Genomic DNA, 52,572 nt, shown 5'->3' on the forward strand with positions numbered 1-52,572 from the left:
ATTTGCACGCGCGTTTCAGACCTGATCCTGCAACAGCCTTCGACCCGGCTGACACCGGATCAAATCCGGCCCTGACGGCTCTGGCCTCACGCGAAGGCTGTCAAGACCCAGAAGATCAACGCAGACATGGTCGCCGCTGCCGGTACGGTGACGACCCACGCGGCAACAATGGTCATGAAATGCGACCGCCGCACCAGCTTGCGCCTTTGGTGTTCTTCGCGCGCCAGTCGCTTTTCGCTGGGGCGTTGCAGGTTCGACTGTTTCCAGCGTCGGTCCGAGTGCCATTCGCGGTAGAACCCAACACCGAACACGGCACCCACCGCGATGTGGGTCGAACTGACCGGTAAGCCCAGCCAGCTTGCAACGATAACCGTGATCGCGGCAGAGAGGGCCACGCAAAAGGCGCGCATCGGGTTCAGCTTGGTGATTTGGCTGCCAACCATCCGGATCAGTTTCGGGCCGAACAGGAACAGACCAAAGGAAATCCCGAACGCGCCGATGACCATGACCCAGATCGGGATAGAGACCTTGGCGGCGAAGTCACCGAACTCTGCCGCATGTACGATCGCGGCCAAGGGGCCAACAGCGTTGGCCACGTCATTTGCCCCATGCGCAAAGCTCAGAAACGTGGCAGAGATCACCAGCGGCAGGCCGAACAGTGTTTTAAGCGACCGCGTGCGGTTCTCAAGCCCTTCGGATTTTCGTTTGACCCATGGCACGGTGACCGACCACGCCAGCGCACCAGTGGCCAAGCCGATCAGCAGGGCGGTCTCGGGTTCGATCTTGACGATCCGTTTCAGGCCCTTGACGGCCAGATAGGTGGCAAACGCACCGGCCATCAGCGCCACAAGGATGGGCACCCAGCGGCGGGCGGCGGCGATCTTGTCGTCTTGGTATTGGATTTTGGCCTTGATCAGCGCCAGAAAGGCGGCTGCGATCAATCCGCCCAGAACCGGAGAGATCACCCAGCTTGCGGCAATCGCGCTCATGGTGCTCCAGTTGACGGCGCTCATCCCTGCGGCGGCGATGCCGGCGCCCATCACCCCGCCCACAACCGAATGGGTCGTCGAAACCGGCGCACCGACCCATGTGGCCAGATTGACCCACATCGCAGATGAGATCAGCGCGGCCATCATGGCCCAGATAAACACGTTGCTGTTCTGCACCGACATCGGGTCGATAATGCCCTTGGATATGGTCGAGACCACATCGCCCCCTGCCAGCAGCGCGCCAGCGCTTTCGGCGATAGCGGCGATGGCAATTGCTCCGCCCATGGTCAGCGCGTTGGCCCCGACCGCAGGCCCCATGTTGTTGGCCACGTCGTTTGCGCCGATATTGATCGCCATATACGCGCCGAATGCTGCCGCAGCGACGACGATCAGGCCCCCGTCGAAGCGCCCGAAAAAGACCGCGGCGGTCAGCCCGGCCAATGCCATGAAGGCCAGTGCCAGACCGGGTCCCAGCAGCGGGCGCGCGACATGAGAGTTCGCGGTTTCGACGCGCGAAATACGGTGGAGGTCAGTGTCCAGCGACTGCCAGCGGGCTTTGGATTGTGTATTCGACATGGGCTCGATCAGATCATCTATGCGATCACAGGCCGCTATCGGTTTACGGACAGCAGGGCAACGTGTCTGTCATCAAATTTTTGCAATCTCGTTACATTTGGCAAGCAATGACTGCAATTCCGGCTCGGCAACCAACGTAGCCGCCGTTTCGGGCGAGACCCAGTTGCGGGTGCGCTGATTGGCTTCGGGGAAATCCTCGGACAATTCTGCGACGGTGACATGGTAGACCGTGGTCAGAACCGGTTGTGCAGACCCGTCTTTGAGGATCTTGTCATAGGTGTAGTGACCGACCGGCTCTTTCCGGACCGCCTCGGACCGGACACCAGCCTCTTCCCACGCTTCCTGCGCAGCCGTTTCCGCCCCGTCCAGCCCATCGATGGGCCAGCCTTTGGGGATGACCCAGCGACCGGTGTCGCGGCTGGTGATCAGCAAAATTTCCATCCCGGTTTCGGTCTGACGTGTGCACATGGCTGCGAACTGCACCCGACGCGGGCGCAGGAACAGGGGTCTTGCGACCTCTTCCCAGATGTTTCGAAACCAGTGTGTCATTGGCACAGTCTAAAAAAGCCCCGGTCTTTCAGAGCGGCTGAGGTAACAATTACGTCAGGTAATTTCAATGAAATCGTAAAGTTTCGGTGAATTTTAGCCTGTTTTGGCGGAAATATGTGACTTTTTGTGGGGTATAGCCGTGCATCGGGCTGGTTCAGCCTTTCGACTGACCCTGCCTGCGTTTGGCGCGCAGGGTCGGATCGGCCTGCGTTGGGTCTTCGGGCCAGGGGTGTTTCGGGTATTGCGCGCGCATGTCCTTGCGCACGTCCGCGTAGGACCCGGCCCAGAAACCGGGCAGGTCGCGGGTGATCTGAATGGGCCGCTGTGCCGGAGACAGCAGGGTGATCTTCAACGGTGTGCCCCCAACTACCGGGTGCTGAGTAACCCCAAAAAGCTCCTGAAGGCGCACCGCAATTTCCGGGGCTGCGCCACTGTAATCAATGGGAACTTTACGACCCAAAGGCGTGACAAATGAACCCGGCGCGCGCCGGTCCAGTTCCTGCGTTTGCGTCCAGTCCAGACGGGCGCGCAGGGCGGGCAACAGGTCAAACCGTTTCCAGTCTTCGGCCGAGCGGACGCCGGTGAGCATCGGCAGCAGCCAATCCTCAAGCGCGTTCATCAAGCCGTCCACCGAGAAATCGGGCAAATCGACCCCGTCCGCGCGCACCAGTTCCACCCGCGCGGCAAGGCGCGCGGCGGCTCCGTCCAGGCGCAGCCCCAGATCACGCACGCCGTCCAGCATGGCCTCAGCTACCGCGTCCTCAGGCACGTCCTTCCAGATACGATCCCCAAGCGTGATCGCGCCGAATTGCTCCTGCCGTCTGGCGACGACGCGACGATCCCGTTTGGACCAGACGCAACTGTCGACCCAACGGATCTGATCGCCGAATTGATCGCGAATCTCACGTTCCGAGATCTGAACTGCCATCCGAACCCGTGCCTCGCGCGGGTTTCCGTCGGTGTCTAGCGCAACTAGATAGGGGGCTTCGGCCAGTGTGTCGTCGTTTTCCAGAATAACCCCTTTGCCTCCTGACAACACATATCGCGGCGCATGGCCCTTGCGTCGCTGTCCAATCCTGTCGGGATAGGCCAAGGCCGCCATCGCGGCGGGGCTTTGGGTTTCGGTCTGGGGTGGGGCGACGGCCCGCAGGCGTTTTGCCTCGGCCTTGATCCGGTCCAGCGCACTCACGTTCACCTGCCAGGGCTTCCCCCTTTGAAATGCGCGCAGGTCTTTCATTGCATCCAGCCGCAACGCCAAATCGACCGGAGCGCCACGCAGCGGGTCCCGCTCGGCCAGCAGGGCTGCAAGCGGCGCGGCCTGAGCCCCGGCGCTTACCAGCATATGCCCCAGACGCGGATGCAAAGGCAGAGCCGCCAGATGACGCCCGTGATCGGTGATCCGGCCTTTGCCGTCGATGGCATTCAACATACCAAGCAGGGCTCTGGCCTCGGTCAACGCGCCTTCGGGCGGCGGCGTCAGAAAGGCCAGATCGCCAGGGTCCGCACCCCAAAGGGACAGCTCCAAAGCCAATCCCGTCAGGTCTGCCGACTCGATTTCGGCAGGTGGGTAGGCGGCCAGCGCGCCCTCTTCCCCCTTGGACCACAGCCGGTAGCAGACGCCTTCGGTCACACGCCCGGCGCGGCCCATGCGTTGGGTTGTTTCGGCCCGCGTGACCCGCTCGGTTACCAGACGCGACATGCCCGAGCCCGGATCGAACCGTGCCCGGCGCGCCTGTCCCATGTCCACGACCACGCGAATATCGGGAATCGTCAGCGATGTTTCGGCGATTGAGGTGGCCAGTACGATTTTGCGCCCGTTTTCAACCGGAGCGATGGCCGCGCGCTGGGCGGCAAAGGGCAGGGCACCGAACAGGGGTCTCAGAACACAATCCTTCGGCAAGCGTCGCGCCAGCGTTGCCTCGGCCCGCCGGATTTCCCCCTCGCCGGGTAAAAAGACCAGCACGCCGCCGCCTATTGAGCGAGTCTCGTGCACTGCGGTTTCAACCAGATCGCACAGCGCATCCAAACGGCGGGCTTGGGTGCCCAAAGGCCGATCCAGCCACCGAGTTTCGACCGGATAGCTGCGCCCTTCGGATGTGACCAGCGGGGCGTCCATCAACTGCCCGACGGGCTCGGCATCCAGTGTTGCGGACATGGCCACCAGTATAAGATCGTCACGCAGCGCCCCTGCAACCTCAAGACACAGCGCCAGACCCAGATCGGCATTCAACGAGCGTTCGTGGAACTCATCGAAGATCACGGCTCCGACCCCGGGCAGGTCCGGGTCGGATTGCAGCATCCGGGTCAGAATGCCTTCGGTAACGACCTCGATCCGCGTCTGTTTTGAGACCTTGGCATCGCCGCGCACGCGGTAACCGACGGTTTGGCCCGCGCGCTCGCCCAGCGTTTCGGCCATCCGTTCGGCGGCGGCACGCGCGGCCAGTCGGCGGGGTTCCAGCATCACGATCCTGCCGTCGCACAGCCCGGCCTGCAGCATGGCCAGCGGCACGCGCGTGGTTTTCCCCGCGCCCGGTGGAGCCTGCAACACCGCACGGCGATGGTCGGTCAGGGCCGAGAGCAGTTCGGGCAGGGCGTCATCGATAGGCAGTCGGGTCATGTCGCCTTATCGCCAAAGCTTGCGGCAAGGTCCAGAAGGCCCGGCGGGAACCACGCATAAGTGCTCTGGACAAACAGGGTTCCGACCCTTCATTTAGGGCAAAATTCCAAAAGGGTCGCACGCATGGATATTGCTGAACTGGGTGAGAGGATTTTGCAGGGCGAACGCCGTGCTTTGGCGCGTGCGATTACTCTGGTCGAAAGCATCCGGGCCGATCACCGGGCACAGGCGTCCGAGCTTTTGGCCTACCTCGCCAAATCTGGCCGCCAATCGCTGCGGATTGGTCTGTCAGGCACACCGGGTGTCGGCAAATCCACGTTTATCGAAAGCTTCGGCATGATGCTGATCAGTCAGGGTCTGCGCGTCGCGGTTCTGGCGGTAGATCCCAGTTCGGCCCGGTCGGGTGGCTCGATTCTGGGCGACAAGACCCGGATGGAACGCCTGAGCCGCGAGCCAAACGCGTTCATCCGCCCCTCACCCAGTCAAAGTCATCTGGGCGGCGTCGCGCGTCGCACCCGCGAAGCCATTGCGCTGTGCGAGGCGGCAGGGAATGACGTTGTGCTGATCGAAACCGTCGGCGTCGGTCAGTCCGAGACGGTGGTCTCCGAACTGTCTGATCTGTTCCTGCTGCTGCTGGCCCCGGCTGGCGGGGACGAGTTGCAGGGCGTCAAGCGCGGCATCATGGAGATGGCGGATATCATTCTGGTCAACAAGGCGGATGGCGATCTGAAGGCCACGGCAACGCGCACCTGCGCCGATTATGCAGGGGCCCTGCGGCTGCTGCGAAAACGACCTCAGGACCCCGAGGGGTTTCCCAAGGCCATGACCGTTTCTGCGGTTGAAGAACATGGGCTGGATCAGGCTTGGGACGAGATGCAGGCCCTTAGCCAATGGCGACGCGACAAGGGGTATTGGGCCGCAAGCCGGGCAACGCAAGCGCGGTACTGGTTCGATCAGGAGGTTCGGCATGCCCTGCTGGCCCGGCTGGACACGCCCTCGGCCCGCGCCGAAATGGACCGGCTGAGCACTGAGGTCGGCGCAGGCACGCTCAGCCCCTCGGTTGCGGCGCGGCAGATGCTGACCGCCCTGGCGGCGGACTGACCCGGCCGCCCTTGCGCGCAACGCTTGGCTAGGGACCGGTTGTCGGTGTAGTCTGAACGCAATGTGTTGATACGTTGCTTTTTACATTGATTTTAAACGGTCTTGGCCCCGGCGGTTTTGTCTGGTGCTAAGCTGACAGACGGGAACTGCCGACCATGCCCAATATTCGCGGCACCAATGGCAATGACATAATCGACGTCACCGATGACAACGGGACGTTGAACGGCACGCCGCAGGGAACGCCGATTGACAACGTTCGCGGCCGACGCGGTGATGACGAGATAACGGTCACCAACAGCACGGTTGTTGGCATCGTAGGCGGTGGGGGCGGTGATGACGATATCACAGTCACCGGCAGTACCGTGGGAACCGTGGGCGGCGGAGGCGGGGCCGATACCGTCATTGTGCGCGGATCGGACATCTCGAACATCAATCTGGGCAATGGCAACGACACGCTGGACTTTCAAAGTTCAACCGTATCGGGTTCGATTGATGGCGGCGGGGGCACCGATACGCTGAACCTGCCGGAAGGTACGGTGATCAATGACAGCACATTCGGGACGATCACGGTTGTGGCAGGGACCAGTTATTCCCTGTCCAGCGGATCGTTTACGCTGCCATCGGGCACGACTGTCACATATTCGGCGTTCGAAAACGGGGCCGGCTTCCCTTGTTTCACACGCGATACCCTGATCCGGACGGATCAGGGGAACCGCCCTATTCAAACCCTAGCGACCGGTGACATGGTTCTCACCATTGGCAATGGGCTGCAGGCTATCCGCTGGGCGGGCAGAAGGCGGTTCGACCTGGCGGCGATGGAGCGTGACCCCAAGCTGCGTCCGGTTCGGATATTGGCCGGTGCCTTGGGGCAAGGGGTGCCGGACCGGGACCTTTTGGTGTCGCGGCAACACAGGATGCTGGTGCAGTCCGAGATCGCCCAACGGATGTTTGGCGCGGCCGAGGTTTTGATCCCCGCGATCAAACTGACTGCGCTGCCCGGTATTTTTGTGGACCAAGAGGTGCAGGAGGTTGAGTATTTTCACCTTCTCTTCGACCGGCATGAAATCATCGAAGCCGAAGGCGCACCGACCGAAAGCCTTTTCACCGGCCCCGAGGCGCTGAAATCCCTCAGCCGCGACGCGCGGGCCGAGATTTTCGGGATATTCCCGGAACTGGCGGACATAAACCACCAGTCGGATCTGGCGCGCTTTGTGCCCAAGGGGCGGCATCAGATGAAACTGGTGGCACGGCATCTGAAAAACAACAAACCCCTGTTGCAACGCCCTTGATCCCGATACAGGTTCCGGGGGCCGGGCGGTGCGTGCTGACATAGTGCAAAGAATTCGTGCTGGCTGTCTTGACCCTTCCTGCGATTCCCACTACACGCATCCAACCAGTTTTCGGGCGCGACTTCGGGTTGCGCCCCTTGTGATTTGGCCGCAGGCATTTTGCCCGGCCTCCAGAAACAAAGGAAGAAACCATGTCGCGCCGTTGCGAACTGACCGGAAAAGGCCCGATGACTGGCAACAATGTCAGCCACGCCAACAACAAAACCAAGCGTCGTTTCCTGCCGAACCTGAACGACGTCACCCTGCAGTCCGAAGCTCTGGGCCGTGGCGTCAAGCTGCGCATCTCGGCTGCTGCTCTGCGTTCGGTTGACCACCGCGGTGGTCTGGACGCGTTCCTGGCCAAAGCCAAGGACGAAGATCTGTCGGCGAACGCACTGAAAGTGAAGAAGGAAATCGCCAAGGCGCAAGCCTCGGCCTGATTGCTTCCACTGCCAAGCATTCTTGACCCCGTACCAGTCTGGTGCGGGGTTTTTCTGTGTTAGGGGTGCTCTGGCGTGGCGCTATTGTTGACGATTTGGAAATAAAATCTCCGAACCGTGAACTAGTTCACATACAGTCAGGCGGGCGCGACGTACCGTTGGGATATTCTTCTGGCGGGGGCCGTCCGATGTCATTTAAAAGTTTCTATATTTTTCTGTTGCTTACCAGTGTTTTCAAAAAGGCATACTTGGCTTGTACCCGTATGCAACGCCGGGTGAATCATTCCCACACCAGCCTGACCAAGGGCACCGTCAAACGGCCCGGGCTGGACTACTAAGATCTGCTTCAAGCGCGACCCTTTGGCGCTTGAAGCGTTTTCTGTCTGTGAATTATATGCGGATCAGGATGAGATCTGCTGTTCATAGCCTGTTCCCCATTGTGCTTTCCCTGTTTGTGGTTCTGACCGGACAGGGTGTCGCCGTCTCGCGCGGCGTGGACAAGGCTGTGGGTCAGATGGTGCTGTGCACCGGAAACGGGCCGGTTGTCGTTTACATGGACGAGAACGGGCAACCTACTGCACCCCCGCACTATTGTCCCGACTATGCGCTGACGCTGCTGGGGGCGGTTGCGATTGCGCAACCGTCATTGCCCCAAGCCCCGTTGCCCGAATTGCCGCCCCTTTTACGGGTCGCAGAAAGCCTGATTGCACTGCCTGTTCCGCAAACACCGGCGCGCGCGCCTCCTTCGATCGTCTGACTTTTTCCAAAAAACTCAAATCGCGAGAAAAAGGAGACGTAAGATGTCCCTCAAAACCACTCTGTTTGCTGCCCTTGCAACCGCCATTCTGGCTGGTCCTGCCCTTGCCGAGGGCACAATTGTTGTCGACGACGCCTACGCCCGGTCTGCAGGCAAGGCCGCCAAGGCGGGGGCGGCGTTCATGATGATCAAGAACACCGGCGACACGGATGATCGTCTGGTCAGTGTCACTTCGGATGTATCGGCCCGGGTCGAACTGCATACGCACAAGATCAACGATGACGGGGTCGCCCAGATGATCCATGTCGAGGAGGGCTTTGTCATCCCGGCGGGTGAAACGCACATGCTGAAACGTGGTGGTGACCACGTCATGTTCATGGGTCTGAAAGAGCCGTTCGAACAGGGCGCGACGGTTCCGGTCACGCTGGTTTTCGAACAAGCGGGCGAGATTGTGATCGAGGTTCCGGTCGATCTGGAGCGTCAGGATAAGCACGGCCACGATCATAAGCACGAGCACGGATCGGAGTCGAACTAAGACGTCGCCTGTCTTCGGGCCGCTCCGCGGCCGTCATCCATGCGACAGGCCGGGCGATGCCCGGCCTGTTGTCGTTTGTGGCTGGTGTTGGTGAGTATGTGTTCAGCGGTTCACCGTCTTTAGTCCCACGCGGCTTTTGGCATTGCGAAAGCGCATCGCCAGCCAGACCATGACGGCTGAAATGGCCAGGGCCGAGAACGCGATGGCCCATCCCAGCGCCACGAGCGCAATGGCGGGCCAGATCATCAACACCAACCCGACAATCAGTGCAGCAAACCCCGACCCGCGCATCGAGCCGCGCTGTGGGTCGCGTTCGTGCATCTGACCGGCTGCCGCCAATGAACCGATGCCGATGATAAGCGCCCAAGCCCCCAACAGGAAAAACGCCAGTTTGACGGTGCCTTCGGGCCAGATCATCAGGATCAGACCGATCAGAACACCGCCAATGGCGGCCCCGCCCAGCAGCCCCCGACGCCCAACACCGAACAATGTCAACGCGCCATCCAGGATCAGCAACGCCCCCACCAGCCTCAGCAACAAGGCGATACTGCCCGAGGGCCAGAACAGGGCGGCGATGCCCACAGCCCCGGCCAGCACCCCGCGCAGCAGAAAGGTCCACCACAGGCTGGCCAATTGCGCGCTGAGCATGTCGCGGTCCGCCATGCTGCCTTCGTCCATGATTTCACCGGTTCGGGGATCTTGGTCTGTCATGACGTGGTCTCGCTTTGGTTATGTGGTCCGCTTATAGATGGTTTGTTATGTCTTGGCCTGTAACAGCCGATCAACCCATAGCGGCACAGTTTCGGTTGCCTTGCCGACCAGCCTGTCATCAAAGCTGTTGTCTGTGGGTTCGAGATTGATCTCGATCGTATGCGCCCCGAATGCCTGTGCCTCGCTCGCAAAAGCAGCGGCGGGATAGACCTGGCCGGATGTTCCGATTGTGGCAAAGATCGAGGCTGTCGCCAGATGGCCGAAGATGTCATCCATGTGATAGGGCATCTCACCGAACCAGACCACATCGGGCCGCGCGGCAGGGGCGTTGCAGGCCGGGCAGGGCTCGGTCACGGCCATCTCGGGCGGCGCGGTCCAGCGATGTCCGCAAGAGGCGCACAGCGCGCCAGCCAAAAGGCCGTGCATGTGGATGACGCCCTCGGCCCCTCCGGCCTCATGCAGGCTATCGACGTTCTGCGTCACGATCACGACCTCGCCGGGCCAGTCCCGCTGTAGCCGGGCCAGAGCGTGATGGGCTGCGTTGGGCTGCACCTGCGCGGCTTGAACACGGCGAGCGTTGTAGAACCCCTGAACCAGGGCCGGATTGCGGGCAAAGGCCTCTGGCGTTGCGACATCTTCAATCCGGTGCTGCGCCCACAGCCCATCTTCGTCGCGAAACGTGCTGAGCCCGCTTTCGGCGGAAATACCGGCCCCGGTCAGAATGACGATCTTTTCCATATGTCCTCGGCGCGTTAAGAGATGAGTTATGACACACCGTATCCTCTTTGTCTGTCTGGGCAATATCTGCCGGTCCCCTGCGGCCGAGGGCGTGTTTCGCGCCCGTGCCCCTCAATACATGTCCGACAGTGCCGGAACCTCGGGCTGGCATATCGGCAGCCCGCCTTATGGCCCGATGCAAGAGACGGCCCGCGCGCGCAACATCGACCTGAGCGATCTGCGCGCGCGCCAGTTCGTGGCAGAGGATTTTGACCGGTTCGATCTGATCGTAGGGATGGACGCGAACAACATCGCCGATATCGAAGTCCTGCGTCCATTAGGCAATGAGACCCCTGTACGGCTGCTGACCGAATTCGCACCGCAGACAGGGGCGGATCACGTGCCTGACCCTTACTACACGCGGGATTTCGACGGGGCTTTGGATTTGATCGAGCTCGCGGTTGACGGCCTTGTGGACCATTTGGGCGATTAACCGTCCATAACCTTCAGCTGACCGCTCAACCACGGCAGTTTCGCCATGGCGGGATCGATGATCTGGCTTTGCATCAGACGCCGCATCATCCCGGCGACCTCTTGCGGAACCTGATCGGACCAATCTGTCCGCGTGAACAGCGAGATTGTTCGGGAAAACGCGCCAAACGGGCAGGGATGGGCCTGCAGATCATCATGGAACCGCGTTGCGCGCATATAGCCCAGCGGTGTCGTGATCGCCCAGCCCAACCCCCGCGCCACCATGGCCATCAGCGCCAGATGTGAGCCGATCTCGAACCGTTCCTCGAACTCCATCTGCTGTCGGGCCACATGGCTTTCGATCTGGCGGCTGATCAGTTGCTCGCGCGCATAGCGCAGGAATGGCAGCTCCTGCACAACGGCATCCGCTGAGCCTGCGCCGTTAGGGGCCACCAGAATGAACGGATCCTGAACCAGGGGGTATTCGACCACACCTTCCAGCACTTCGCCGCTATGGGCCGAGACCGCCAGATGCAGTCGCTGCGCGTCCAGCTCGGCAAACAGGTCCAGACTGGGCAGGGTGATCAGCTTGAATTTCGACCGGGTCAGGCTGTCGGCCAGCAAGGTGGCCAGCCGTGGTGTCAGGTCATTGTCGAAATCGTCGATCAACCCGATGGATAGCGTGGTCAGATGCCCCAAATCCATCACGGTCAGTTCGCTTTGCGCCATTTGCAGCTCGGCCAGAACCGCTTCGGCCCGCGACAGGAAGCTGCGCCCGGCCTGCGTCAAGCGCATGGGCCGCCGCCCGTGATCCACCAGATCGGTGCCCAGAGCCTTTTCCAGATTGCGCAACTGCTGGCTGACCGAAGGCTGGCTGAGCCCCGTGATCTCGGCCGCTTGCGCCACCGATCCCGTCCGCGCCAACGCCTCGAACACTTCGAGACCGCGCAGGGTCAACCCTTTCATTACCATGCAACGTCCTTTCGCTGCGCCTTTTCTGAGGGGCAGCGGGCGTCAGGTCAAGAAGGGGAAGCGCTTAGCTGCAGATTGCCTGCGCCATTTGGCCGAAGTTCTGATACCGATCCCACAACGCATCATCGCGCGCCGTGCGCGACATCTTCAATTCCTGCGCCTGATGGGGGTCTTCGAACCATTTCGAGACGGTTTTCTGATCGCTGCGCGTCAACGCCTGATCCGCCACGCGTTGAATGCAACTGCACCGATCCCGCGTCGCCGCCTGACGATCTGACGCCAGACATGCCCGTTTGATCTGCGATGCATCCACAGTCGGAGCAACCGCCGTCAGCGACGTCGCACAAAATGCGATTAAGAGGAACTGTTTCATACTCGAGCCTCGTTTTTTGCCTGCCCGGACGGGTCTTGTGCCCCTCTCGGTCTGCGGCGGAGTATGAATCAAAGTGGGGAGCGGATCAATTGGGTGGATCGAAAAAGTGATTGCACGAGCCGAAGACACCTCACCCCGTAGGCCGGGCTTCAGCCCGGCACCCGTTAGGATAGGAATGGTAGCCACCGTTCGATGGCTTCAATCAAGGCTTCGAGTTTCTCTGGATGTTTTGCAATGTAGGCATCCACAACGACCGTTGCGCCCTTGGTGGTTCCAACCACGATTGCGGTGCCAACAGCCAAATTGACCTTCCTCGCGCACCATTTGAGAAGACTAGTCAACCCGGATTTTAGTTTATCCAGAATGGCTTCGATCCACTCGCGAGCAGGATTTTCCTGCTCCAAAGCCTTCGAGAGTTTTTTCTCCGCATCCCAAATCAGTGTGACAGCACTAGACAAATGCTTGTCTTGAATGCTCTCAGGAGGGTTGTTCCCTCCTATGCCATGGCGTGCAGAGGTCTGAACTTTGAAGCTGCCCTTGAGACTTTCTAGTGCGCTCTCGACCCGGAGCTGAGCCTGAATGCGTTCGATTTCGTCTGCAACCGCTTTGGGCCCGTTTTCCAAATTGTATCGTGAATCTGAGCTATCCGGCGTTGGAGTGCCACATCAACTGGCGAGCCATCTACAAATCCTCGATACCAAGTTTGCCAAAAGGCCCATATTTTCTCATCGTAGCTCCAATAGCTTAGTAGCGGTGCGGTTTGAGGTTGGTTGGAGAGTATCCATTGATCTGGCTCTTCTGCTGTTGCGTCATCGTTGGCCCAGAGTGGAATCCTAAAATCGAGATCCGCTGGAGGCACAAACTGGATAAGTTCGTTGTTACTATAGCGAAGAGATTTCCAACCTATTGAGCCGGGTAACACCGACGAAATTCCGTCAGCGAGTGCGACGACCGAGTCATCTTGATCGGTATTGACGCTGAAGCCCGGCGCACAAAAGCCCAATAAAACTTCTTCAGCTACTGAGGCTATGGATTTCAGATCAACAATTGCCTCTTTATCTGGCGCACGCTTAGTAGCCTTTCTATGTCGTCTCATGTGATCCAGAGCGAAGAGCGCAGAATCTTCATCCCCCGCGACACAATTGATCAGCGAACGCAGTACAACGAGTAGCCAAGTATCGAGTTCGTTTTCACCAAAAGCATCCGAGCCGGTTGGTGCGCTGAACAGACCCAGCGCTCGCAAACTCTCTCTGCTCGCGACAGTCCTTGCTTGCTGAAAAACTAGGTCATCAAATGCAATCATTGGCCCCCCATTTTTCCGGATAGCTTGCTAGGTTTCGGCTAACATGACGCCTTGACCAACCCACGATTCCTCTACATATCCCCAACCCATGACAGACCTCGCTCATATCCGCAATTTCTCCATCGTCGCGCATATCGACCATGGCAAATCCACCCTTGCTGACCGGCTCATCCAAGAGACCGGGACGGTCAAGGATCGCGACATGAAGGAGCAGTTGCTCGACAGCATGGATATCGAGCGCGAGCGCGGCATCACCATCAAGGCCAACACGGTTCGCATCGACTATACCGCCGATAATGGCGAGGCATACGTGCTGAACCTGATCGACACCCCCGGCCACGTGGACTTTGCCTATGAGGTCAGCCGGTCCATGCGTGCGGTCGAGGGGTCGCTGCTGGTCGTGGACTCGACCCAAGGGGTCGAGGCGCAGACGCTGGCGAATGTGTATCAGGCCATCGACGCCGATCATGAGATCGTGCCGGTGCTGAACAAGATCGACCTGCCAGCCTCTGATTGTGACCGCGTGGCCGAACAGATCGAGGATGTGATTGGCATCGACGCCACTGACGCCATTCAGGTCAGCGCCAAGACGGGGCAGGGCATCCACGAGACGCTCGAGGCCATCGTCACCCAACTGCCCGCGCCGCAGGGCAATCTGGACGCGCCGCTCAAGGCGATGCTGGTGGATTCGTGGTACGACGCCTATCTGGGCGTGATCGTTCTGGTCCGCATCATGGACGGCACGCTGAAAAAGGGCATGCGGGTCAAGTTCATGTCGAACGGCACCCTGCATCACGTCGACCGCGTCGGCGTGTTCCGGCCCGAGATGGAGATGGTTGAGTCCTTAGGCCCCGGTGAGATCGGGTTTCTGACCGCATCCATCAAACAGGTCCGCGACACCCGCGTCGGCGACACCATCACCAATGATCGCAACGGCACCGAAGTAGCGCTGGACGGCTTCAAACCCGCGCAGCCGGTGGTGTTCTGCGGCCTCTTCCCCGTGGACAGCGCCGAATTCGAAGATCTGCGCGACGCGATTGAGAAACTGGCGCTGAACGACGCCTCGTTTTCGTACGAAATGGAAACCTCGGCCGCGCTGGGCTTTGGCTTCCGCTGCGGTTTCCTGGGCCTTCTGCACCTTGAGGTCATCCGCGACCGCATTGAGCGCGAATACAATATCGAACTCATCACAACGGCGCCGTCGGTGATCTATCACGTCTACATGAAAGACGGTGAGATGATCGAGCTGCACAACCCCGCCGACATGCCGGACCTGTCCAAGGTCGACCACCTTGAAGAACCGCGCATCAAGGCGACCATTCTTGTTCCGGACGAGTATCTGGGCGACGTGCTGAAACTGTGCCAGGACCGGCGCGGCATTCAGCTGGACCTGACCTATGCGGGCTCACGCGCGATGGTTGTCTACGACCTTCCCCTCAACGAAGTTGTGTTCGATTTCTATGATCGCCTGAAATCCGTAACAAAAGGTTACGCCAGTTTTGACTACCAGATGACCGGCTATACCGAGGATAATCTGGTCAAGATGTCGGTGCTGGTGAATGACGAGCCGGTCGACGCGCTGTCGACCATGGTTCACCGCGACCGGGCCGAGATGCGGGGCCGGGCGATGTGCGAAAAGCTGAAAGACCTGATCCCGCGCCACATGTTCAAAATCCCGATCCAGGCCGCCATCGGAGGCAAGGTCATCGCCCGCGAGACCCTCTCGGCGCTGCGCAAGGACGTGACCGCGAAGTGCTACGGAGGCGACGCCACCCGGAAACGCAAACTGCTGGACAAGCAGAAGGCGGGTAAGAAAAAGATGCGTCAGTTCGGGAAGGTCGATATCCCGCAGGAGGCGTTTATTTCTGCATTGAAGATGGACAGCTAAGGCTGCCTATCTTCATTTTGTTAGAAGCTGGAGAGGCGTTGCACCTAAGGATGCACAAGATTTAGTCGTCTTCCAACTGCATCTCAATTTGAGTCCCGGGCTTAGGGAACGCATCGTCGAAATTGCGTTTAAACCCATCCCATGTTCGAGAAACTTTCATGACCGCAATGACTTGCAGCAGATGGTCACGCAAGTCTGCTTGGCCGAAGTCTTCAGACAAAAACTGGTGATGCTTCCATTGTCTGCGTTTTGTATCTTCTTTTGTTGGGTTGCGCCTGCGCAATTCGTCTAGCACGCCCGGCGGCAATCGATCGTAGACGATGTCGTTGGTTATATGTCCCAAAATAGGGGGTTTGGCACGACCGGCAGGTGGCCATCGCCAATTCCGCAAACGATAAATTTGTCTATAGAATTCGTCAGGGAACCTCTTAGCCCATGCCAACCTTTCTTCTGCAAGATAGGCTTCCAGAATTCTGTGTAATTCCTCACGGTCGCGTTCAGCTTGGTAGCCTGTTGCTTCGTCGACCAAGGCGACGATGCCTAGTTTTGCAAAACTTCTAACAAGTGCTTCGCATTGTTGCGCAATATGAAGCTGTTGTTTTTGCAGTGCGCCCGCTTGGCGAGCGGACAAAACCACTTCGCAGATTTCGGGAAGTAATTCTGCATCATAGCCTGTAATCGAACCGCCACCATGCGGAGATCTGAAGCGAATAGGATTGGCAATCCTATTTTGAAGCTTTTCGCTCACGAATTGTGAAATCGTTTTTCCGTCAGTGAACCGAACCAAACGGTCACCTTCGCCGCCGCTGGAACTGCCGCCGGACATCCCGAGCGCAACAATCATGCCGCGCAACGACAGTACACGTCTGCCATCGTCGAGCACGTAACAGGGGATCTCAGCTTCGCTGATTCGCAGTGGTCGGTCAGCCGAACCGTGTGTCGCTTTGGGTAAGGATTTCTCCTTGGCCCATCTTTCTTGCGCCCCACGTCGAGCAATTTCGCTGCGCTCTTGCTTGGACAGCTTCTTGGCGCGCGCCTTGCCGCCATCGCTTTGTGGTGTGTTGGTCACTACTCTATCCTCTTTGAGGTGTATGCTTGCTGAGTGCTTAGATAGCATGCTTGCTGTTTGGTAGCAAGCATGTCTAAATTTGAACGCAGGAATGCTTGCTAATGTAAGGTGGCGTTGACGTAGCCCTGAGTTGTTAGAGCAACCCGCCCGGCGGAACCGCCGGGCCGCGTCATGCTGAAAGCATGCCTTCGGCATGATCCGCCCCCGTCAAACCAGAGGATTGCCTCCGGCTAAACGGGCGGCGCGTTTGTGCCTCGGGGGCTCCGCCCGTTCGGCCCTGAAACGGTCCCCCGGACCGTTCTCGAGACGGGCCTCACCCCCTCGGATCGGCGCTGCCCTCCGTTCTGTTGATCAACCATTGCGCCTCCGTAGGGCGGGCTTCAGCCCGCCATTCGAGTTCGGGACAAACAAACGCGTAATGTGTGGGGTGGCGGGCTGAAGCCCGCCCTACGGGTAGTTTGGTGGGTGTGAACACCTACCCTGCGTAGTATGGGTGTGAACACCCATCACCCCGGCCCAATGTGACCAACCTCACAGCCCCAAACGCGCCCTTCTGCTATGCTTGACCCTACGGAACTCTCGGCAGGAGGCGCAGATGTCCGCATCAATGATCCCTATCATCGCCCTCGGGTCGGCTGGCCTCTATTCCGTTGCCATGATCGCGATGAAGTTCTGGTGGAAAATCCCCGGTGTCGGCCTCGGCCTGTTGATCGTCGCCACGTTATTGGCGGGCGCGACGCTGGAACTCGCTGCGCTGCGCGAGGAGCGGTTGGGCATCATCTATACCGGCATTCTGGGGGCTGAGGTCATCCTGATCGCCATCGCCTCGTTCTTTCTGTTTGGCGAGAACTTCTCGTATCGCGAGGCGGCAGGTATCGGTCTGGTCATCCTCGGCACCGCGCTGGCCTGGGCCTGAGGACGCGCGTCATCTAACGCCAAGCTGAGCCTGCCGTTAAGTTTCCTTTAGGTAAGTTGTAACCGCCTCTCCCTGTCCCAATCTGTTCGACAAGGCCAGTGACGGCCACGATTTGACGGAGGAGAGACCATGACCAGATATATGACTGCCGGAGCGGCTGCTTTGGCCTCGACCCTTGCCCTTGGCAGCGCGGCTGCCGACACCACGCCCGATCTACGCGGCACCTGGACGGCCAGCCAGACGACCGTGTCGCCGTCGAACGCGGCCACAGGCGATGCGCCACGCTTCAACCAGTCGGAATGGGTGCTGGAGATCCAGACGCAGCAGGACAACGTGTTCTGGGGCCCCAGCATGTGGCGGCGCAATGCGATGGATGACTGGACGCTGTATGAGGCGACCGGTTCGATCAGTCAGGACGGCTCGGGCAAGATCGGGATCGTCGAAAGCTCGGCCGAGCCAGCCGTCGGTGTGAACGCGCTGATCGATGCGCGCTATGAGGATGGCAGGATCTATGCGGATTTCCGTAGCCTGCGGACCGGAACGACCTACAGCACCGTTCTGGAACGACAGGTGAACTGAAGCGTTTCCGGCCTGATCGCATGTAGGGGGTACCTGCCGTCCATTCCGGCGGCCTGTAATAGGTAGCTAAGGTCAGGTCGGAACGCTTCTCAGATCAACGGCCCCGAGTCGTTCGATTCGGGGCGGTTTTGGGGTGGATTCGGCTGCGTGACCGTCTGTTTTCAAGTTCGCACCTGCAGCATCGGGTGATTTTTGGGCCTGCGTCCGGTGTTTCGACTTTTCCGGCACCAAGCCTGCGCGGTTGCAAAACTTCTCGATTTATCCACATCGCCCTCCAGCCAGATATCAACAGGTTATCCCCGTCTAATTTCCATGCTGCAGTGCTATTTTCTTGCCGGAAACAGGGCGCAATGTAACAGTCTTATTACCGCAGCACTTCTTCGGATAGGGCGGCGGGGCGCAAGGGCCAAGGTGGCCGGAGCAAGTTGAGCAGATCTTAGGATTTTGTTTAGTTTGCAAAGGTTTGCCAGGCGGTGATCGGTCAGTGTTGGGTGTCCGCCCAGTGGTGAGAGATCAACGTCTTAAACGGTTCAGGCGCGCTGCGGAGGCCTTCGGGTTCAAAGCGGCAGCCGCAGTTTCGCAAGGGGCTGAGGTAACTGGATCGACGCACCCCTCGGGGCAAGTCGGACCGGTAAGGCGTCAGGAGTGTCCGAAAGGATGCATGCAAAGACCGCGTCTGCGCACCTGACGCCTTTTCCTATTCCAGATCAGGGTTCCATACAGGCTACCACTTACGACCCCGCAAATGGCAACGGGGTTCTTTCGCGCGAACGAAAGAACCCCGTCTTAACGTCAGAAATGCAATGCCGCGTCTATGCACCTATGCTTGTCAGCCTAGCGCCTTCGGATCAGGTTTTCAACAAGATGTTGATGCAATTCTACGCGATCCCGCAATATGCTGGGCGTGTCAGATGCTTTCCTGAACGTCGGTCGCGGCGTTCTGGATCGCGTCTCCGGCCTTTTCAATGTCTTTACCAGCGCCTTTGGCTGTTTCGCAGGCGGTCAGTGCAAACAGGCTCAGGCCAATCAGAATTGCGCGGATCATGCTTGTCTCCTTAGTGCTCGATCCTGTGTTCGGTAGCACCTTTTCCAACGACGGGCCAGCGTTAGGCAACGTCGTCCTGACAAAACAGTTCGTAGACGGTTTCCAGCATCTTACGGGGGCGATCATCCGCGAGCCGGTAGTAAATGGCTTTGCCCTCGCGTCGCGGCAAGACCAGACCTTCCAACCGCAGCCGGGACAATTGTTGCGACACGGCGGCCTGACGGGCGGACAGCAACTCTTCCAGTTCGGTTACAGATTTTTCGCCGGACACAAGATGACACAGGATCATCAACCGACCTTCGTGGCTGATCGCCTTCAGAAAGTTTGAGGCGCGGGTCGCATTGTCGACCATTCGGTCTAGATCATCTCGAGTCATGTCCGAAGATAGCTGGGGAAGGGCCATCACTTCTTTTCCTTGCAGGCCCGATGAGCGGGCGTTGTTTTCATTCCATAAGTGCTTTGCGTGCGAAACACTCTGTTACGTAGTTTGGACGTATTTTCCTATATGCATGAATCAAAATGTCGTGATGAATGTAAGGGGAATTTATCGTAACCCTTGTCCCTTATGATCCAGAGGCATTCGCGGAACAGGTCGGTTTCAGGCATGTCAGCCGTCGCAAACCACCAACAATTCCACAATCGGGGGCCGATGTTTGCAGCCCCCCTTGCAGCCCCCCAGTGGCGACACTAAGACTCGGGTAATACTTGTTGGGATAGTCTCCCGAACCATAGCAAATCAGGCAGGTTACGAATGTTCGATCCAGTAGACACCTACATGAATACGCTTGTCCCCATGGTGGTCGAACAGACCAGCCGGGGCGAGCGCGCATATGACATCTTCTCGCGTCTGCTGAAAGAGCGGATCATCTTTATCAACGGTCCGATCCATGACGGGATGAGCCATCTGGTCGTGGCCCAGCTGCTGCATCTTGAGGCGGAAAACCCCAACAAGGAAATCTCGATCTACATCAACTCGCCGGGTGGTGTGGTGACCAGCGGTTTGTCGATCTACGACACAATGCAGTACATCAAGCCGAAATGTTCGACGCTGGTGATCGGTCAGGCGGCCTCGATGGGGTCGGTTCTGCTGGCCGGTGGTGAAAAGGGGATGCGGTTCTCGCTGCCCAACAGCCGGATCATGGTGCACCAGCCCAGTGGTGGTTATCAGGGCCAGGCCAGCGATATCATGATCCACGCGGCCGAGACGCAAAAGCTGAAGGATCGTCTGTATGACATTTACGTGCGTCATACCGGCCAAACCAAAAAGGCGGTTGAAAAGGCGCTGGATCGTGACAATTTCATGAGCCCGGAAGAGGCGAAAGAATGGGGCCACATCGACGAGATCGTTGAAAACCGTGCCAAGATGGACACGGAAGAGGCCTAAGAGACGGACCCCGCGCCCATCGCGCGGGGGTCATTTTGAGATTGTAGCCGCCACAGTGCTGGCCTAAGCTGCACGAACATGCGCAAGGGCGCCCCGGCAGACAGGGGCGCAGGGACGAAGCCCGAAAGGTAGATCATGTCGACGAATTCAGGCGGTGACGGCAAAAACACGCTCTACTGTAGCTTTTGTGGAAAAAGCCAGCATGAGGTGCGCAAGCTGATCGCAGGACCGACCGTTTTCATCTGTGATGAATGTGTCGAGCTGTGCATGGATATCATCCGCGAAGAGACCAAAGCCAGCGGGCTGAAGTCATCCGATGGTGTGCCGACGCCCAAGGATATCTGCGAGGTTTTGGACGATTACGTGATCGGTCAGGCCACCGCCAAGCGCGTGCTGTCCGTGGCGGTGCACAACCACTACAAACGTCTGAACCACGCCCAGAAAGCGGGCAGCGATATTGAACTCGCCAAGTCCAATATCCTGCTGATCGGCCCGACGGGCTGCGGTAAGACGCTTTTGGCACAGACTCTGGCGCGTATTCTGGATGTACCGTTTACCATGGCGGACGCAACCACGCTGACCGAAGCCGGTTACGTGGGTGAAGATGTCGAGAACATCATCCTGAAACTGCTCCAGGCCAGCGAATACAATGTCGAGCGCGCGCAGCGCGGTATCGTCTATATCGACGAGGTCGACAAGATTACCCGAAAGTCCGAGAACCCCTCGATCACGCGCGACGTCTCCGGCGAAGGTGTTCAACAGGCGCTGTTGAAGCTGATGGAAGGCACCGTGGCCAGCGTTCCGCCGCAAGGGGGGCGCAAGCACCCGCAGCAGGAGTTCCTGCAGGTGGACACCACGAACATCCTGTTCATCTGTGGCGGGGCCTTTGCGGGGCTCGACAAGATCATTGCGCAACGTGGCAAGGGTTCGGCCATGGGCTTTGGCGCCGATGTGCGTGACAATGATGACCGCGGCGTGGGTGAGATTTTCAAGGATCTCGAGCCTGAAGATCTGCTGAAATTTGGCCTGATCCCGGAATTTGTCGGCCGTCTGCCGGTATTGGCGACGCTGGAAGATCTGGACGAAGATGCTCTGGTCACCATCCTGACCAAGCCCAAGAACGCTCTGGTCAAGCAGTACCAGCGCCTGTTCGAACTGGAAGATGCCGAGCTTGGCTTTACGGACGATGCGCTGAAGGCGATTGCCAAGAAAGCGATCGAACGCAAAACGGGCGCGCGGGGACTGCGGTCGATCCTTGAGGATATTCTTCTGGATACGATGTTCGAGCTGCCGGGCATGAAGAACGTGACCGAAGTTGTCGTCAATGAAGAGGCGGTCAGTTCGGACGCGCAGCCCCTGATCATTTACGCAGATGCAGCACCGGAATCTGCATCCGCAGGTTAACCCAAGCGACGGTTCAGGGGGGCTCTGCCCCCATCGTGGCAAGCCACGATTCCCCCGAGGTATTTTGAAACAGAAGAAGTGCGGATCCTTTCTTCATCTGGCTAAAAATATCTCGGAGCGCGAGGCAGAGCCTCGCAATGAATCCGGTTTGCGTGGTGGAGTCCTTTTAAGTTCTCGGTACGGTGGATCGCAGTGAAACGTATTTCTTCAGGTGGCGAATTCGAAGCCAAGGCCGGGTATTGCCGCGCCGTGGTTGCAGGTGGTTGGGTACATGTTGCCGGGACCGTCGGGCAGGGAGATGACGTTGTCTCACAATGCCGGTCTGCGTTGTCCATCATAGAAAAAGCACTGGCAGAGGCCGGAGCGGAATTCTCAGACGTTGTTCGCGTCACCTACATGTTGCCGGATCGTCATGAATTTGAACCTTGCTGGCCCATTCTGGCCGAAACCTTTGGCGCAAACCCTCCGGCGGCGACGATGATCGAGTGTGGTCTGATCGATCCGAAATACCGTATTGAAATCGAAGTGACGGCATTCTTGCCCGAGTGACGCAGTCACGCGGGTGGTACTGGACCTTTGCCCGCCTTTCGGTCATATCTTGCCTGACGAACACGCCGGAGATCACCTATGGGACTTCTGAACACTCTTTTGCAGGCTGTGACTTGGTGGAACGGGGCGACCCTGAACACGAAACTTTATACAGCGCGCAAAGGTGTCAAAGTTGGTGAAGACAATGAAGGCAACGTGTTTTACCGCAATGCGGATGACAGCAAACGCTGGGTGATTTTCAACGGTGAGGCAGAGGCGAGCCGCGTTGATCCGGACTGGCACGGTTGGTTGCACCGGACTTGGGATGAGCCGCCGACCGACAAGCCGCTGCCCCACAAATCCTGGGAAAAGCCGCATCAGGAAAACCTGACGGGCACTGCATTGGCATACACTCCGGCAGGATCGTTGCGCAGGCCTGATCCGGTCGAGCGCAAAGATTACGAGGCCTGGAGCCCCGAATAGCAGAGGCGAGCAATGTCGACCCATAATTGGACCGAAGTTTTCGTCGGTGGCGCCGTATTGGCCGTTGCCGTTGCATTTGGCGTTTATGCCAGCCAATCGACCGGCCTGTCCCAGGGCGGCACTGGTTACGAGTTGGGCGCGTCCTTCCGCTCGCTCGAAGGGGTTGGTGTTGGCACCGATGTCCGTCTGGCTGGCGTCAAGATCGGCACCGTAACCGGTGTTGAACTAAACGCGGACACGTACCGTGCGGATACGACCTTCACGATTTCTGACGGGATTCTGGTGCCCGATGACAGCGCCATTGTGATTTCGTCCGAGGGGTTGCTGGGTGGCAACTTTGTCGAGGTGATGCCCGGCGGCTCTCCGTTCTTTTTTGAGCCAGGGGACGAGATTGAGGACACACAGGGCGCGGTTAGCCTGATCTCATTGCTGGTCAAATTCGTTGCCGGAGACGGCGGCGAATGAGGGGGCTGGCGCTGACCGCTCTGCTGCTCTGCGCGACGGGCGCGGCGGCACAGCAGAAGGTTGAATCCGGGCCCGGGGCGATGCTGCGTGGCCTGGACAAGGTCAGCGGTCAGACGGTCGATGTCGAAATGCAAAGCGGCGAGACTCAGCCGGTGTTTGGTCTGGACGTCGCACTAGGGGATTGCCGCTATCCGGCGGACAACCCGACGGGCGATGCCTTTGCCTATCTGACGATCTGGGAAACGGGCAAAGCCGATCAGCTGTTTGATGGTTGGATGATCGCCACGTCGCCCGCGCTGAACGCTTTGGATCACGCGCGTTACGATGTCTGGGTGATCCGCTGTATCACACCCCCAGCCGACTGAGTTATCGGGGCCGTAAAATCGGCGCTGGCGCTGATCGCATCTTCCAATGCTTTCCTGTAGCGGCTGCGCGGTATTTCGATGGCCCCGAGTGAGGCAAGGTGGGCCGTCAGAAACTGGGTATCGAACAGTTGAAACCCGGTTTGGCGAAGCCGATCGACCAGATAGGCCAGGGCGATTTTTGAGGCATCGGTGCGGCGCGAAAACATGCTTTCCCCAAAGAAAGCTGTGCCCAGAACAACCCCGTAAACGCCGCCGACCAATTGGTCATGGTCCCAGATTTCAAGCGAATGCGCGTGGCCGGCCTGATGCAATTGGCTATAGAGATCTCGCAGTTCGGCGTTGATCCAGGTGTCGGCCCTGTCGGCGCAGCCGTCGACGACTGCGGCAAAATCCCGGTTGATAGTGACGTCGAAACCGCAATTACGGATACGCCGGGCCAGACTTCGTGAGATGTGAAATCCGTCCAGCGGGAACACGCCCCGCAGTTTCGGGTCGACCCAGAACAGGTCCGGGTCATCCCGATGTTCGGCCATCGGAAAAATGCCGATGGAATATCCATGCAGCAGAAGTTCAGGGGTCAGGCTCATCGGATATGCCCGGAGCCCGGACGGGTGGACCCGTCCGGCCTTGCGACTTTATTCGCCCATATTCTCCGCAAGCCAGTGCTCCAGCCAGTGGATGTTATAGTCGCCGCTATGCAGGTCGGGTTCCTGCAACAGCGCGTGAAACAGGGGCACGGTTGTGTCGATGCCGTCCACGATCAACTCTCCCAAAGCGCGATCCAGACGGGCCAGAGCCTCGGCCCGGTCGCGGCCTTGAACGATCAGCTTGGCGATCAGCGAGTCGTAATAGGGTGGGATCGAATAGCCGTCATACAGCGCCGAATCCATCCGTACGCCCAGACCACCCGGCGCGTGATACGCGGTGATCTTGCCGGGGCAGGGAGAGAAGTTTGGCAGCTTTTCGGCGTTGATCCGAACCTCGATGGCGTGGCCGTTGATTTCCAGATCGTCCTGACCGAAGGACATCGGCTCACCAGCTGCAACGCGGATTTGTTCGCGCACCAGATCGACGCCAAAGATGCCTTCGGTGACAGGGTGTTCCACCTGCAGGCGGGTGTTCATCTCGATGAAATAGAACTCGCCATTTTCGTACAGGAACTCGATGGTGCCCGCGCCGATATAGTTGATCTTGGCCACCGCATCGGCGCAGATCTTGCCGATTCTGGCACGTTCTTCGGGGGTGATGCAGGGGCCGGGGGCCTCTTCAAACACCTTCTGGTGGCGGCGTTGCAGGGAACAGTCACGCTCGCCCAGATGGACGGCGTTGCCTTTGCCGTCGCCGAAGACCTGAATCTCGATATGGCGCGGCGTGGTCAGGTATTTCTCGATATATACCTCGTCATTGCCAAAGGCGGCTTTGCCTTCGGCCCGGGCGGTCATGAAGGCGCTTTCCATCTCGGCGGCGTTCATCGCGACTTTCATGCCGCGGCCGCCGCCACCTGCGGTGGCCTTGATGATGACGGGATAGCCGAATTCCTCACCGATGCGTTTGGCGTCTTCCAGCGTGGGAACGCCACCGTCCGAGCCGGGAACACAAGGCACACCCAGTTCCTTCATCGTGTCCTTGGCGGTGATCTTGTCGCCCATGACGCGGATATGTTCAGCGGTGGGGCCGATGAAGGTGATGCCGTGGTCTTCGACGATCTGCACGAACTCGGCATTTTCGGACAGGAAGCCATAGCCGGGATGGATCGCCTGCGCGCCGGTAATCTCACAGGCCGAGATGATTGCAGGCACCGACAGATAGCTTTGCGGGCTGGGCGGAGGGCCGATGCACACCGATTCGTCTGCCATGCGCACATGCATCGCGTCGCTGTCGGCGGTGGAGTGCACGGCGACCGTCTTAATCCCCATCTCGCGCGCGGCGCGGATGACGCGCAGGGCGATCTCGCCTCGGTTGGCAATCAGGATCTTGTCGAACATGGGCCCGCCTTACTCGATGATGACCAGAGGGGTGCCGAATTCCACAGCATCGCCATCGCCGACCAGAACACGCTTGATGGTGCCCGATTTGGGCGCGTGGATGTGGTTCATGGTTTTCATCGCTTCGACAATCAGCAGCGTATCGCCTTCGGACACGGACGCACCGACCGAGATAAAGGCAGGCGCACCAGGTTCGGGCTGCATGTAGACCGTGCCGACCATGGGTGACGTCACAGCGCCGGGGTGGCTGGCCGGATCTTCCTGTGCGGCGGGGGCTTCCGCGGCGGCCGGGGCTGCTGCGGCAACGGGTGCGACGGGTGCAGCCGCAGGAACGGCAACCTGCACCGGGGCGGCAACCGCCTGAGCCGCACGGCTGACGCGGACATTCAGGCTGTCGTCGTCGCCATATTCGCGCATGACTTCCAGTTCGGTCAGGTCGTTTTCGCGCAGCAATTCGGCCAGTGCCTTGATGAACGCCACATCCGCTTCGTGTTTGGTATCTGTCATGAGTGTCCTCGACGGTTCCCCTTTGGCCCGTCTGTTCGCGCGGGCTTTGGTATGATTACGCAGCGTTATAAGCCAAGCGACCGGTCATGAAAAGCGCAGTCTGACAGGAGAAAACGAACCTTTTGCCCCTGCTGCACAGGCAGTTTCGCGTCACAGGGGCATGCCTGACAGTTTCGCCACCAGTTCCGGCAGTTTACGCGCCCCGAATTTTTCAAGCAGGCGGGCGCGATAGGCCTCGATCGTGCGGTAGCTCAGCCCCAGTTCCATGCCGATTTCTTTTGCCGAAAGACCCCGGCAGGACAGGATTGCGACCTCGCGTTCGCGCACGGTCAACTCGACGAGGGGGCGCTCTTCAGAGATATCGGAGAAGCTCCAGATTCCATGGCGAAACGGGTCGTCGGGTGTCAGCGACCGTCCTCGCGCCCGGCACCAGAACAGATCGCCATCGCGCCGACGCATCACCCGTTCGTCGGTATAATAGCCGGTGCTGCGCATCACCTGCAGGCTGCGTTCCCCGATCCGTTCCCAATCAGCGACCGAAGGGTACAGATGCAAAAGCGGCATGTTGCGATAATCGACTTCCTCGCCCCCGAAGGTGCGTGCGAATTGCAGATTGCACCGCCGGATGATCCGGTTTTCCAGTTCAACCAGACCAATGGGGGCGTATTCGAATGCGGGGTCGCTCATGGTCTTATGGTGCCGGGAATTGAGGTGGATTAGAAGGGGCCTTGCGCAGTCGCCGGATATTCTGCGCCATCGTGCTTTTTGCCGTCGGTGTCAAAGCTGTAAATCCATAGTGAAAAGTACGACTTAACTGAATGCAAAAAATAGAATAATCTGAAAACAACTGGATCATTCGCAGCGCTCAGGAGGTGGAGCTATGCGCGACACTCTTACCGGAAGCCGCATACGTGAACGGCGCCAGATTGCCGGGCTGCGGCAGGCTGAACTGGCGCGTCGTGTCGGAATTTCTGCGTCCTACCTGAACCTGATCGAGCACAATCGCCGCCGGATCGGGGGCAAATTGTTGGTCGATATTGCCGGGGCACTGGCGGTTGAGCCATCGCTGCTGACGCAGGGGATCGAGGCCACGCTGATCTCGGCCTTAAGAGAGGCGGCGGTTGATGCGGTCGGGCAAGAGGCTGAGGTTGACGGGCTAGAGGAATTCGCCGGGCGCTTTCCGGGCTGGGCGGGTGTTTTGGCGCAAATGCATCAGCGGGTGATCTCGTTAGAGCGGACGGTAGAAACCCTGTCAGACCGTTTGACCCACGACCCGCATCTGGCGGCCGCGATGCACGAGGTTCTGTCGACGGCAGCCGCGATTCGCTCGACGGCGGGCATTCTGGCTGACACGCAGGACATTGATGCCGAGTGGCAGGAGCGGTTTCACAAGAACCTTCATCAGGATGCCGAGCGGCTGGCCGACAGCTCCAAGGCGCTGGTGACCTATCTGGACGAAAGCGACTCGGCCACCGACCCGCGGGGCGTACCCCTGGAAGAGGTCGAAAGCTATTTTGCTGCACGCGGTTACAGTTTCCCCGAACTCGAGGAGGGCGGGTCCGCCGATGTCAATCTGGACGGGCTAAACACAGCCGCCGCGCGCACCGTGGCGCGCGAGGTTCTGGACCTGTGCGCACAGGACGCAAGGGCGATGCCGCTTGCCCAGCTTAAAAAGCTGATGGAGGAGAAAGAGCCCGACCCAATCGAACTGGCCCGCCTGTTCTCGGTCGATGTTGCAACGGTTCTGCGGCGGTTGGCCTTTCTGCCGGAAAGTGTACTGCACCGCCCGGCCGGGTTGGTTCTGTGCGACGCATCCGGCAGCATCCTGTTCTTCAAGCCGCTTCCCGGTTTTGTTCTGTCGCGACATGGCGAGGCCTGCCCTTTATGGCCGCTGTTCACCGCGTTAAGCCGTCCCTTGGTACCGGTTCGAAAGCAGATCGCGCAGCTTGGGCGCAGTTCGGCTGAATTTGAATGCCACGCCTATGCCTGGCTTCATTCAACGCCCGGATACGATCAGGACCCTGCTTATCGCTCGGCGATGTTGGTGCGCCCGGTCGGGGATGGGGTACAGGGTGTCGCCTCGACCCGGGTTGGGGCAAACTGCCGGGTGTGCCCCAGCAAAGACTGTGCATCCCGGCGCGAGCCTTCGATTCTAAACGAAGGCTTTTGACAGTATCCTGACTGAACGCTTAATCTGGCGGTGGCAGCGGGCTTTGTGCGCCAGTTGCCATGGGGAGGAACTGCAAATATGAGCCGCAAGGTTCTGTTGATCGAGGATGAGCCGAACATAGCTGAGGCAATCCGATTTCTGCTGACCCGCGAAGGGTGGCAGGTTGAAACACATGCCGATGGGGCAGACGCCGTTCAGGTGATCCGGGCAGCGAACCCGGACCTTGTGATTCTGGACGTCATGCTGCCCGGGAAAAGTGGCATGGATATTCTGCGCGACTTGCGAGACCTGGACGACATGCAAAGCCTGCCGATCCTGATGCTGACCGCGCGCGGACAATCCAGGGATCGGGAAATGGCCGAGAATGCGGGTGTCAGCCGCTTCATGACCAAGCCCTTTTCCAATGCAGAGGTGCTGACTGCGGTGCGGGATCTGCACGCGCAGGCATCCCGATTATGAGCCCCCCGGAAGAGACCGACCCCAAGCCAAAAGGCACACGCCCCTCGCTGTTTCTGGGACGCCAAAGCTATCGCCGCCGCAGGCTGACCGACGCGGCGCGGCTGTTGCCTTTCATGGGGGCCGCGTTGCTGGCGATCCCGTTGCTGTGGCCTGACCGGGCGTCTGGGGATCAGGCGGTGCCGTTGTCCTCGGCGATGTTCTACATCTTCATCTGCTGGGGGTTTCTGATCGCCGTTGGCCTGATCTTTGGCCTGACCGCCCGTCGTTTGGGCATGCGCGGCGACTTTGACGCGGACGCCGAGTGATGGCCACGCTCAACATCCTGATTCTGGTCAGTTTGGGCTATGTGGTGCTGTTGTTCGGCGTTGCCTTTGCCGCCGACAGAATGGCTGCGGCAGGGAAGGGGAAGTGGCTACGCTCACCTCTGATCTACACGCTGTCCCTGTCGATCTACTGCACCGCCTGGACGTTTTACGGCGCGGTCGGTAACGCGGCCCGATCCGGGTTGGAATATGTGACGATCTATCTGGGCCCGACGCTGGTGATGGTCAGCTGGTGGTGGGGATTGCGTAAACTGGTCCGCGTCGGGCGCAGCCAGCGGGTGACATCCATCGCGGACCTTTTGTCGTCGCGCTATGGCAAATCCAATACGCTGGCGGTCTGCGTCACCATTCTGGCCGTTCTGGGCGGCACACCCTATATCGCCCTTCAACTTCAGTCGATCACGCTGTCCTTCTCGATCTTTGTCGAGGCTGATCCCTCGGGCCTCTATCGTGGCGGGTCGAACGTGTTCTGGGTTGCCGCCGGGCTGGCCGTCTTTGCCATTCTGTTTGGCACCCGAAATCTAGATGCGAATGAGCGCCACCATGGCGTGGTCATGGCGATTGCGGTTGAATCCGTGGTCAAGCTGTTTGCCCTGATTGCGGTTGGCGTCTTCGTTGTCTGGGGCATTGCTGGCGGCATCGGTCCGATGATGGACAAGATTGATGCGTCCGAGATTGGCCAGTGGCATGTGGATGCCGGGCGCTGGACCACCTTCATCTTTCTGTCTGCCGCCGCCTTCGTCTGCCTGCCACGGATGTTTCAGGTCATGGTCGTGGAAAACGACGACGAAGGCCACCTGAGAACCGCCGCCTGGGCCTTTCCGCTGTATCTGCTGTTGATGAGCTTGTTTGTCGTCCCCATCGCTGTCGTCGGGCTGGACCTGTTGCCGCCCGGATCAAACCCGGATTTGTTTGTTCTGACGGTGCCGCTGTCTCAGGGCAATGACTGGCTGGCCATGTTGTCCTTTATCGGCGGGTTTTCCTCGGCCACATCGATGGTGATCGTGACGGCCATGGCCTTGTCGACGATGGTATCGAACCATGTGGTCATGCCGATCTGGCTGAATACCCATGAAAGCGCGGGCTCGGTTTCAGGCGATGTGCGCAACATCGTTTTGATGGCGCGGCGCGTATCCATCGCGGTTATCATGGCGCTGGGGTATTTCTACTACAGCCTGTCCGGGGGTGGCGCGGCGCTGGCCTCGATCGGGTTGATCGCCTTCGCCGGTATCTCACAAATTCTGCCCGCTCTGGTCGGTGGCCTGTTCTGGCGAGGGGCGACGCGGACGGGCGCTTTGGTTGGGCTGTCGGTCGGGTTTGTTCTGTGGATTTACACGCTGCTTCTACCCGGGATGGGCGGGGCTTGGATGCCGCAGTCGGTGTTGGACTACGGGCCGTTCGGGATCAGCTGGCTGCGCCCGCAGGCGATGTTCGGCATCGAAGGAATGGACCCGATGGTCCACACCGTGATGTGGTCGATGTCCCTGAACACAATCGCATTCTGCGTTGCCTCGCTGCTCAGCTTTCCCAGCCCGCTGGAACGCCTGCAAGGCGCGCAGTTCGTCAACGTCTTTGATCATTCCGTCGCCCCGCGCGGGTGGACCGGATCGGTGGCGCAAAGCGAAGACCTGATGATCATGACCCAGCGGATTCTGGGCACAGGTCCCGCGCAGGAGTTCTTTCTGGCCGAAGCGGAACAACAAGGGGCCCGTTCGCACATGCCCGAACCGACGCCGGGCTTCCTGAACCGGCTGGAGCGGGAACTCAGCGGTTCCGTCGGGGCGGCGACGGCCCATGCGATGATTGGCCAGATCGTCGGTGGCGCGTCGGTGTCGGTCGAGGATCTGCTGGCTGTGGCCGACGAATCCGCTCAGTTGCTTGAATATTCCAGCCAGTTGGAAATGAAATCGGCCGAGCTGAGCCGTACCGCCCGTCAACTGCGTGAAGCGAACACAAAGCTGACGCTGGTGTCTGAACAAAAAGACAGCTTCCTTAGCCAGGTCAGCCATGAATTGCGTACGCCGATGACGTCGATCCGAGCGTTTTCCGAGATCATGCGCGACACCGAGGGGCTGAGCGCCGAAGAGCAAACGCGCTATGCGGCGATCATTCATGACGAGGCGCTGCGACTGACCCGATTGCTGGACGACCTGCTGGACCTGAGCGTTCTGGAAAACGGGCAGGTCAATCTGAACATGGGTGAAGGCACTTTGCGTTCAATTCTGGATCGCGCGGTGTCCAGTGCCCTGGCCGGGTCGGACAGGGGCCTGACCGTGCGTCGCAGCCGGACGTCCGAACGCTTTGCTCTGCATACCGATCTGGATCGGTTGGGGCAGGTGTTTATCAACCTGATCTCGAATGCGCAAAAATACTGCGATGCGGACGAGCCTGTTCTGACTATCTCGGCCCATGATGTCGGCGGGCGCTTGGTGATCGATTTCATCGACAACGGCGGCGGCATCCCCGCCGAGGCGCAATCGCTGGTTTTCGAGAAATTCGCCCGTGTCGGCGCCGACAAGGCCGGGGGCGCAGGGCTGGGTCTGGCGATCTGCCGCGAGATCATGCAGCGACTGGGGGGCGAGATCACCTATCTGCCGGGGCAGGGCGGGGCCGCATTTCGTGTCAGCCTGCCGCTGGCCTATCAGCAGGCGGCGCAGTAGGGGTCGTCTAAAGAACTTCGTAACACTCGCCGGGTTACACCAGTGGTCAGGGACACGACAAATTGGTGAACTTTGGGCATGGCACAGACTGTGAATGCGGCTTTGGCGCGCAAGCTTTCAGCGGGGCGGGAGGATTTGAAGAACCGGCCCCGCTCGATTCTGCGGGCCTTGCGTCTGGGTTTTGCGCGGGCCGCAGCGGATCGGCTGAACCTGCCCTTGGCGGTTATCGGGGCCAAACAGTCCAACCAGCCCGCTGCCGATCTGGTTGCGGATGTGGGCGACGATTGGTTGCTGTTGTTCTTCCGGGGTCCTGACGGGGTTGCCGCAGCTTGTCTGGACCCGAACACTGTGTCGGCAATTGTGCAGACCCAGACGATTGGACAGCTCTCCGCCACACCGCCCGAGGCGCGCGCCTTCACCAACACCGATGCGGCAATGGTTGCACCTTTGGTGGAAGAAGCGTTGGTCAAGGCTGCGGAACTGGCCGAGATGGTAGAGGAAGAGGTCGACCTGACCGGTTACGAGTATATGGCCCGCGCCGGGGATTTGCGGTCGCTTTGCCTGACACTGGTGGAAGAGGTCTATTGCGGTTTCGAACTGACAATCGATCTGGCCGGAGGGGTCCGGCAGGGCCATATCGCAATCCTGTTGCCTCAACGCCCCTGCGACGTCGAAGAGGATGCCGGGGCGCAACCGGATGCGGGGGCACGCCTTGAGCAATCCTCGGGCGTTGTGCGGGCCGAGTTGAACGCCGTGCTGTGCCGTATGAATGTGCCGCTGTCCGATTTGTCAGGGCTGGGGATTGGTGACGTTTTGCCCTTGGAACGGGCCCGTCTTGATCGCACCGAGGTTCTGGCGATCGATCGCACGCGGGCTGCAGTGGGGCGACTTGGGCAAAGTGGCGGTCTGCGGGCCGTCCGCATCAATGAACACGCAGCTTTGCCCGCCCTGTCCGATATTGAAGCACAAGATTTCATCGCAAGCCGCGCCGGGACGCCGAACCGGGGCGCTGACGCAGTGGATGTCACCCCATATCCCAATGTCACCGAAATTCCCGATCCGCTGGACACCGATCTTTCATTTGCGGATTCGGATCAGATGGTCGCGGAAATCTCGCAACTGGCGGGCCTGACCGGCCCGGATGATGGCGCAGATCCGATGTGACCGAAGGGCCGCAAGATCACTCTGCGTTGTTGCGAATTTGATCCAGGGCTGGGCGCAGGTTTTCCAACTGGTAGCCCGCGTTGGTTGTTGCGGTGAGAATCTCATCCGTGCTCATCCGGTCGCACTGCCCAAGCGCCCAGACGACCGAGCAGCGTGTACCGGACGCGCAATAAGCCAGCACCGGGCCGCTGCAGGTCTCGGCCATGTCGCGCTGACGCGACACGTTTTCAGGTGTCATTGTCTGATGGGTCAGTTCCAGAACTTCATATTCCAGACCCGCTGCACGCACGGCTTCGCCGATTGCATCCGACTGCATGTCAGCCGGAACTTCGGCATTCGGACGGTTGCAGATCACCTTGACGAAACCGGCTTCGGCGATGGCCGGAACATCCTCGACCGTGATCTGGGGTGAGACGGCGTAGCGGGGGGTAATAGGTCGAATCTCCATGCCAATTCCTTAGGCCGCGTTTGCAGCCCTGTCTAGCTGTGGCCCCACGTGAGGGGCGAGGAACATTCCCGTGATCATGGCCAGCAGAAACACCACCCCGCCGCTGCCGCCAAAGCTGAGCGAGGCCAGCGCCGGACCGGGGCACAGCCCCACCATGCCCCATCCCATCCCGAACAAGATCGAGCCCACAATTAACCTCCGGTCAAACTCGGCGCGCGTCGGGGCCGGAAACTCACCGCCTGCCATGGGGTGCCGTCCGGTCGTAAGACGCCATGCAAGGATCATTGGCAGGATTGCACCACCCATCACAAAGGCAAGGGTCGGGTCCCAATCCCCGAAAACGTCCAGCCAGCCTTGCACTTTGGTCGTATCGGTCATGCCAGAGACCAGAAGGCCAATGCCAAACAGGGACCCGGCAAGTGCTGCGATCAATACTCGCATCATGCGATCCCCAGAATATGCCGCAAGCCCAGCACGGTCAGCCCGCCTGCTGCAATGTAGATCAACGTGGCCACGATCCCACGCATTGAAAACCGGGAAATGCCACACACGCCATGCCCCGAGGTGCAGCCATTGGCAATGCGCGTACCGACGCCCACCAACAGCCCCGCCACAATCACCAGCACCAGATTGCCGGTCAAATGCGTTTCGGCCCCCGGTGCGATCCATGGCCGCAGCAGCAAGGGCATCCCGATCACCCCGGCGAGGAAAGCCAAACGCTCGACCGCTTCGTTGCGCGCACTGCCATCGACCAGCCCACCCAAAATGCCGCTGGCACCCATGATGCGGCCATTGCCCAACAGGTATACCGCGCCGCCAAGGCCAATCAGCACACCGCCAATCAAGCCCATCACCCAAGCCGTCATCATGTTCGATTGATCCCTTTGTTAAAGCTTGTTGATCGGCAGCTTCAGCATCACATCGCCCTGTTCATCTGCCGGCGGCATCTGACCTGCGCGCATGTTGACCTGCAAAGACGGCAGGATCAGGCGCGGCATTGCCAATGTCGCGTCGCGCGCATCCCGCATTTCGACAAACTCTTCGATGCTGCGCCCCTGGCCGATGTGGATGTTCAGCGCCTTCTGCTCACCCACCGTGGTTTCCCAGGCATATTCATCGCGCCCGGGGGCTTTGTAATCGTGTCCGACGTAAACGCGAGTATCATCGGGCAAAGACAGGATCTTTTGGATTGAGGCATATAGCGTAGATGAGGAACCGCCCGGAAAATCGCATCGCGCGGTGCCGAAATCGGGCATGAACAGCGTATCCCCGACAAAGGCCGCATCCCCGATCACATAGGTCAAACAGGCAGGCGTATGACCCGGCGTGTGCAGCACGTCGCCGCGCATCTGCCCGATGTGAAAGCTGTCGCCTTCCGCAAACAGGGCGTCGAACTGGCTGCCATCCCGCTGAAACTCGGTCCCTTCGTTGAAAACTTTGCCGAAGGTGTCCTGCACGGTCACGATCTGGTCGCCAATTCCGATCTTTCCGCCAAGCTTATCCTGCAAGTAGGGGGCCGCCGAAAGATGGTCGGCATGCACATGGCTTTCCAGGATCCATTCGGTCCTGAGCCCCTGGGACCGGACGTAGTCGATAATCTCATCCGCCGATTTGGTCGTGGTACGACCGGATGCGTGGTCAAAATCCAGAACACTGTCGATGATGGCACAGGCCGCTCCATCGGGTTCGTTCACCACATAGGACACCGTGAAGGTTTGATCGTCAAAAAACGCTTTCACATTTGGGGTCATGGGGTCCTCCGCTCCTGTCCATACTTCATATATTGACCATGGAATGTGTTGCAATATCCGATTTGGTTTTTGATGTCCGTCAAGGCAGGTTTGATTAATTTGGCTTAAACTTTAACCGTACCGCGCCGGATTGCCGAAATTGACGGACTCTCCGGCGGGTTTCCGCACAGTATCAGAGTAATCTGTTCCGGTCTTAATCCCGTTACCTATATCGGAGATACTGGCATCACTGGGGAGGAGCGATATGGAACCGAAATCCATCTATTCCGAAGTCGAGAAGCTTGAACAAAAGCTGGAAAACGCGTGCCTGGATACGCGTCTGGCTCTGCAACCAAGTGTCAGCAAGATTGTCGATCATATGCGCCGACAGGGCATGCATGTTCCATCCCGCCTGCGTCGGTTGGATTCCGCTTTGTGCGAAGATGCAATGGAAGCGCGGTTCGACAATATGCCGATCTAGCGCCGGGCGGTCATCCGAAGGAGATCCCGAGGATGACCAGCATCAAGCCAATCACGGACAGAAACAGGGACCCCAGGTTCCATGGCAGAACGCCCTGAACCACGGCACGCAATTCATCATCCGACAATCCGGCCTTGCGCGCCTTCATCACGCGCAGAATGCACCAGACCAGTCCGGCAAGCCCGGCCAGTGACAGGGCGGCCCCGCCCCAGGTGATGACTTCAAACATTGCGCCCCAAAAAGTTGCTGCGAATTGAACCTGCGCTTACTGGATCGCACCGGCACAGACAAGCCCGGTGACGGATTGGGTGCTTGCGACCTGCGCGGACCCGATGTATCCGCGAGGTAACTGCATCCAATTCAAGCCTTAGGGAAAGACGTCGATGGAAGATATGACCGAAGATCAGGCCACCGCAAATTACCGCGTAACCGCTGGCGAATTGCGCCAGTTTATCGAGCGGTTCGAGCGTCTGGATGCCGAAAAGAAGGACATCGCCGAACAGCAGAAAGAAGTGATGGCCGAGGCCAAGGCCCGTGGCTATGACACCAAGGTCATGCGCAAAGTGATCGCGCTGCGCAAGCGCGACAAAGACGACATCGCCGAAGAAGAAGCGGTTCTGGAGATGTATAAGGAAGCGCTGGGGATGTAACCCGGCCTAGACGTCCAGAACCCGAATGTTTGGCAGGGTTCGGATTTTCGCCATATCCTGCGCGTAAAGTTCTGAAAACGCGCTGACGATATCTGCGTTCCAGCCCGGCAGATCCAGTTCCTCTTCGATCTGGTCGGGCTGCGCATAGTCTTCAAACAAGGCGATCAACTCATCGCGCGAGGCAAGCCTGGCCCCCGATTGTTCCTGTTGGATCAGCGGCAGAAGCTGGTGTTTGCCTTGCTCGGTCAACAAAGAGGCCAGCAGCGTATGCTCGCCCTTTATCGCAACGTCATTCCCCAAACCGGCCATGGCACGCACGATGTCGCCCCAGATCAGGGGTGTGTCCTCGTTTTCCCACAGCGTGATCTTCACGTTGGGCGCCAGGTCGCTCAGGTCTTCGATCATGCTGACCCAGCTCAGGCAGCTCAGGTCCGTGGTGTCCAGAATTGACCGCGCGCGGTCAGGGTCCATTGCCGTCAGAATCTTCGGAATGAACGATCCCGGGTTCATCAGCCCGGCAAAAACCTCGACCTCTGCCCCTTCCAGAACCTCTTGCGAGTATGCAATGCGCCGTCCGGCAAACGGATACATCTGGCCATGTTGCAAGGCAGTCTTGATCGGGCCAAAGAATTTCTCGCTGGACACGATCAAACGCCCGAAACCCGAGGTATCTGGCAGAAGCGCCCGCAACTGATCCCGGGTGTCGGCGAGAGGCAGGTTTTTCAGGATCGAATCCGACATAATCCTTTCAAAATGCCGACACTTGCGCGGCCCCAGCGGAAAAGCCCCGGTCTGAGTGATGACGCCTTTGTTGGCGACCAGCGAGTCCAGCAATTGCCCTTCATCCGTGAAGGCGACCCCAGCGTGAATGACTACCTGCATATTTTCCTTACGCCCAAAGGTTTTGCCAAGCGTTCCTCGACCCGCATCACATAGAACGAAGCCCGCCGCTTCGATAGGTTGAGTTTCACACAATCGCAGAAATTTCGGCAATCCCCAACCGAATGCTGAAATTCCGACTTGCAGTCCTGTTCCGAAGGCAGTAATCGGCAGCCAGTGCCCCTATAGCTCAGCTGGTAGAGCAACTGATTTGTAATCAGTAGGTCCGCGGTTCGAGTCCGTGTGGGGGCACCACTTTAAAATCAACAACTTACATGACTTTCCCGCTTCACAGGTGTCCCGCATGGTTCGCTCTGGGGGACATATGGGGGACAAGTATCGTTATTTTGATATCCTCTGACAGACTACAGACTCTTGCCACGTTGCGACGAGTCTCACGCGTGCCCGGTGTTTCCCGCTATAAGGCGACGATTCCGATTTCAGGTTTTGTGAGGTTCTGGGGGACAGGAGCGCCTGGATGCCAACTGTTGGTATTTTGAGCTATCCAATCTGATGTCTGGCGCTTCGGTTTTGATGTGGCTGGTTTGGCTGTCAGAAAACGCGTTCAATGTCCTGTCATGTTTCGGGTTGCAACTTTTTCAGTCAGAACAGCATGGCCCATAGGTAAAGTCTTCGAGGGCTAGGGCCAATTCTTCAATCGGTATCCCTAGTATAGAATAAGATAGGAATAATAGCGGGATGGATAGAACGGTGATAGCGAGAGAGATAACTATCCAGGCGCCAGTGTATTTCCAGATTTTTCGGATATTGTTAACATCACAGAAGGCTCTTATCGATGTGAACGCAAAAATCAAAAAATAGACAATAAAAATAAAGAAAAGTAACGCATTAACCAGGTCGTAGTAGTTGAGAGACCGACCGGTATGAGCGATTGCATCCCAATACAAATGGAATAATTGAATGATGCCAAGTTGGGTAAGTAGCACAATGCCGTTTAGAGTCGTGCCTGTTGCCGAAAAAATAATAGAGAACCTCCAAGCCTTTGCCGACTGGACATTTACCCCGGTGATTTTTCCTGAGAGTAGCAATGATATAAACCCGATGATCGATCCGAGGATAACTTGAAACAACGCTGATCCAATTGCTTTTTGCACATGGATGCCACCGATCAAGTAGTTCATATGAAAGTAGATGGCGATGCCGCCAAATAAAATTGCAAACATCGAGTACTGCGCAGAAAAGCCCTTTGACTTTATAGCATCAGAGATCCCGGCTTGTTTCAGGCTTGCGATATAAAGAAAATTTCTGCTGAAGTCGAAAATCTGGGACAGGTACTTAATTACAAAGTTTTCCATATAAAAATGCCCGTTCGTTTCATACGACCTTTTGTTCTAGGTTGCGATTTGCTTCGATGCTTGAGTAGCGTAGCCCCATGAGAGGAAGCCGTCGAGGTATTTGGCCGCTCATAAGCTAACGTGGCCAAGAGACGTTTCAGTCTGTCACGGGATTAGAATGCTGAGCGAAACGGGGCATTGTAAGTGAAAAAGGTCATCAGGCTCAGAGGATAATCCCTTGTCAACCACGCGCTACCACCAACGGCGGCTCTTTCGGAAACGACCTGATATCAAACCACTTGAAGCATGTCCCGTCTGCGTTTCGCTTGTCACCCATGAGCAGGTGTGACCCGGTCGTCCTGTGCCGTATCAGCGCCGCTCGGAACGCCTTTAGGTCAATCAGCCACCAGTTCAGGATTGAATGCCCGTCTGGCCCTGCGTGGCCGTAGAACATCCAATCCCCGTGGCCGTTCACTATCTTGGATAGCTCCGTCTCGGCACCTGTGGGCAGCTTTGCCCTGATGGTGAACTGATGCGGGTACCGGTCGGCATAGCCGTGACGCCTAACCCTGGCTGCTATCCGCATGTCCTTGGCGTCCAGCATAAGTAGGTCAGTGGCTTGGAAGTGGTCCAGCGGATCTGGCGCGGCCTGTAGGATGTGACTGCCGATAATGCTCTTTATCTCAGGCAGGAATTGATCCGACCAATGCCGGTTGACGGTGTAAAAGCTCATATCAAATCTCAAAACGGAAAACGGGCGCAGATAATGCCGCGCCCTTCTTTGGTACTCAAATCTTAGGCTGCTTTGTTTTGCGCTTTCCTTGCTTCTGAGTCAGCAGTTTCGATGCGCTCAATTGCATCTGCGGCGAGTTCGGCGATTGCTTCGAGCAATGCGTCGTAGCCACCCTTGTTCGCGAGGTCGATGTTCATTGCTGAGTCACTTGCCGCGATACCGACACGGCAAAGGTTGAAGATGGCGTAGCAGTTGCCTTCAGCAGACTTCGTGTATCCAGCTTCGTAGAGTGCGAATGTATCATTCATGATGCCAACTCCGGCTCGCTAACTGAATCCAAGGCGACATTGAGATTGTGGGCGCGTTCTTGCGCCATAGCCATGACCTCAACCATTTGTTCCCGCCCGTCATTGCCGCCAATCAAAGACGTTGCAGCGTCCAACAGGCATTCGATGATGAGTGCCTCTTGCTGCAATTCAGCTCGGGTGCAGCCCTTCCTGGGGTAAGACAAAACTTCTCCGTTCGCGCTGGCGCGTTGTTCTTCCATTGCCGTTTCCTCCGGTTGCCGTTTGGTATCGTACGTGGTACTAAAAGTATATGGGCAGCAACTCTTCCACTGCAATACCAAAAGTACCACCGGAGAACAAAAAGTACCATGCACTATGCAGACATCACACCTCAACACACTAAAGCTGCGCGTATGCTGCTGGGTTGGTCGCAGGGGGATTTGGCAGAACAAGCTGGGATCGGTGGCTCAACAATAAAGCGCCTGGAAGCCAAGCCAGAGGCAATGAGAAATGCGGACCTTTCGACAAAGGTCGCGATATATAACGCACTCAGCGCCGAAGGAATCGAGTTCCTGAACGGTGGAGAACCTGGTGCTAGGCTTCGAAAGTCGCCACAGGAACTTATTGGTTTGCATCCGGGAAATTAGGTATGACGGAGTCCAAAATTCAGGAAATCAGCGCGCGCGAGCTCTGTTCGGTTGCGTATCATGAAGCCGGTCACGCGGTTGTCATCGCGTCCGAGTGCGGGATACCCGCCAAATGTGTAGTTTGGGAGAACTTTGGCGCTTCAAGCGATGAGAAAGCGTGGCGTGGCCGCACTATGCATTTCGATTCTGTACCTGAAGAGAAAAAACCATTGATTGCCCTTGCAGGAGTCATCAGCGAAATAGTCTTCGAAGGCGAGTCCGATCCTGGGTCAATCCAAGCGGAACTCACAGAACGCTGGGAAGATCCCTATTTGTACGGAGTTAGCGAGACGGATTTGCTTCTGGCTGGACCAGAATGGTCGTCAAACATCGTCGATGCCATAAACGTATGCCTCAGAAATTGGCAAGCAATCGCTGACACGGCCTTCCAGCTACAGTCGTTGATTGAGCAAGGAAAGCCTGCGTCCATCACCGTACGGCCATAGGCACACAGCCGACCTACTCAGTTCCTTGACGAAGGCGACACGGCCAATGGGGTTGGGGTAGTGTTGCGGAAGTAAAGTGACCAGTAGGTAAAGCTCAATCGTCAGACGTTGAACCAATCTGGTTTTTGGGGGAGAGACAAAAAGAGGCGGTAGCCAAAAGGCAACTACCGCCTCAGTAGAAGCCGTCGGGGGGGACCGACAACCTCTCAGCTGATTCAAGGATTTGGGTGTTCTCGTAGTGAGAATAATCAGCTGTGCTTCCTGCTATCGCCGTTAGCGCCTTGCAATAAGGGGAAAAGAAATAGCGGTTTCACATGCACCTTTCGTGGATTCACCGCCGAATGGGTTCTTTTGGTCATTGGGCAGCAAACTTCGGGACGGGTTGTTCGGGGCTGAGAGGAGAGCACCGAAAGCATGGCCCAAACGGAGATAGGGACCTGCTAGACTCGCTAAAACCGCTAAACGGGAAAGCTCATTTTCGACGGTTGCCCCCTGGTACTTCCGCCAGAAATCGAACCGACCTTCCAAAAGGCGGATAGATTTTGACGAATTGAAATCCCAGTATATGCTGCTGCCCAAATTTGATTACCAACAGCGACTTGACTTAACGGATTGACAGAATGGCCAAAGAGACCTTCGTCGTTTTTGAAGGTGGTGGAGCAAAAGGTATTTCCCATATAGGAATTCTCACTGCACTTGACCACAGAAACCTAAAAATTATTGGCACAGCAGGAACATCCGCTGGTGCAATAGTAGCTGCTCTTGTCGCCGCAGGCTACAAAGCCGGTGATTTGCTGTCAGAAGATGAAACAAAGGCCCAACCTTCAGCAGATAAAGCAAATGGCGTCGCTCTCAAATCACTCTTCGATTTTCTAGGACCAAGCCAAAACAAGGTTCTTGATTTATTGGAGCCGCGACATTGGCGGCGGATAAGAAGGCTGCGCTGGCTGCTCAACGCAGGAAACGAGACCTTAAGGACGCGTATTATCAAGACTGCCACAGTCGTATTTATTTTCTTCATCCTCTGGCCAATTTTTAGCATGCTTGAGTTACGCAGCTTTGTTCCCTGGGTGCCAATAAAGGTAGCAGCTTTTTTAGCAAGTTTGGCTTGGGGCCTGTCCATTTGTTGCCACGTGTTGCTAGCAGCTTTTTTAGTCTATTTCACTTACTTCTTTTCCGGACTCGGTTCATTGAAACTGTTTACGGATGCGCTGGATGAGCTTCTAGCGGCCAAAAAAATAAAGCCTAAGGGCGATAGAGTTACTTTTGGAGATATTAAGCGTCACGGTCGCATTTTGAAAATAGTCGCGGCTGAAATCTCAACCGGCAAGATGCGTTTGTTTTCAAGCGAGAGTTTGAAGTGCCAAGACATACCGGTGTCAGAAGCGGTGGCGGCCTCCTGTGCCGTCCCCTTAGTTTTTCGCCCAATTCAGATTCAGGGGTCGTATTTTAGTGACGGGGGAATGGTGTCAAATTTGCCCGCTTGGTCCCTCGATGAGCATCTTATCTTAGATGAAGAAAGCTGGGTAATAACGAGCGAGTCCATTCCTGCGGAACGGCTTCCTCCATCGAAAAGAAAGACCACGAAATTCGTGAGGAAGGAACCCAAGGGTTTCAAGGCACTCACCGCGATAACCAACACCGCATTGTTTGGAGCGGCTGACTTAAGCACAAGAGGAATCGCGCATCACGTCAGCATTCCTGTTCCTACCGAAATTGGGCTTCTCGACTTCGATATATCTCCTCAAGACGCCTATGACTGGGTCTTGGTATCAGCCGCTTTCGCTGACGAGGTCCTGGAGGCGAGGTTCGAAGAAATCGAATTTTTAAAGGAGATTCACAGAAAAGCTCGCACTGCGATTAGAAACATCGACGGGCTTAGCGAAACCAAACTCAGATCCGCGCTGGTTAAGCCGATAGACACCTCCGGCGACAATGTTGCAGGCTATCATCTTTGGTGTTGCGAAGGCTTCAACGAACATGCTGACAAACATTTGATGCTGGGCAAGGCAGGCACTTTGATAGACGCTTGCTTAAACGGAGAAAAGTACGGCGCTTATGCTGACTTAGGCACTCCAGAAGGGCGGCTTCGTTTCTATTCGCCTGACAAGACCGGCAGGTTAAAGGTCATTACGCCACCTTGTCGGAAATGGGCACTCGCACTACCTCTGTCCGGAGCAAGGCTGCTTCGAGCGTCCGTGGCCATAACTTTCGACGGTGATATTCCTCTAGGTTCGAACTTCGAGAAAGTCCATGGAGAGCTAGTTAGGCTGAGCAAAACTTGGCAGGCTAAAACAGACGTACTATAATGATGAGGAATTTAGCTAGGTGGTCCGAACTATGGCTCTGAAATTCAAAAACAAATTTAAATCTGGAAGATCCAATTTTAGCGACGAAGATAGAAGAATTTTGCGTGAAAAGCTGAAAAAGCTCAAAAGTCGGAAGCAAAGCAACGATGGTGAATCGGAGGAAAACCGCTTCTCCACGATGCAGGATGAGCAGCGCGAACTAATTGATGCGCTTGAAGACGGCTTCCCGGCATTGTCCAAAAGACTGTCAAGCATGCACAACTGAGAGCATAACCGCTCCTTTCATGGGCGGTTTCAGGCGGAAAATAAGAGTTTGAGCGGCAGGACATTTTGAAAAGTGACCATTTTGCGCACCCAAACAGAATACCAAACAGCGCTCCGCGAACTCGTGCATTTATGGGGATCTGAACCCAGTAGCGAAGATGGTCGCAAACTGAGCGCGTACTTGGCCGCAGTGGATCAATATGAACGCGCTATGGGTGTGTCCGGGAAAGCGGTAACTCTAAACGCGATGGGCGGGTCACAGGACGACAAACTGACTGTCTGACTTCGCGCCTTGGCGTCTGAACCGCCCAATTGTGCCTGACGGGCATATTTGAGGCCTGTGCTGGCAGGATTACCAAAGAATTGTTCCGAGGAGTAGTCAATTCATCTGTGCCAATTCCACCTAGGATTGGCACCGCCAAAATTTGACATTGTCTACCGTTCGCTCGACCTCCGTCGGAACCCCGTCACACCACTCAGCCGTATTTCGAATGTATCCGCCATAGCGCAACTTGGCCTTACTTTCATCCAGAGCTTCCTCCGCACTGACCTTGCTATCGAAATAGCTCACTGTGCGCCGCCATGAACGGATCAAGAATACTTCGGTCGCTTCGTATCCTTTCGTCTCCGACAAGACGCCTGTCGCAGCTCTTACTTCGTGAATCGCTGCGGCGTCAGATTGGTCGGCACCCGAAACAAGTATCCAAGGGCCAGGAGCGTCTGATGCCGTGGGAATAGTGGGAGGGTCGGTTACAGGTACCTCCTCTACACCTATCTCATCATCGGATGCGCCTGAACACATTCCTGGAGTCAATTTGTCTTTACCCTGAGCCATGTGACGGAGAAGGCATAACACCTCTCCCGACAAGTAATCCGGCACATCCGGATAACGCTCCAAAATTGCGGCGTATTCTCCTTGTCGGATTTGAGCTTCTTCAACGTGCATCTCATCGAAAAAGAAGCTTCCGCTACCAGTAGCGGCTAACTGAACCGAGCCGACTCCAACTCGCGAAAAATCCGAGCATAGGATAAATCGCTGAAATTTCCCTACAAAGTCGGGCGGCGATACCTCCTGACGTGTTACCTCCATCAGCGCGAAGTATCTGTGGCGAATCTGGTCGGACTCCTCCGATTTCGGGATTTTTGCGCTCACTTGTGGGCGGCAAACGAACTGGTGATGCGCCTTTTGGTGTTCGGCGTAGTCTCCCTGTCCAATCCAAGCTGACCACCAATAACGACCCTGAGTCCAAAGGATTGTTAAGGTCAGAAGAAGAATAAGAAAAACTGCCAAGTAGCCAATTATGTTTTTTAGAAGAAGTTCGGGTTGTTGAAACAGCGACATAGTCAGAATCTTCCAAAGCCTAATACAGTCTACAAAAATCGTTGGGCAAGTATATGAACCGATAGTCAACCTTCAGCTGCTCAATTCCAAGATTTTTTTTGACCGCCTATTCCGCGCCGCCATCTTGCGACAGCCTTCCCTGCAATACTTGGCATCCACCCGTTTCCACTCGGGCATGAGTTCTCCGCAGTATGCGCAGCGCCAGCCTCGGGAATAGTTCTGTGCCAATTTAGCCGACCGCTGACCAATCCTGTGCGCGTTCTGCCAAGGGAAGTGAGTAAACGCCATGCGGACAAGCGGCGGGTTTAGTTCCTCTACCCAGATTGTGCTGCTGTCCCTGCCCGTCATTTATCCTGTTACCTTATCCGGGAACTGCCTTTGATATTGCTGGGCTTTCCGGTTTAACTCCCCTCGGCCCAGCTCCTCTTTTTATGGCGTCCGAAAACTCAGGTCGTGGCCTGTTCAAGCTCACGTGCCAGAGTCATCAGGCGGTGACGTTCTGCCCATAGTGCCTTGGCTCCCTCGGACTGACGTTTCCGACCCTCGGGTGTCTTTGCGCCGGTCGATAGGCCACCGTGCAGGCGACAGCGGGTCTTGCCCTGCACAGGCGCTTCCATGCACACACCGCGACGGGTGTTGGCTCCGCAGATTTTGGTTTCACTCGACATGTTCTAACCCTCCTATCTGGACGTGGGGCGCATCGGCGCTTAGTTTGGGGCCATGAGTTCAACCGATCCCCCATTAGCTCTTGAAGTGGCCGCAGGCATTCTGATTGCGTACTGCATTGTCTTCTGTGCCAAGAGCGCGGTAGCCCATTGGAATCGTGGCGACGGCAACATGGCGGTTGCAATGGGCTTTGCGGTTGCATTCGTCGGCGGGCTTCTCATTCTTGGTGGCCTGGGAATAGCAATTCCGTAGCGAAATCCTCGACAGTAAGACCAGCACTTGCGCCGGGGATAGCGCCAGTGGCGACTGGCCCGATACCTTTTTCGCCCCTCACCTTCTGCCCAATCTTCTTGGATTGCAGCCAGCCTGCGCCCTTGCTTGCACCCTTCGCCGTCGCATGACCCGCCGCAGCCCCAGCAGGGCCACCGACCTTGTAGCCGATAACCGTCAATGCGCCTTGCCACAGCTTCTTGGCCAGTCGTGCGTTCTCGTAACCCGTGCCGCTGTAATTCACGGCCCCACGGGGCGGAACCATGCGATTAAGGGCCGTTGAAAGCCGGATCATCTGCCCCCGCTCTTTCGGAGTGAACAGGACGTTTGCCAGTGGCTTTGTCTGCGGGCTGTTGAAGAAGGACCGTATGTTTTCTGACACTTTCTGCGGACCCCAAGGGATCGGGCCAGTTGCACCGGGTGTCTCTGTTCCTGGCTTCTGCGTCAGTTGACGGAACGCGGCTTGTCTAACCAAGTTCCACTCGTCGGATTCCTTACCCAGAGTGTTTTTCAGTTTCGCCGCCAGCGGCGCATTCATTTTGCCGTTGCCCAGCTTGGAAGCACCGAACATCCAGCGCATGACCTGATCCGGGGATGCGCCAGCGTCAATCATGTCCTGTAGGAACCGCGAACCAGCATCCGTGCCTTTGTATTTGGCCGAATATTGCGCCCATAGTCTGCGGGCTTCTTTCAGATACCCGAACCCGGATTCATCGCCGTCAAACAGCTTGGCCGTGACCACATCGTCAACCCAGTCGTCATACTCGGATTTGATGATAGACAGGGCGCGCCTATCTTCGGGCTTTGCTTTTCGCAGCGAAGCATTCAGGTCCTTTCGGAACGTCTCAATCAGCCGCAGAGAAACACCCCCTTCACCTTCGCCGCGCTTTTGAAGGCGGGACATGTACGCTCGGGCGTTGGAATAGATATCCGAGGTAAGGTCTATCTCTTCGTCCGCCAGACGTCGCTGTACGCGCTGTACGACGCCCTTAGCGACGTTTCCGGGCACAGACACCCCTGCGTCGTCAGCGGCCCTGTACGCGGCCTGTGCGGCGGCTCTCTCGGCTTCGCTCTGGGTCTGTAGGCGGGCTGTGACAGCCTGTGCCGCGTCCAACTGGTCACCGGGCAATCCATCGCTCAGTTCACGGGCTACACCATCCACTGCGCGACGTGCGGCCATGTCCTGCTGATCCCCCAACCGCTGAGCCTTCGAAACAACCGCGTCAGGACCAACACCGCGTCGGGCGCGTTCGAAGTCCGCGAAGTCGTTCACATCGCCTGTGACGTTGTGCTTGAAGGCATCGATCCCAAATTCTTCCATTTCAGCCGCGCGGGCCGCAAGGGTCGGATCTACACCTTCGTCAATGCCTTTGGAGAACTCACGGGCAAACGCATCGCTTATCTGGTCTGCGTCGTATCCGAGTTGTTTGAGCGCATCGCGTCCAGCCGGGGAAATTCCACCATCCTCAGAGTAGTACCGAGGATCACGGAATAGACGCGCGACAGGCTGGCCGATCCGCTGTGCAGCCCAAGTCACAACCTTGGTGACAGGGACGGACACAGCACCACCAGCGGCACCCCCAATGAGGCCGAAACCCGCACTGCGCAGCCTGCCGTTACCCTCACCTTCGCCTGCGCCGTAAACGGTGCCCGTGACGGCCCCAGCTTGTGCGCCGCGCTTTATCGCCTGCCCAGTGGTTGCAGCTTTGGCCGATGCCCCGAGAATGGACGCAGGCACCGCCATGCCGCCCCGGCTTCTGAAACGAAGGACGTAACCGGGTATTCGCTGCGGTTTGCATCTATTTTGGCCCGCTCGTTTTCCATGGCAAATGCTGCCGCGCTAGGACCGCGCACCAGAGACCCAAGCCCAACCGCTTCGTCAGACAAGCCCAGAGTTGCGCCATGTGGGGCCATACGAGCTACTGCACCGCCCTGTGAGCCTGTCTGGCGGTGGTGTTCCGTCAGAAGCGCACGATCCGTCATTTGGCCCGTGTCGGGGTTGAAAATCATGCCTTCCGGCGGTGTGCCGTATGTGCCGTCCGGGTTGCGTTGAGCGCCCTCGACTTCGCCAGTAGGTTCTGGCGTGAGACCGAGAATCCGGCTGGCATAGTCCTTTGCCGGGGCTTTTGCCGACGTGCGTGTTTCACCGAAGATTTCGGCTGCATAGTCCTTACCGGCCATCAGATACCCACCTCTTTGCGAAGTTGCATTGTAACTTGGCGATCCAGAACACCGGGGTCGGTGATGCCGCTCGCCCTAAGCTCTTTCTCAATCTGTTCGCCGCGCTGGTTAATGAGTTTGTCAATGTCATCCAGTGAACTCATCTCCCACGGCTTACCCTGACGCCCTGTGGCCAGCCAGAGATTGTACCGGGCGATTGCGCGCTTCTGCTGCGTAATCGATTGCTCAAGCTTGGCTTGGAACTCTACCGGGCTATCCCCGTCAAAGACGCCCGTTCCGACGCTGGGTAGTTGCTCAAGCAGGCGCTCGGCCTCCTGTGGCGTCACAGCGGCACCGGACAGTTCTTTCAGACTGGTGTTCAGGTTGTTGAAAGCCTCGGTTTTGAACTGCGCGAAGGTTGCCACAAGCTCTTGTTGCTCAGGCGTGGCTCTACCGGCCTTGTCCATCCATTGTCCAAGCTTTGCGCCGAGCCGTGTCTCAAATTCCAGATACTCCGGTTTGAACAAATCGCGCGTGTCGTTCAGTCGCCCGAGCATTGCGCCCGAGTCCAAGATACGGCCCTCAATCTCATTGGTGGCTTTTGTGCCGAACCCTGGCCCCTGCTGAGCGCCGCCAAACGATATCGAAGTACCGTCTGCGGTGGTGACGCTTACCCCGCTGCCTTTCTTGGCCTGTGCGTAGTTGATACGGCTCAAAGGGGTGCGGCCTGCGGCCCGTTCTTCCTGAGCGTACCGGCCATATTCGTCGGCTGGTTGCGGTGGGTTCAGGTATGCTTCCATGGCATCCGTTCCGTCCAAGAACTCGGCTACCACCAAGGAAAATTCATCCAGGCTTTCAATCGGCTGGCGTCCTGCCTCCATCAGCTTCCGGTTCACACCGTCCAAGTCGCCGCGCTCCGCTAGGACAATCGCTTGGGAAACACCCCGCCGGATCATCTCCACTTCCCGCTGAATCTCCGCTGCATCCATATCAGCGATGTGAGCCTCTACACGCATCTGCTGTTCCAAGAGGTCTTGTTCTGACCGTTGTGCGCGGTACTTCTGAATTTGATGCTGACCCTGCACAGCAACCGCCGCCGCAGGATCAATTCGGGCGTAAGCCTGTAGTGCGGCCTTGTCACCGTCCAGTATCCCGGCCCCATGTTCTTGATGGAACGCATTCAGTACGTTCTGCTGGCTCAACTGGTTCTGTCTGGCGCGAAGCTCTTGCCCGCCCGCGAGTGCGTTCACTAAGTCGGGCTGTCGTGCCCCTAAGATGATATTTGCGTTCATTCTAGTCACTGCATTGCCTCCGGCATTTTGTGGGTGGCCAGCCGATCCATTTCACGTGCAGCGGCTTCAACACCGTCATGCTCAAGAACCAGTTCCAGCCATTTCGCTTTGAGTTCGGGTGCAAGCAGTCCTTTCCGTCCGCCTGCAAACCACTTTCTGAGCGCAGCCATTTGCCGGGCGTGTCTTGCTTGTTCTGCGTTGAACTCAGCAATCACCCGAATGACACTGTTCTCCGGTATCGGATCGTAAGAAACGTCGGCCTCGGGAGCGTCTGCCCCTGCCTCTCGCCCTTCAATCATCTCGCGGATTTCAATGCCCATGTGCCTGCCTGCGGTTGTTACTTTTGCTCCATTTTACGGTACTATAATACCCCACAGAAAGCAAGATTGAGGCGAGAGCATCCGAGTGTTTGGTGGGCAGATTTGCCACCATGCAACAGTGCGGTTTTCCTTTGTTTTCATTGCTGGCTTTCCATGAATACGGAAAGAATAGGGGCCCTTTGTTTGCGGTATCATATTGGGGGCGTCTTGTGCTAAGAGGGCCCGGCAGCAAGCTCGGCTAGTCCCGTAGTGCCGCGAGATGGCAGGGAGGGCCAAGTGCAACACAGACCAGCAACGCCAGGCACTGCGACCGCTTTTTCCTGTTTGCTGAAAGGCAAGGACGCCGACCGTGATGTCGCGATGTGGGCTGCGTGCGCCTTAATGGCAATTCATGACAACCGTATTAAAGAGCTGCCAGAATACGCGGATAGCTGGGCTAGCAGACTCAAGCCGATGGCCTCAACTTAGGACGCTAATCGATAGTCGAAAGCGGAGAGACGTCAGTTGTCTGGTTGCGGCTTTTCAGCTCGAAATACGAGGTGACCAGCAAAAACAAGCTTCAGAGTGTTCTCGTATTTTGTGGTTCGAGGGCCTTTCCCTGTTTCTTTGTACAAGGCGGTATTGATAAGCGGATTTGCAAAATACTCATCACCCATCTCAAGGCGGTTCTCGGCCCAATGGTGAAGTAAGAGCGTTAATGCATCAATGCCTGAGTATAGTTCCTTAAGCTGGATTCCATGGTCCTCCAAAACAGTCTTCCATCCCAAGGCTGTCAAGTTGAAGAGGCTATGCCAGTGGTACGGTTCACCACCGGAGAGGCTTCCAAAGAATGTACCACCCGGTTTGAGAACACGGTTGATATCGTCCAGAAGGACCTCAGGGTGCCTTACATGCTCAAACACCTGCTTTGAGTAACAAAAGTCGAAGGTTTCATCGTCGCACGGAATATTCGTGCCATCGTAGATTTGAACACCGCTCGGTAAGTTTCCCAAGTCCGCAATGTTGTAGGTTTCGGCTATTTCCACACCGCTCCACTGTACGTCACTGTTTATTTCTTGAAATAGTTCGAATGACTGGGCGGAACCACAGCCCACGTCTAGTACAGCCGGTGAGCCAGTGCGAGGGAAGATATTGTTTGCCATAATCGCGGGGTTCATCCGCTCATATCTTCTGTCTGGGATGCAGTCTCCAAGTAATTCAGACAGCGATTTGTATGCTTTATTCGAAAAATCTCGAAAGCGTTCCAGCTCAACACCGTTCACGTTAACCTTTGCCCTTAGTTTTGGGGCTGGTTTAGGTTCGGGAGAGGGGGCAAAATAATTTCTTAAATTATTGAAAATACGTATTTTCATCTGCGATTAGTTCCAACATCTTTCGTTGTTCGCAACGTTACGCCCAAGGGTTCTGCTGGACAAGAAGGAAACACTTTGAAAGCAATGACTCTGGTAGTGCATGCTGGATTATTCACTTTGAACTTCAACCAGACAGTTTGGCTTTATTGGAATTGCCTTGCACCAGGTTGCGCCGCCTGACCTTTTTTCTTCGCCAATACACGGTCAACCCGCTGGATCATATCCGCGCTTACTTTAATGAAATTGCCACAATTCAAACATTCCGGCTGGATAGCGAGCGAGTGCGGCGCGTCGTGAATGGGGGTTTACGATTTTCAATGAGGGGGTACGAGTTCGGCGCGTCGCTCCTCGTTTCCCATAGCTGCCCACTTGCATATTGCATGTCACACCTTGAGTTCTGTGTTACTCATTTCGTACGACCATTTGGAGTTAAGTGAGTGGCTAACAGATGAAAGTCGGTGACAAGGTATTTGCCATTTTCCCGGACGATACTCAGAGCAATGTCGGCACGATTGTCGAAGGCCCGATATTTCAAGACGGGGCAGCAGTGTTCAAAGTTCGCTACTCCGGCTTTGACAACTGGTTGCCCGCTGCATGGCTAAAGCCTTACCTGCGGGCTGCGAACAACGACTAGTGTTTCGAAGGAAGAAAATTTGAAGTGTGCTGGATTATTCGACTTTGTCGCACTGAAGAGGCGATGACATGAACATTGATGAGCCAAAATTGGTAATGTCCGACAAGTGCCAAACAGTTGTAGTAGACGGATACCGTTTTGAAATCGAAGTCTACCGACTGGAAACCCAGGACCAGTGGACCTTGGAAGTCATTGACTACGAGGAAGCCAGTTACGTTTGGGATGACAAGTTCGGCTCCGACAGCGAAGCTCTGGAAGCCGCGTTGCAAGTGCTAAACAACGAAGGCGCGTTAAGCTTCATGGGCGCAGATTCATCGAGTTAGGTGTTGTGAACAGCAAATCGACCCAGTTCTCGGCGACTAGAGTCGAAGAGAAGTCCCGCGAGGCCACGGACTTCTTGAAAGCTCTGGCGCATGACCAAAGGCTTTCAATTGTCTGCTTTCTTATGCAAGGAGAAATGACAGTTACAGAGATTCAGCAGGCACTGGGTGCGCGACAAGCGGCTACGTCACAACAGGTAACTCGGTTGCGCTTGTCGGGGCTGGTTTCAGGTCGGAGAGAGGGCAGGGAAGTCTATTATCGGGTGTCCGATGAACGAGTTCGTGCCGTCATCGCGACCTTGCACGAGTCGTTTTGTCGGCACGAATAGTTGCAATGCAACAAACCATTGCGTGAGAGGCTAGATGATTATCGAAGGCAGAGAACTCGTTTCGAGGCCAACTCAAGTGGCGGCTCGGTCGTTGGTCATTGTGAGTTCTACTATTCTAGTAGTCTGGTGGTTTGCCATTCCTCTTGAGGACCTCAGCGTTCTTGGAATCAAAGGCTTGCCAGTCGAATTGTTTGATTTTGTGGGAGCTGTGACGACGGTCTTCTTGATAATTTCGCTTGTGTTGAATTGGGCCTCTGACTGGGTCAGCTACTCAAAATGGTACGACACAGCGAACGTAACGGCTGATGACATGTTCAACGTTGATGTGCGAGGGCGCTCTGAGGTACTCGCTGAGGTCGCGCATGGTTTGAGAAATGCTAGCAAGCAGTTGTCGGAAGCGGGTGTGGAAGAAAAGGAAATACGTCAGATATTGAAGGGTGTCGAAGGTAGATTTTCTACCGCGTCTAATGCGTTGAGCGGCGCCGGTCGAAACCTGAGAGAAGTGCATCGACTGGGGCAGTTGCTCCTATACGGATGGTATCTTTTTGTCCCAGCTACGCTGGGAGTGTTTGCGCTTGTTTCATTGTTTATGTGACACTTCAATGCTTGCAGATTTGCATAGAACGAAGGCGCAATAGATGACTGACGTAGCTTCGGATTGGCTGACCCTGCTGGGACTAACGGCAACACTGGTCGGCGCAGGAGTAACGGCTTGGGCGGTAATTCTAAAGCCTGATGATGCATTACATATCGGTGTTAGCCGCTGGGCATCTAAGGATCCCCAAGAGAATATCCAGGCACCAATGGTTCAGAACCTGCTGGCAGCTTCCAAGTGGGCAAAGCGCG

65 protein-coding genes and 1 tRNA gene (2 of these 66 only partly in view) are annotated in these 52,572 nt (G+C 57.3%); 33 read left to right on the forward strand and 33 right to left on the reverse strand.

The features are described from left to right. Positions 1 to 75: the final stretch of a 2-dehydropantoate 2-reductase gene (locus ACR0MO_RS13710; RefSeq protein WP_480874298.1), read on the forward strand. Its footprint begins 900 nt before the window's first position; the window shows 75 of its 975 coding nt (coding positions 901–975); its start codon lies beyond the left edge, outside the window; its stop codon occupies positions 73 to 75. Between the two features lie 11 nt (positions 76 to 86). Here ACR0MO_RS13710 and ACR0MO_RS13715 read toward each other — a convergent pair whose 3' ends face one another. From ACR0MO_RS13715 to hrpB, 3 genes are all read right to left on the reverse strand, one after another. After that, entirely contained in the window at positions 87 to 1,565 is a 1,479-nt protein-coding gene (locus ACR0MO_RS13715; RefSeq protein ID WP_480580357.1) for an inorganic phosphate transporter, read from the reverse strand. A gap of 72 nt (positions 1,566 to 1,637) precedes the next feature. After that, entirely contained in the window at positions 1,638 to 2,114 is a 477-nt protein-coding gene (locus ACR0MO_RS13720) for an NUDIX hydrolase (RefSeq protein ID WP_480891761.1), read from the reverse strand. A gap of 154 nt (positions 2,115 to 2,268) precedes the next feature. Beyond that, the gene (hrpB, locus tag ACR0MO_RS13725; RefSeq protein ID WP_480891763.1) at positions 2,269 to 4,731 is read right to left on the reverse strand and encodes an ATP-dependent helicase HrpB; all 2,463 of its coding nucleotides are present in this window, start codon (positions 4,729 to 4,731) and stop codon (positions 2,269 to 2,271) included. Positions 4,732 to 4,854: 123 nt separating this feature from the next. Between hrpB and meaB the strand changes: the two genes are divergently transcribed. From meaB to ACR0MO_RS13750, 5 genes are all read left to right on the forward strand, one after another. Further along, positions 4,855 to 5,832: a methylmalonyl Co-A mutase-associated GTPase MeaB gene (gene meaB, locus ACR0MO_RS13730; protein ID WP_170454137.1), complete on the forward strand. Its 978-nt coding sequence runs from the start codon at positions 4,855 to 4,857 to the stop codon at positions 5,830 to 5,832. A 155-nt stretch (positions 5,833 to 5,987) separates the two neighbouring features. After that, positions 5,988 to 7,121, forward strand: coding sequence for a Hint domain-containing protein (locus ACR0MO_RS13735; protein ID WP_170454135.1), 1,134 nt, complete (start codon positions 5,988 to 5,990; stop codon positions 7,119 to 7,121). Positions 7,122 to 7,312: 191 nt separating this feature from the next. Then, on the forward strand, positions 7,313 to 7,600 hold the full coding sequence (gene rpmB, locus ACR0MO_RS13740) for a 50S ribosomal protein L28 (protein ID WP_170454133.1): 288 nt from the start codon (positions 7,313 to 7,315) through the stop codon (positions 7,598 to 7,600). 406 nt (positions 7,601 to 8,006) lie between these two features. Beyond that, positions 8,007 to 8,357 (forward strand): hypothetical protein, encoded by a 351-nt coding sequence (locus ACR0MO_RS13745; RefSeq protein WP_480891766.1) that lies wholly within the window; start codon positions 8,007 to 8,009, stop codon positions 8,355 to 8,357. Positions 8,358 to 8,400: 43 nt separating this feature from the next. Next, positions 8,401 to 8,892: a copper chaperone PCu(A)C gene (locus ACR0MO_RS13750; protein ID WP_480891769.1), complete on the forward strand. Its 492-nt coding sequence runs from the start codon at positions 8,401 to 8,403 to the stop codon at positions 8,890 to 8,892. Between the two features lie 102 nt (positions 8,893 to 8,994). On the opposite strand, the gene ACR0MO_RS13755 is transcribed toward ACR0MO_RS13750, so the two are convergent. Both ACR0MO_RS13755 and ACR0MO_RS13760 read right to left on the reverse strand, forming a co-directional pair. Next, on the reverse strand, positions 8,995 to 9,603 hold the full coding sequence (locus ACR0MO_RS13755) for a DUF308 domain-containing protein (RefSeq protein WP_170520676.1): 609 nt from the start codon (positions 9,601 to 9,603) through the stop codon (positions 8,995 to 8,997). Positions 9,604 to 9,648: 45 nt separating this feature from the next. After that, entirely contained in the window at positions 9,649 to 10,341 is a 693-nt protein-coding gene (locus ACR0MO_RS13760) for an NAD-dependent deacylase (protein WP_480891773.1), read from the reverse strand. Positions 10,342 to 10,369: 28 nt separating this feature from the next. On the opposite strand from ACR0MO_RS13760, the gene ACR0MO_RS13765 reads away from it, so the two are divergent. Next, positions 10,370 to 10,813 carry a low molecular weight protein-tyrosine-phosphatase gene (locus tag ACR0MO_RS13765; protein ID WP_170632995.1) on the forward strand — a complete coding sequence of 148 codons (444 nt, stop codon included), beginning with the start codon at positions 10,370 to 10,372 and terminating at the stop codon, positions 10,811 to 10,813. Here the strand turns inward: ACR0MO_RS13765 and ACR0MO_RS13770 are convergent. The 4 genes from ACR0MO_RS13770 to ACR0MO_RS13785 all read right to left on the reverse strand — a co-directional run bounded on the left by ACR0MO_RS13770 (position 10,810) and on the right by ACR0MO_RS13785 (position 13,439). Next, positions 10,810 to 11,763, reverse strand: a complete 954-nt coding sequence (locus ACR0MO_RS13770) for a LysR family transcriptional regulator (protein WP_170454121.1) — start codon at positions 11,761 to 11,763, stop codon at positions 10,810 to 10,812. The two genes, ACR0MO_RS13765 and ACR0MO_RS13770, sit on opposite strands and share 4 nt — an antisense overlap. A 64-nt stretch (positions 11,764 to 11,827) precedes the next feature. Further along, positions 11,828 to 12,136, reverse strand: a complete 309-nt coding sequence (locus ACR0MO_RS13775) for a hypothetical protein (protein WP_170454119.1) — start codon at positions 12,134 to 12,136, stop codon at positions 11,828 to 11,830. 164 nt (positions 12,137 to 12,300) lie between these two features. Beyond that, a complete protein-coding gene (locus tag ACR0MO_RS13780) occupies positions 12,301 to 12,594 on the reverse strand; it encodes a hypothetical protein (protein ID WP_170454117.1) in 294 nt (97 codons plus the stop codon). Between the two features lie 89 nt (positions 12,595 to 12,683). Further along, positions 12,684 to 13,439: a hypothetical protein gene (locus tag ACR0MO_RS13785; protein WP_480891777.1), complete on the reverse strand. Its 756-nt coding sequence runs from the start codon at positions 13,437 to 13,439 to the stop codon at positions 12,684 to 12,686. Between the two features lie 88 nt (positions 13,440 to 13,527). Between ACR0MO_RS13785 and lepA the strand changes: the two genes are divergently transcribed. Further along, complete coding sequence (gene lepA, locus ACR0MO_RS13790) at positions 13,528 to 15,327, forward strand: translation elongation factor 4 (RefSeq protein WP_170454113.1); 1,800 nt, start codon at positions 13,528 to 13,530, stop codon at positions 15,325 to 15,327. Positions 15,328 to 15,388: 61 nt separating this feature from the next. Here lepA and ACR0MO_RS13795 read toward each other — a convergent pair whose 3' ends face one another. After that, the gene (locus ACR0MO_RS13795) at positions 15,389 to 16,396 is read right to left on the reverse strand and encodes a P63C domain-containing protein (RefSeq protein WP_480891780.1); all 1,008 of its coding nucleotides are present in this window, start codon (positions 16,394 to 16,396) and stop codon (positions 15,389 to 15,391) included. A gap of 595 nt (positions 16,397 to 16,991) precedes the next feature. Between ACR0MO_RS13795 and ACR0MO_RS13800 the strand changes: the two genes are divergently transcribed. Beyond that, positions 16,992 to 17,312 (forward strand): hypothetical protein, encoded by a 321-nt coding sequence (locus ACR0MO_RS13800; RefSeq protein WP_480891783.1) that lies wholly within the window; start codon positions 16,992 to 16,994, stop codon positions 17,310 to 17,312. 129 nt (positions 17,313 to 17,441) lie between these two features. Next, positions 17,442 to 17,891 (forward strand): hypothetical protein, encoded by a 450-nt coding sequence (locus ACR0MO_RS13805; RefSeq protein ID WP_170454107.1) that lies wholly within the window; start codon positions 17,442 to 17,444, stop codon positions 17,889 to 17,891. Between the two features lie 907 nt (positions 17,892 to 18,798). On the opposite strand, the gene ACR0MO_RS13810 is transcribed toward ACR0MO_RS13805, so the two are convergent. Together ACR0MO_RS13810 and ACR0MO_RS13815 are read right to left on the reverse strand one after the other, a co-directional pair. Next, positions 18,799 to 18,936, reverse strand: a complete 138-nt coding sequence (locus ACR0MO_RS13810) for an entericidin A/B family lipoprotein (RefSeq protein ID WP_170454105.1) — start codon at positions 18,934 to 18,936, stop codon at positions 18,799 to 18,801. 61 nt (positions 18,937 to 18,997) lie between these two features. Beyond that, positions 18,998 to 19,339, reverse strand: a complete 342-nt coding sequence (locus tag ACR0MO_RS13815) for a metalloregulator ArsR/SmtB family transcription factor (RefSeq protein ID WP_170454103.1) — start codon at positions 19,337 to 19,339, stop codon at positions 18,998 to 19,000. 348 nt (positions 19,340 to 19,687) lie between these two features. Here ACR0MO_RS13815 and ACR0MO_RS13820 point away from each other — a divergent pair, with 348 nt between their 5' ends. The 6 genes from ACR0MO_RS13820 (at position 19,688) to ACR0MO_RS13845 (ending at position 23,565) form a co-directional block, all read left to right on the forward strand. Continuing rightward, a complete protein-coding gene (locus tag ACR0MO_RS13820; RefSeq protein WP_170454101.1) occupies positions 19,688 to 20,320 on the forward strand; it encodes an ATP-dependent Clp protease proteolytic subunit in 633 nt (210 codons plus the stop codon). Positions 20,321 to 20,455: 135 nt separating this feature from the next. Then, complete coding sequence (clpX, locus tag ACR0MO_RS13825) at positions 20,456 to 21,724, forward strand: ATP-dependent Clp protease ATP-binding subunit ClpX (RefSeq protein WP_480891785.1); 1,269 nt, start codon at positions 20,456 to 20,458, stop codon at positions 21,722 to 21,724. A 186-nt stretch (positions 21,725 to 21,910) separates the two neighbouring features. Continuing rightward, the gene (locus ACR0MO_RS13830; RefSeq protein ID WP_170454567.1) at positions 21,911 to 22,273 is read left to right on the forward strand and encodes a RidA family protein; all 363 of its coding nucleotides are present in this window, start codon (positions 21,911 to 21,913) and stop codon (positions 22,271 to 22,273) included. Between the two features lie 78 nt (positions 22,274 to 22,351). Beyond that, positions 22,352 to 22,735, forward strand: a complete 384-nt coding sequence (locus ACR0MO_RS13835; protein ID WP_170454097.1) for an NADH:ubiquinone oxidoreductase subunit NDUFA12 — start codon at positions 22,352 to 22,354, stop codon at positions 22,733 to 22,735. 12 nt (positions 22,736 to 22,747) lie between these two features. After that, positions 22,748 to 23,200 (forward strand): outer membrane lipid asymmetry maintenance protein MlaD, encoded by a 453-nt coding sequence (gene mlaD / locus ACR0MO_RS13840; protein ID WP_170454095.1) that lies wholly within the window; start codon positions 22,748 to 22,750, stop codon positions 23,198 to 23,200. After that, complete coding sequence (locus ACR0MO_RS13845; protein ID WP_170520694.1) at positions 23,197 to 23,565, forward strand: DUF2155 domain-containing protein; 369 nt, start codon at positions 23,197 to 23,199, stop codon at positions 23,563 to 23,565. The genes mlaD and ACR0MO_RS13845 overlap by 4 nt, the downstream gene beginning before the upstream one ends. On the opposite strand, the gene aat is transcribed toward ACR0MO_RS13845, so the two are convergent. From aat to ACR0MO_RS13865, 4 genes are all read right to left on the reverse strand, one after another. After that, positions 23,520 to 24,152, reverse strand: a complete 633-nt coding sequence (gene aat / locus ACR0MO_RS13850) for a leucyl/phenylalanyl-tRNA--protein transferase (protein ID WP_170454091.1) — start codon at positions 24,150 to 24,152, stop codon at positions 23,520 to 23,522. The two genes, ACR0MO_RS13845 and aat, sit on opposite strands and share 46 nt — an antisense overlap. 48 nt (positions 24,153 to 24,200) lie before the next feature. Then, complete coding sequence (gene accC, locus ACR0MO_RS13855) at positions 24,201 to 25,550, reverse strand: acetyl-CoA carboxylase biotin carboxylase subunit (protein WP_170520698.1); 1,350 nt, start codon at positions 25,548 to 25,550, stop codon at positions 24,201 to 24,203. A 9-nt stretch (positions 25,551 to 25,559) separates the two neighbouring features. After that, positions 25,560 to 26,057: an acetyl-CoA carboxylase biotin carboxyl carrier protein gene (gene accB / locus ACR0MO_RS13860; RefSeq protein ID WP_170520700.1), complete on the reverse strand. Its 498-nt coding sequence runs from the start codon at positions 26,055 to 26,057 to the stop codon at positions 25,560 to 25,562. Positions 26,058 to 26,207: 150 nt separating this feature from the next. Continuing rightward, the gene (locus ACR0MO_RS13865; RefSeq protein ID WP_170454086.1) at positions 26,208 to 26,744 is read right to left on the reverse strand and encodes a LuxR C-terminal-related transcriptional regulator; all 537 of its coding nucleotides are present in this window, start codon (positions 26,742 to 26,744) and stop codon (positions 26,208 to 26,210) included. 193 nt (positions 26,745 to 26,937) lie between these two features. On the opposite strand from ACR0MO_RS13865, the gene ACR0MO_RS13870 reads away from it, so the two are divergent. From ACR0MO_RS13870 to ACR0MO_RS13890, 5 genes are all read left to right on the forward strand, one after another. Further along, entirely contained in the window at positions 26,938 to 28,227 is a 1,290-nt protein-coding gene (locus tag ACR0MO_RS13870; protein WP_170520702.1) for an XRE family transcriptional regulator, read from the forward strand. A gap of 78 nt (positions 28,228 to 28,305) precedes the next feature. Further along, positions 28,306 to 28,686, forward strand: a complete 381-nt coding sequence (locus ACR0MO_RS13875; protein WP_170454082.1) for a response regulator — start codon at positions 28,306 to 28,308, stop codon at positions 28,684 to 28,686. Then, positions 28,683 to 28,991 carry a hypothetical protein gene (locus ACR0MO_RS13880; RefSeq protein WP_170454080.1) on the forward strand — a complete coding sequence of 103 codons (309 nt, stop codon included), beginning with the start codon at positions 28,683 to 28,685 and terminating at the stop codon, positions 28,989 to 28,991. Before ACR0MO_RS13875 ends, ACR0MO_RS13880 begins: the two co-directional genes overlap by 4 nt. Beyond that, the gene (locus tag ACR0MO_RS13885; protein WP_170454078.1) at positions 28,991 to 31,669 is read left to right on the forward strand and encodes a sensor histidine kinase; all 2,679 of its coding nucleotides are present in this window, start codon (positions 28,991 to 28,993) and stop codon (positions 31,667 to 31,669) included. Before ACR0MO_RS13880 ends, ACR0MO_RS13885 begins: the two co-directional genes overlap by 1 nt. 78 nt (positions 31,670 to 31,747) lie before the next feature. Next, a complete protein-coding gene (locus ACR0MO_RS13890; protein WP_480626775.1) occupies positions 31,748 to 32,833 on the forward strand; it encodes a FliM/FliN family flagellar motor C-terminal domain-containing protein in 1,086 nt (361 codons plus the stop codon). Positions 32,834 to 32,849: 16 nt separating this feature from the next. On the opposite strand, the gene ACR0MO_RS13895 is transcribed toward ACR0MO_RS13890, so the two are convergent. The 4 genes from ACR0MO_RS13895 to ACR0MO_RS13910 are packed head-to-tail and all read right to left on the reverse strand — an operon-like array spanning position 32,850 to position 35,032. Then, positions 32,850 to 33,281: a TIGR01244 family sulfur transferase gene (locus ACR0MO_RS13895; protein ID WP_170454074.1), complete on the reverse strand. Its 432-nt coding sequence runs from the start codon at positions 33,279 to 33,281 to the stop codon at positions 32,850 to 32,852. A gap of 9 nt (positions 33,282 to 33,290) precedes the next feature. After that, positions 33,291 to 33,722 (reverse strand): DUF6691 family protein, encoded by a 432-nt coding sequence (locus ACR0MO_RS13900; RefSeq protein WP_480626867.1) that lies wholly within the window; start codon positions 33,720 to 33,722, stop codon positions 33,291 to 33,293. Then, on the reverse strand, positions 33,722 to 34,150 hold the full coding sequence (locus ACR0MO_RS13905) for a YeeE/YedE thiosulfate transporter family protein (protein WP_170623649.1): 429 nt from the start codon (positions 34,148 to 34,150) through the stop codon (positions 33,722 to 33,724). The genes ACR0MO_RS13900 and ACR0MO_RS13905 overlap by 1 nt, the downstream gene beginning before the upstream one ends. 18 nt (positions 34,151 to 34,168) lie before the next feature. Further along, positions 34,169 to 35,032, reverse strand: coding sequence for an MBL fold metallo-hydrolase (locus ACR0MO_RS13910; protein WP_170454070.1), 864 nt, complete (start codon positions 35,030 to 35,032; stop codon positions 34,169 to 34,171). A gap of 244 nt (positions 35,033 to 35,276) precedes the next feature. Here ACR0MO_RS13910 and ACR0MO_RS13915 point away from each other — a divergent pair, with 244 nt between their 5' ends. Next, positions 35,277 to 35,492 (forward strand): hypothetical protein, encoded by a 216-nt coding sequence (locus ACR0MO_RS13915; protein ID WP_170454068.1) that lies wholly within the window; start codon positions 35,277 to 35,279, stop codon positions 35,490 to 35,492. A 10-nt stretch (positions 35,493 to 35,502) separates the two neighbouring features. Here the strand turns inward: ACR0MO_RS13915 and ACR0MO_RS13920 are convergent, their stop codons facing one another. Then, positions 35,503 to 35,721, reverse strand: a complete 219-nt coding sequence (locus ACR0MO_RS13920) for a hypothetical protein (RefSeq protein ID WP_170454066.1) — start codon at positions 35,719 to 35,721, stop codon at positions 35,503 to 35,505. A 154-nt stretch (positions 35,722 to 35,875) separates the two neighbouring features. Between ACR0MO_RS13920 and ACR0MO_RS13925 the strand changes: the two genes are divergently transcribed. After that, positions 35,876 to 36,142 (forward strand): DUF2312 domain-containing protein, encoded by a 267-nt coding sequence (locus ACR0MO_RS13925; RefSeq protein WP_170454064.1) that lies wholly within the window; start codon positions 35,876 to 35,878, stop codon positions 36,140 to 36,142. A gap of 6 nt (positions 36,143 to 36,148) precedes the next feature. Here ACR0MO_RS13925 and ACR0MO_RS13930 read toward each other — a convergent pair whose 3' ends face one another. After that, entirely contained in the window at positions 36,149 to 37,024 is an 876-nt protein-coding gene (locus ACR0MO_RS13930) for a hypothetical protein (protein ID WP_170454062.1), read from the reverse strand. Between the two features lie 176 nt (positions 37,025 to 37,200). Between ACR0MO_RS13930 and ACR0MO_RS13935 the strand changes: the two genes are divergently transcribed. Further along, positions 37,201 to 37,276: transfer RNA gene (locus ACR0MO_RS13935), tRNA-Thr, on the forward strand. Between the two features lie 344 nt (positions 37,277 to 37,620). On the opposite strand, the gene ACR0MO_RS13940 is transcribed toward ACR0MO_RS13935, so the two are convergent. From ACR0MO_RS13940 to ACR0MO_RS13955, 4 genes are all read right to left on the reverse strand, one after another. Further along, positions 37,621 to 38,337 (reverse strand): hypothetical protein, encoded by a 717-nt coding sequence (locus ACR0MO_RS13940; protein ID WP_480891792.1) that lies wholly within the window; start codon positions 38,335 to 38,337, stop codon positions 37,621 to 37,623. Between the two features lie 220 nt (positions 38,338 to 38,557). After that, complete coding sequence (locus tag ACR0MO_RS13945; protein WP_480891795.1) at positions 38,558 to 39,049, reverse strand: hypothetical protein; 492 nt, start codon at positions 39,047 to 39,049, stop codon at positions 38,558 to 38,560. A 62-nt stretch (positions 39,050 to 39,111) separates the two neighbouring features. After that, complete coding sequence (locus ACR0MO_RS13950) at positions 39,112 to 39,357, reverse strand: hypothetical protein (protein ID WP_170453292.1); 246 nt, start codon at positions 39,355 to 39,357, stop codon at positions 39,112 to 39,114. Next, positions 39,354 to 39,596, reverse strand: a complete 243-nt coding sequence (locus tag ACR0MO_RS13955; protein ID WP_480891798.1) for a hypothetical protein — start codon at positions 39,594 to 39,596, stop codon at positions 39,354 to 39,356. Before ACR0MO_RS13955 ends, ACR0MO_RS13950 begins: the two co-directional genes overlap by 4 nt. A gap of 108 nt (positions 39,597 to 39,704) precedes the next feature. Between ACR0MO_RS13955 and ACR0MO_RS13960 the strand changes: the two genes are divergently transcribed. The 4 genes from ACR0MO_RS13960 (at position 39,705) to ACR0MO_RS13975 (ending at position 43,042) form a co-directional block, all read left to right on the forward strand. Continuing rightward, the gene (locus tag ACR0MO_RS13960; RefSeq protein WP_480891801.1) at positions 39,705 to 39,983 is read left to right on the forward strand and encodes a helix-turn-helix domain-containing protein; all 279 of its coding nucleotides are present in this window, start codon (positions 39,705 to 39,707) and stop codon (positions 39,981 to 39,983) included. A 2-nt stretch (positions 39,984 to 39,985) separates the two neighbouring features. After that, positions 39,986 to 40,468, forward strand: coding sequence for a hypothetical protein (locus ACR0MO_RS13965; protein ID WP_480891804.1), 483 nt, complete (start codon positions 39,986 to 39,988; stop codon positions 40,466 to 40,468). 620 nt (positions 40,469 to 41,088) lie between these two features. Beyond that, positions 41,089 to 42,777, forward strand: a complete 1,689-nt coding sequence (locus ACR0MO_RS13970; protein WP_170453294.1) for a patatin-like phospholipase family protein — start codon at positions 41,089 to 41,091, stop codon at positions 42,775 to 42,777. Positions 42,778 to 42,808: 31 nt separating this feature from the next. Next, positions 42,809 to 43,042 carry a hypothetical protein gene (locus ACR0MO_RS13975; protein WP_170453295.1) on the forward strand — a complete coding sequence of 78 codons (234 nt, stop codon included), beginning with the start codon at positions 42,809 to 42,811 and terminating at the stop codon, positions 43,040 to 43,042. Positions 43,043 to 43,444: 402 nt separating this feature from the next. Here the strand turns inward: ACR0MO_RS13975 and ACR0MO_RS13980 are convergent, their stop codons facing one another. The 7 genes from ACR0MO_RS13980 to ACR0MO_RS14010 form a co-directional block, all read right to left on the reverse strand. Further along, positions 43,445 to 44,383 carry a hypothetical protein gene (locus ACR0MO_RS13980; RefSeq protein ID WP_480891809.1) on the reverse strand — a complete coding sequence of 313 codons (939 nt, stop codon included), beginning with the start codon at positions 44,381 to 44,383 and terminating at the stop codon, positions 43,445 to 43,447. Between the two features lie 446 nt (positions 44,384 to 44,829). Further along, a complete protein-coding gene (locus tag ACR0MO_RS13985) occupies positions 44,830 to 45,051 on the reverse strand; it encodes an HGGxSTG domain-containing protein (RefSeq protein WP_480891812.1) in 222 nt (73 codons plus the stop codon). A 215-nt stretch (positions 45,052 to 45,266) separates the two neighbouring features. Next, positions 45,267 to 47,063, reverse strand: a complete 1,797-nt coding sequence (locus ACR0MO_RS13990; RefSeq protein ID WP_480891815.1) for a hypothetical protein — start codon at positions 47,061 to 47,063, stop codon at positions 45,267 to 45,269. Then, a complete protein-coding gene (locus ACR0MO_RS13995; protein WP_480891818.1) occupies positions 47,000 to 47,500 on the reverse strand; it encodes a hypothetical protein in 501 nt (166 codons plus the stop codon). Before ACR0MO_RS13995 ends, ACR0MO_RS13990 begins: the two co-directional genes overlap by 64 nt. Continuing rightward, positions 47,500 to 48,771 (reverse strand): hypothetical protein, encoded by a 1,272-nt coding sequence (locus tag ACR0MO_RS14000; protein WP_480891821.1) that lies wholly within the window; start codon positions 48,769 to 48,771, stop codon positions 47,500 to 47,502. The genes ACR0MO_RS13995 and ACR0MO_RS14000 overlap by 1 nt, the downstream gene beginning before the upstream one ends. A 5-nt stretch (positions 48,772 to 48,776) precedes the next feature. Next, on the reverse strand, positions 48,777 to 49,091 hold the full coding sequence (locus ACR0MO_RS14005) for a hypothetical protein (protein ID WP_480891823.1): 315 nt from the start codon (positions 49,089 to 49,091) through the stop codon (positions 48,777 to 48,779). A 500-nt stretch (positions 49,092 to 49,591) separates the two neighbouring features. Further along, complete coding sequence (locus ACR0MO_RS14010; RefSeq protein WP_480891826.1) at positions 49,592 to 50,443, reverse strand: class I SAM-dependent methyltransferase; 852 nt, start codon at positions 50,441 to 50,443, stop codon at positions 49,592 to 49,594. Positions 50,444 to 50,891: 448 nt separating this feature from the next. On the opposite strand from ACR0MO_RS14010, the gene ACR0MO_RS14015 reads away from it, so the two are divergent. From ACR0MO_RS14015 to ACR0MO_RS14035, 5 genes are all read left to right on the forward strand, one after another. Next, the gene (locus ACR0MO_RS14015; protein ID WP_480891828.1) at positions 50,892 to 51,077 is read left to right on the forward strand and encodes a hypothetical protein; all 186 of its coding nucleotides are present in this window, start codon (positions 50,892 to 50,894) and stop codon (positions 51,075 to 51,077) included. 68 nt (positions 51,078 to 51,145) lie between these two features. Beyond that, positions 51,146 to 51,400: a hypothetical protein gene (locus ACR0MO_RS14020; RefSeq protein ID WP_480891831.1), complete on the forward strand. Its 255-nt coding sequence runs from the start codon at positions 51,146 to 51,148 to the stop codon at positions 51,398 to 51,400. A gap of 5 nt (positions 51,401 to 51,405) precedes the next feature. Continuing rightward, a complete protein-coding gene (locus ACR0MO_RS14025; protein WP_480891834.1) occupies positions 51,406 to 51,726 on the forward strand; it encodes an ArsR/SmtB family transcription factor in 321 nt (106 codons plus the stop codon). Positions 51,727 to 51,760: 34 nt separating this feature from the next. Next, complete coding sequence (locus ACR0MO_RS14030; protein WP_480891836.1) at positions 51,761 to 52,321, forward strand: hypothetical protein; 561 nt, start codon at positions 51,761 to 51,763, stop codon at positions 52,319 to 52,321. A gap of 43 nt (positions 52,322 to 52,364) precedes the next feature. Further along, positions 52,365 to 52,572 carry the 5' portion of a hypothetical protein gene (locus ACR0MO_RS14035; protein WP_480891839.1) on the forward strand. It continues 65 nt past the right edge of the window, so the window shows 208 of its 273 coding nt (coding positions 1–208); the start codon lies at positions 52,365 to 52,367; the stop codon falls past the right edge of the window.

The sequence above is a fragment of the Ruegeria sp. K5 genome (assembly GCF_056531805.1).

Excerpts from the sequence above, each read along its gene's own strand:
- ACR0MO_RS13715 (WP_480580357.1), bottom strand. The coding sequence starts at position 1,565 with ATGTCGAATACACAATCCAAAGCCCGCTGGCAGTCGCTGGACACTGAC.
- ACR0MO_RS13720 (WP_480891761.1), bottom strand. The coding sequence starts at position 2,114 with ATGACACACTGGTTTCGAAACATCTGGGAAGAGGTCGCAAGACCCCTG.
- hrpB (WP_480891763.1), bottom strand. The coding sequence starts at position 4,731 with ATGACCCGACTGCCTATCGATGACGCCCTGCCCGAACTGCTCTCGGCC.
- meaB (WP_170454137.1), top strand. The coding sequence starts at position 4,855 with ATGGATATTGCTGAACTGGGTGAGAGGATTTTGCAGGGCGAACGCCGT.
- ACR0MO_RS13735 (WP_170454135.1), top strand. The coding sequence starts at position 5,988 with ATGCCCAATATTCGCGGCACCAATGGCAATGACATAATCGACGTCACC.
- rpmB (WP_170454133.1), top strand. The coding sequence starts at position 7,313 with ATGTCGCGCCGTTGCGAACTGACCGGAAAAGGCCCGATGACTGGCAAC.
- ACR0MO_RS13745 (WP_480891766.1), top strand. The coding sequence starts at position 8,007 with ATGAGATCTGCTGTTCATAGCCTGTTCCCCATTGTGCTTTCCCTGTTT.
- ACR0MO_RS13750 (WP_480891769.1), top strand. The coding sequence starts at position 8,401 with ATGTCCCTCAAAACCACTCTGTTTGCTGCCCTTGCAACCGCCATTCTG.
- ACR0MO_RS13755 (WP_170520676.1), bottom strand. The coding sequence starts at position 9,603 with ATGACAGACCAAGATCCCCGAACCGGTGAAATCATGGACGAAGGCAGC.
- ACR0MO_RS13760 (WP_480891773.1), bottom strand. The coding sequence starts at position 10,341 with ATGGAAAAGATCGTCATTCTGACCGGGGCCGGTATTTCCGCCGAAAGC.
- ACR0MO_RS13765 (WP_170632995.1), top strand. The coding sequence starts at position 10,370 with ATGACACACCGTATCCTCTTTGTCTGTCTGGGCAATATCTGCCGGTCC.
- ACR0MO_RS13770 (WP_170454121.1), bottom strand. The coding sequence starts at position 11,763 with ATGGTAATGAAAGGGTTGACCCTGCGCGGTCTCGAAGTGTTCGAGGCG.
- ACR0MO_RS13775 (WP_170454119.1), bottom strand. The coding sequence starts at position 12,136 with ATGAAACAGTTCCTCTTAATCGCATTTTGTGCGACGTCGCTGACGGCG.
- ACR0MO_RS13785 (WP_480891777.1), bottom strand. The coding sequence starts at position 13,439 with ATGATTGCATTTGATGACCTAGTTTTTCAGCAAGCAAGGACTGTCGCG.
- lepA (WP_170454113.1), top strand. The coding sequence starts at position 13,528 with ATGACAGACCTCGCTCATATCCGCAATTTCTCCATCGTCGCGCATATC.
- ACR0MO_RS13800 (WP_480891783.1), top strand. The coding sequence starts at position 16,992 with ATGTCCGCATCAATGATCCCTATCATCGCCCTCGGGTCGGCTGGCCTC.
- ACR0MO_RS13805 (WP_170454107.1), top strand. The coding sequence starts at position 17,442 with ATGACCAGATATATGACTGCCGGAGCGGCTGCTTTGGCCTCGACCCTT.
- ACR0MO_RS13810 (WP_170454105.1), bottom strand. The coding sequence starts at position 18,936 with ATGATCCGCGCAATTCTGATTGGCCTGAGCCTGTTTGCACTGACCGCC.
- ACR0MO_RS13815 (WP_170454103.1), bottom strand. The coding sequence starts at position 19,339 with ATGGCCCTTCCCCAGCTATCTTCGGACATGACTCGAGATGATCTAGAC.
- ACR0MO_RS13820 (WP_170454101.1), top strand. The coding sequence starts at position 19,688 with ATGTTCGATCCAGTAGACACCTACATGAATACGCTTGTCCCCATGGTG.
- clpX (WP_480891785.1), top strand. The coding sequence starts at position 20,456 with ATGTCGACGAATTCAGGCGGTGACGGCAAAAACACGCTCTACTGTAGC.
- ACR0MO_RS13835 (WP_170454097.1), top strand. The coding sequence starts at position 22,352 with ATGGGACTTCTGAACACTCTTTTGCAGGCTGTGACTTGGTGGAACGGG.
- mlaD (WP_170454095.1), top strand. The coding sequence starts at position 22,748 with ATGTCGACCCATAATTGGACCGAAGTTTTCGTCGGTGGCGCCGTATTG.
- ACR0MO_RS13845 (WP_170520694.1), top strand. The coding sequence starts at position 23,197 with ATGAGGGGGCTGGCGCTGACCGCTCTGCTGCTCTGCGCGACGGGCGCG.
- aat (WP_170454091.1), bottom strand. The coding sequence starts at position 24,152 with ATGAGCCTGACCCCTGAACTTCTGCTGCATGGATATTCCATCGGCATT.
- accC (WP_170520698.1), bottom strand. The coding sequence starts at position 25,550 with ATGTTCGACAAGATCCTGATTGCCAACCGAGGCGAGATCGCCCTGCGC.
- accB (WP_170520700.1), bottom strand. The coding sequence starts at position 26,057 with ATGACAGATACCAAACACGAAGCGGATGTGGCGTTCATCAAGGCACTG.
- ACR0MO_RS13865 (WP_170454086.1), bottom strand. The coding sequence starts at position 26,744 with ATGAGCGACCCCGCATTCGAATACGCCCCCATTGGTCTGGTTGAACTG.
- ACR0MO_RS13870 (WP_170520702.1), top strand. The coding sequence starts at position 26,938 with ATGCGCGACACTCTTACCGGAAGCCGCATACGTGAACGGCGCCAGATT.
- ACR0MO_RS13875 (WP_170454082.1), top strand. The coding sequence starts at position 28,306 with ATGAGCCGCAAGGTTCTGTTGATCGAGGATGAGCCGAACATAGCTGAG.
- ACR0MO_RS13880 (WP_170454080.1), top strand. The coding sequence starts at position 28,683 with ATGAGCCCCCCGGAAGAGACCGACCCCAAGCCAAAAGGCACACGCCCC.
- ACR0MO_RS13885 (WP_170454078.1), top strand. The coding sequence starts at position 28,991 with ATGGCCACGCTCAACATCCTGATTCTGGTCAGTTTGGGCTATGTGGTG.
- ACR0MO_RS13890 (WP_480626775.1), top strand. The coding sequence starts at position 31,748 with ATGGCACAGACTGTGAATGCGGCTTTGGCGCGCAAGCTTTCAGCGGGG.
- ACR0MO_RS13895 (WP_170454074.1), bottom strand. The coding sequence starts at position 33,281 with ATGGAGATTCGACCTATTACCCCCCGCTACGCCGTCTCACCCCAGATC.
- ACR0MO_RS13900 (WP_480626867.1), bottom strand. The coding sequence starts at position 33,722 with ATGCGAGTATTGATCGCAGCACTTGCCGGGTCCCTGTTTGGCATTGGC.
- ACR0MO_RS13905 (WP_170623649.1), bottom strand. The coding sequence starts at position 34,150 with ATGATGACGGCTTGGGTGATGGGCTTGATTGGCGGTGTGCTGATTGGC.
- ACR0MO_RS13910 (WP_170454070.1), bottom strand. The coding sequence starts at position 35,032 with ATGACCCCAAATGTGAAAGCGTTTTTTGACGATCAAACCTTCACGGTG.
- ACR0MO_RS13915 (WP_170454068.1), top strand. The coding sequence starts at position 35,277 with ATGGAACCGAAATCCATCTATTCCGAAGTCGAGAAGCTTGAACAAAAG.
- ACR0MO_RS13920 (WP_170454066.1), bottom strand. The coding sequence starts at position 35,721 with ATGTTTGAAGTCATCACCTGGGGCGGGGCCGCCCTGTCACTGGCCGGG.
- ACR0MO_RS13925 (WP_170454064.1), top strand. The coding sequence starts at position 35,876 with ATGGAAGATATGACCGAAGATCAGGCCACCGCAAATTACCGCGTAACC.
- ACR0MO_RS13930 (WP_170454062.1), bottom strand. The coding sequence starts at position 37,024 with ATGCAGGTAGTCATTCACGCTGGGGTCGCCTTCACGGATGAAGGGCAA.
- ACR0MO_RS13940 (WP_480891792.1), bottom strand. The coding sequence starts at position 38,337 with ATGGAAAACTTTGTAATTAAGTACCTGTCCCAGATTTTCGACTTCAGC.
- ACR0MO_RS13945 (WP_480891795.1), bottom strand. The coding sequence starts at position 39,049 with ATGAGCTTTTACACCGTCAACCGGCATTGGTCGGATCAATTCCTGCCT.
- ACR0MO_RS13950 (WP_170453292.1), bottom strand. The coding sequence starts at position 39,357 with ATGAATGATACATTCGCACTCTACGAAGCTGGATACACGAAGTCTGCT.
- ACR0MO_RS13955 (WP_480891798.1), bottom strand. The coding sequence starts at position 39,596 with ATGGAAGAACAACGCGCCAGCGCGAACGGAGAAGTTTTGTCTTACCCC.
- ACR0MO_RS13960 (WP_480891801.1), top strand. The coding sequence starts at position 39,705 with ATGCACTATGCAGACATCACACCTCAACACACTAAAGCTGCGCGTATG.
- ACR0MO_RS13965 (WP_480891804.1), top strand. The coding sequence starts at position 39,986 with ATGACGGAGTCCAAAATTCAGGAAATCAGCGCGCGCGAGCTCTGTTCG.
- ACR0MO_RS13970 (WP_170453294.1), top strand. The coding sequence starts at position 41,089 with ATGGCCAAAGAGACCTTCGTCGTTTTTGAAGGTGGTGGAGCAAAAGGT.
- ACR0MO_RS13975 (WP_170453295.1), top strand. The coding sequence starts at position 42,809 with ATGGCTCTGAAATTCAAAAACAAATTTAAATCTGGAAGATCCAATTTT.
- ACR0MO_RS13980 (WP_480891809.1), bottom strand. The coding sequence starts at position 44,383 with ATGTCGCTGTTTCAACAACCCGAACTTCTTCTAAAAAACATAATTGGC.
- ACR0MO_RS13985 (WP_480891812.1), bottom strand. The coding sequence starts at position 45,051 with ATGTCGAGTGAAACCAAAATCTGCGGAGCCAACACCCGTCGCGGTGTG.
- ACR0MO_RS13990 (WP_480891815.1), bottom strand. The coding sequence starts at position 47,063 with ATGGCGGTGCCTGCGTCCATTCTCGGGGCATCGGCCAAAGCTGCAACC.
- ACR0MO_RS13995 (WP_480891818.1), bottom strand. The coding sequence starts at position 47,500 with ATGGCCGGTAAGGACTATGCAGCCGAAATCTTCGGTGAAACACGCACG.
- ACR0MO_RS14000 (WP_480891821.1), bottom strand. The coding sequence starts at position 48,771 with ATGAACGCAAATATCATCTTAGGGGCACGACAGCCCGACTTAGTGAAC.
- ACR0MO_RS14005 (WP_480891823.1), bottom strand. The coding sequence starts at position 49,091 with ATGGGCATTGAAATCCGCGAGATGATTGAAGGGCGAGAGGCAGGGGCA.
- ACR0MO_RS14010 (WP_480891826.1), bottom strand. The coding sequence starts at position 50,443 with ATGAAAATACGTATTTTCAATAATTTAAGAAATTATTTTGCCCCCTCT.
- ACR0MO_RS14015 (WP_480891828.1), top strand. The coding sequence starts at position 50,892 with ATGAAAGTCGGTGACAAGGTATTTGCCATTTTCCCGGACGATACTCAG.
- ACR0MO_RS14020 (WP_480891831.1), top strand. The coding sequence starts at position 51,146 with ATGAACATTGATGAGCCAAAATTGGTAATGTCCGACAAGTGCCAAACA.
- ACR0MO_RS14030 (WP_480891836.1), top strand. The coding sequence starts at position 51,761 with ATGATTATCGAAGGCAGAGAACTCGTTTCGAGGCCAACTCAAGTGGCG.